Origin of the sequence: Nitrosomonas halophila (assembly GCF_900107165.1) — a bacterium.
GTDB lineage: Bacteria > Pseudomonadota > Gammaproteobacteria > Burkholderiales > Nitrosomonadaceae > Nitrosomonas > Nitrosomonas halophila.
The window spans coordinates 1-50,896 of record NZ_FNOY01000019.1; the positions used below are offsets into that span (position 1 = coordinate 1).

Genomic DNA, 50,896 nt, shown 5'->3' on the forward strand with positions numbered 1-50,896 from the left:
ATAGATCCGGTGTGCCTGAATGATTCCAGCAGGATTTTGTTTTGCTTGAGTACGGCTGCGCTTGCTTTGCTGCGCGTGGCGCAGCTTTTGTTTCAGTTGACGCAGGTTGTGGCGATACTGACGCCAGTCGCTGAACTGCTGGCTTTCGCTCCATTGTGCAGTCAGCGTGATCGCTTTACGCATGGCATCCCATAGCAGGCTAATGTCGGTGGGAAAATGAACGTTGGTTTCAACGACAAAGGAGTCGCACCGCCCACGCAGGACTGCGCCGCCCTTTTTTATGAGTGCATGCCCTCCTTCAACAATGAGCTGATTCAGCTTGTCCAGTAATTCCGGGGTGAGCAGCCCAACGTTATCCACCAGAGTTTGGTAGGCATATGCCTTCTCATCATATAGGCTATGCCCGAGCATTTGGCGTAGCGTTCGATGCTGATTGACTAGTTCGTAAAGGCGGTCGTAGTCGATATTCAGGTCCAGGCGTAACACGCCACAGACCAGGATGTTCCATAGCGTCATGCCAGGACGGCCATTGCGCTTGTTCACTTCGGGTGCAATGTCACTTTCCAGCAGGGCAAAAACTGCTTCGCGCAACGGTACGTTTATGTACAGGTGTTGCAACCCGCGCAGTATCTTCGGTATGTCGTCTCGGGATCGCAAATCAAATTTGATTTCCGATATGTCGATTTCACCTAATTTCATCTGGGCATTTTGAACTATGCGCATGAGGCACTCGATTCGAATGAAGTGGGTTTCTGGAAGCAGGTATTTTCTCAAACTATAGTCGAAGTTTGAGGTTTTTATGGCTCAAAATCTACTAAAACGGGCTATTTATGGCAGTTTTGGCCAGAATTCCGCTGATCTTCTTTACCAAAATAATATGCAACATGTTGTTTTATAATTAGATAATGGGTTTTCGGGCAGACACTATTTAATACCTATCGATCGCGCTCAACCGGGGATGCCGGAATCATTCTCGTTCTTCGGGAAGCGTGGTGTGGCCGGTGAGCGCATGGATCCGCATGACGATTGCCAAGCCCAATGCCGTTGCGGCGATGTCCACAACGATACCAGTAATTACCATGGCATGCGGCACCGGATCAATCAGGTTGTCGGCCAGCCGGCGTGTCAATCCCCCCAGTACTAGGAAGATCCCTCCGCCCAGGACATTGATCGCGAGTAACTTGCGCAAGAGATGCGTCTGGGTGATCAAGGCGTACAATCCGAGTGCAAACAGGCCCAGTCCGGTCAATCCATACAATAGTGCGGTCACCATTAGTGCGGCGCCGTTCTGCCCAGCAGAAACAGCGTGAAGAGCGTGATGCCAATCGAAAGCGTGGCGAAGGTTTCGATGAATTGTATCAGCATATGCGCCTGATCATGGGGGTAGGAGAAGAAATGCATGCCATGGACCCAGCCATTGGCTGCGGCCAGTAGAAAGGCAATGAGCCCGGCGGCCATGATTGCGCGCAGGTAGCATTGCGTGGCATCGATAGGCAGGCGCCAACCTGTCAGATTGAGCAGCACTCCGAGCGCTGCCAGCAAGGCGCCTGCCTGGAAAGCGCCGCCAGGGGCATGGGCCCCGGCCCAGAGTAGATAGCCGACTGTCAGCATGATCAATGGTGTGAGCAAACGCGTCAGGCTATCCAGTACCGCCACGGGTGTGACCGGCGGCATCTCCTGTATGGGCGCAAGCGACCAGGTGCCAACCAGCGCCAGCAATAGCACCGCCATTTCCAATAGCGTGTCATAGCCGCGGAAATTGAGCAGCACGGCAGTAACGGGGTGCGATACCCCGCTTTTTGTCATGTTGTCGGCGACGGTCAGCGCCAGTTCCGGTGAGGCTGGTGGCAGCGATACGATGGTAAATGCGAGGCCAACGGCCATGCCAGCCACCAGGAACGCAGCCAGCAGACGGACGGCATGCCAGATGAAGCGTGTCATGATATTGGGTTCACGATGCAATGCAACTGGGGGATGGCTTCAGGATGCTGCCCATTTCCAGTTTTTGATTTCCGGCATATCTTCACCGTGACGATTGATGTATTCACGGTGCTCGACCAGTTTGTCGCGCATGATTTGCCGGAGATAAGCCGCTTTGTAGCCCAGTTGCGGAACGCGGTCGATGACGTCGTCGACCAGGTGGAAACGGTCCAGATCGTTGCGCACCGCCATATCGAACGGTGTGGTGGTGGTGCCTTCTTCCTTATAGCCGCGCACATGCAGGTTGCGGTGGTTGGTGCGGCGGTAGGTCAAGCGATGGATCAGCCAGGGATAACCGTGGTAAGCGAATATGATCGGCTTGTCGGTAGTGAAGAGCGTATCGAATTCCTTGTCGGACAGGCCCTGTGGATGCTCTCGCTCATGCTGCAGGGTCATCAGATCGACCACGTTGATGACACGCACTTTGAGTGCTGGCATATGCTCGCGCAGAATCTGGACCGCCGCCAGAGCTTCGATCGTGGGCACATCGCCAGCGCAGGCGATGACGACATCCGGTTCGCCGGTCTGATCATTGCTGGCCCAGCCCCATACGCTGATCCCAGCCGTGCAGTGTTTGATCGCGGCATCCATATCCAGCCATTGCAGTTGGGGTTGCTTTCCGGCCACGATGACATTGACGAAATCGTGGCTGCGCAGGCATTTGTCGGTGATGTACAGCAGGCAATTGGCATCGGGTGGCAGATATACGCGAATGGTATCGGCCTTTTTGTTGATGACATGGTCAATAAAACCCGGATCCTGGTGCGAGAAGCCGTTGTGATCCTGTCGCCAGACATGGGAGGTTAGCAGGTAGTTGAGTGAAGCGATCGGTCTGCGCCACGGGATCTCCTTGCTGACTTTGAGCCATTTGGCATGCTGGTTGAACATCGAATCAACGATGTGAATGAAGGCTTCGTAACAGGAAAACAGGCCATGCCGTCCGGTCAGCAGATAACCTTCCAGCCAACCCTGGCAAGTGTGCTCGCTCAGGATTTCCATCACCCGGCCGTCCGGTGCCAGATTCTCATCTTCGGGCAGAGTTTCCGCGAGCCAGGTCTTGGGTGTGACTTCGTATAAGTCTCCCAGCCGATTGGAGGCTGTTTCATCTGGCCCGAAGACCCGGAAATTACGGGCTTCCAGATTCAAGCGCATGATGTCGCGCATGAATCCCCCCATAATGCGGGTCGATTCGGCCACGGCTTGCCCGGGTTGCGTGACACTGACCGCGTATTCGCGAAAATCCGGCATGCGTAGCTGTTTCAGGAGTAACCCGCCATTGGCATGCGGATTGGCGCCCATGCGCCGATTGCCGGATGGTGCGAGTGCCTGTAATGCCTCGACCAGTTTTCCTTGCGCATCAAAGAGTTCTTCCGGCCGATAGCTTTTGAGCCAGGCTTCGAGTTGCTGAATGCGTTCCGGTTTTTTTGCCAGGTCCGAAAGCGGTACCTGGTGGGAACGCCAGCTGCCTTCCGTCTTGAGGCCGTCGACTTCTTTGGGGCCGGTCCAGCCTTTGGGTGTGCGCAGGATGATCATCGGCCAGCGTGGCCGCTGTGTGACGCCATTGAGACGGGCCTGTGTCTGGATGGATTGGATTTCCGAGAGCACTAGATCCAGCGTGCTGGCCATGAGCTGGTGCATCTCGGGCGGGTCTTCTCCCTCGACGAAATAAGGTTGGTAGCCATAACCATGAAACAGCTGCTGCAATTCATCGCGGCTGATGCGTGCCAGAATGGTGGGGTTGGCAATTTTATAGCCGTTTAAATGCAGGATGGGCAGTACCACACCATCGTTGGCCGGGTTGAGAAATTTGTTGGAGTGCCAGGCTGTTGCCAGCGGACCGGTTTCGGCTTCGCCATCGCCGACGACGCAGGCAGCGATCAAATCCGGATTATCGAATACCGCGCCGTACGCGTGGGATAACGCATAGCCGAGCTCGCCGCCTTCATGAATCGATCCGGGAATCTCCGGCGTGGCATGACTGCCGATGCCGCCCGGGAACGAGAACTGGCGGAACAGATGTTTCATGCCCCGGACATCCTGGGAAATGTCTGGATAGAGTTCGGAATAGGCGCCTTCAAGATAAGTATTGGCGGCAAGTGCGGGGCCGCCGTGTCCAGGGCCGGCGACATAGAGCATGTTCAGGTCGTCGCGCTTGATGATGCGGTTAAGGTGCGCATAAATGAAATTCAGTCCCGGGGTTGTACCCCAGTGCCCCAGTAATCGGGGTTTGATATGTTGTGCAGTGAGCGGTGTTTGCAATAACGGGTTGTCCAGCAGATAAATCTGGCCAACCGAGAGATAATTGGCTGCGCGCCAATAAGCATCGATTTTTTGCAGTTTATCGTCGGTCAGGGCTTGCGGATTCTGAGTCATATTGCGTTACCTCGCTTAAGGGCTCGTTAATGAATAACTTGGGCATACGTTATTCATTAACGAGCCCTAAGTCAAATTGCCAAATCGCCTTGGTTCATGCAGTGATGCATTGCAGCGTGTGGCGGGCGATGATAATTTCCTCATCGGTGGGCAGAACCAGAACACTGACCCGGCTGTCATCGGCGCTGATGCGTGCCGCATTGGCCTGATTGGCGGACGCGTTAAGTTCGATGCCCAGCCATTTGAGGCGAGTGCATATCTGTGTGCGAATCGCGGCTGCGTGTTCACCGATTCCGGCCGTGAAGACCAGGCCATCGATCCCTTCCAAGGTGGCGGCCATCGCACCGATGTGACGGCAAATTTGCCATACGAAAAGATCAACAGCTTGCTTGGCGAGAGGGTGGTCGCTTGCCAGCAGGGTGCGCATGTCTGCGCTGATGCCGGAAACACCCAGTAGGCCGGCGCGCCGGTGTAATAGCTCGGTCAAATGATCATGATTCATTTGTTGCTCGCGCATCAGGTAAAGCAGGACAGCCGGGTCAAGGTTGCCGCAACGCGTTCCCATGGGTAAACCTTCCAGCGGCGTGAAGCCCATCGTCGTGGCAAGACTTTTGCGCCCTTTCAGCGCACATAAACTGGCGCCATTGCCAAGATGCGCGACCACGATACGGTTTTCTGCCTGCTTCCCCATGTGGTCAGGCAATATCTGGGCGATGTATTCATAGGAAAGACCGTGAAAACCATAACGCTTAATTCCGTTGTCTGTCAAATGACGCGGCAAGGCATAGATTTGTTCAACATCCGGCATGGTGTGATGAAATGCAGTGTCGAAACAGGCTATTTGCCGCATGGCTGGCCGTAGCTGCTGGAGCGTCCTGATTCCTGCCAGACTGTCGGGTTGATGGAGGGGGGCGAGCGGAACTAGCTGAAACAATTGCTCCAGGATGGGTTCATCAATAATGATTGGTTGGCTGAACTGCGATCCTCCATGCACGATACGGTGACCCACTGCCGAGGGTTGCCGATTGCCTGCCTGCGTTTGCAGCCATCGTAAAAGCAATTCTATGGCATTTTCATGACAGGCAATATCGGCGGATTGTTGCCAGAGTGTTTCACCAAGGTCATTTCTGACCTCGAACCGGGAGGCGGTGCCACGGATTTCGATTTTTCCCTGGTAGAGCTTTGATAGATTGCTGTGCTTTGCCTGATACAGTCCGAATTTGACGCTGGATGACCCAGCGTTGAGGACAAGTATGGTTTCGTTCACGTATGCCACCTTCAAATAACGATCTCGTCGGTTTTTATGTCTCTGAACAGTTTTGTTAAATCGCCAAATTTTGGCTGGACAGTCTCCTAGCCTGAAAGCTGTGCAATCCGGTGCCTCCTGCGATTGCTGTCAATGTGGTGTGCGTGTTTGATCCTGGCCGCTTTGTGACGATTCGTCTGCGGCTTGATTGTCATCGGAACGTTCCAATCGTGCCCAGGCGGAGAGCAGCAATGCGCCAGTCAGCCCGGCACCAATGGCAATTTCCGCCAGCGCGATATCGGGTGCGTCCAAACGTATCCAGACCAGTGCCAGTAGCAAACCAAAAGCGATGTATAAGACAATCGCACGAAACAAATTACGGCCGAACAAGGCAAATCCAGCGGTCAATAGTAATAGCAACGCAAGCAGAACATCGAATGCGAGCGTAAGCGCTGTCAGCGTTTCCATGGCAATATCTTCTTTCGGCGCGCGGTGCGGGCAATCAGATGACAGGCCGCGGCGGATGCGAGCAATACCAGCAACCATATCATCAAAAGTTTGCCCACGATAGCCCAGTTGTCCGCTTGGATGACAAGCCCCGCGACTATGAGACCCAATCCTAAATTATCCGCCTTGGTTAGCGCGTGCAGACGGGTGAAGATATCTGGAAAGCGCAGCAGTCCGACCGTGCCGGCGAGAAAGAAAAAAGCCCCTGCCATGAGCAGCAGGATGGTCAGGCTGTCAGCTGGATTCATCTTCTGACTCGGAAATCGTCTGCCAGGCCCGGTGTACGAAAGCTACGACCGTCACCGTTGCCAGCAGCGCGAGCAACAGTGCGGCATCACGAAATGCGGGCTGTTCAGCCAACTGTGCGAGGATCAGTAAAATGGCGACTGCAGTGGTGCCGAATAATTGTGCTGCCAACATCCGGTCAGCGGCAGTCGGTCCGCGCAGGATCCGCCACATGCCGGCCATTAATGTCAGAAACAGGAAACAAGTGATCATTAGATAAATCAAAGTCATGGGCGTTGTTCCATATATTCCGTCGTTGCTGACGCATCATTCGGCGGCGATCCAAGGCGTGTGGATTCTGCAGTCATGCTGGATTGCTGAGCGATAACGGATTGCAGGTGTTTCCACTCGTAACCTCGTGCTGGTGTGCTGTGGGTCTGACCGATGATAGCCATCATGAACCGTCCTGGCGGCTGGCTGTGCCTGGGATTGCATGCAGGCAAACGCCCGAGAGCTGCGCCACACGCTGCTCCAGTTGAGTGAGCTCACGCCAGTAATTGCTGCGGCCATCGAGTACATGTACAAACAAATCCGATCCCTCCAGTTCAGCTGCCAGCGTGCCGGGTAACAAACTGACAACATTGGCCATGAAGATTCTCGGAAAGCCTTCGGGCAGACGCAGCGGGTACCTTACCAGAGCTGGATCGATGTGCAAACCGGGGCGCAATGCCCGCCAAGCCACATCCACACAGCTGATCAGGGAGCGCTCGATAAAAAATGGAATGAACCGTAGTAAGCCCATCAATGGCCAGGTGCGTGCAGGTATCAAGCGGCGGCTGATTTCCGTGGCCGCCATGACCAAGATGCCGCCCAGCCACCAAGCATCGAAATTACCTTCCGTGAGCGCCCACCACAAAAGCGCGAACACGCTGCCGCGCAAAACCAGGCTGAGTATCATGCTTGATCTTCCAAAGTGAGCCGTTATTGTAGAACCTAATCCTGGGATAGGCGAATGTTATGCGCAGAATCGCTTGCTTCCGGCCATTTGCGCCAGGGCTTATTCAGTATAAACGCTTGGGCAATGACTGCTTTTGCACTTGCATGACAGGGTGTGGCCGGGTGTTTCCATGATCTTGAGAAACTGCAAGTAGGCGGGCCTATACAGGTGACAGCCAGTGAGGCCTGCTGAAAAAGTCGGTGGATAGGCGCATTGTTTGAGCAATGGTGCCTACGGGTATGGGGATAAACTATTCAGCTAGGAGGCTGTCCGAGAGCGATCGTAGCGAGGGCGAAGCTGGCTGAGTGGGATTTTTCGATCATTTGAGGCGAATAGTTGTTCTATTCAACGAAAAGGATCGAAAAATCCAGCCTGGCAGGCTCGTCCGCAGTAGATCAGTCTCTCGGACAGCTTCCAAGCGCATGCCGCGATTCAGGGTCATGCGGCTTTATTTTTTTCTGGTCTGGTGTTTTCATTCAAACAATTGGATTGATCCCGCGAGATCACGTAGTAGAATGGAAACATTCCGGAAAAAAGAGGCCACTCTAAAACCAAATTTTTGTTTTCGTGCTTTATTGCAATGATCCCGCTTGGTTTGAATTTTTAGAGAAAGCCAGAGATTTCTGGAAAGCCTGTTGGTTCTTTTTCATAAGGAGGTTTGAAAATGAGGACAGTAAATTTGGATTCTTTAGTAAAAGGTGTTTTGCCGTTAGTCGCCGCCGCCATTGTCTCGGGCTGTGGTGGTGAAACAGAGGAAGTCGCCAAACAGGATCAGGATCCCGATAGGGTGGCGGAATTCATTCAGAGCGAAGATGTCATGCCAGAACCCATTGCGCCCGTCGCGCCCGTGGCACCAGCGGAGCCGGTAGAGGAAACGCTGGAGTCTATTCTGGAGAAGGCCGATGAAATTATCCAAAGAACTGAATCATCGATTGCTTCCTTGAATGAAGTAGACACCAAAGCAGAGCCGGAGGAGATTGCGGCAGGTGTTGTCGAAGAGCCTGAATCCCTAGTGGCATTGGCAACAGAACCTACCCAGGATGCTGCAGAGGCTTTTGAGGATGGTCTTGAAGTCGTCAAGACAACACCGGAATTGATCCGCAAGGTTCAACAAGCATTAATGGATGCGGGGTTTAATGCGGGTGCCGCTGATGGACTGATGGGGCCGCGTACCATGCGTGCACTGACCGATTTTCAGCAACAGCACCAGCTTGCCAAGGGGGAACTGACAAAAGAAACCTTGAGAGAATTGGGTGTGTCTTTCTGAACGTTATTTCTTGCCGAGAAACCCGGCCTGGCCGGGCATCTCTCAGCCGAGTCGACGGAATGGGCCAGTATGGGCAGTAAATCCCTGCGCGTTGAGGGAGTCATTTGATGGTCGAGCCTAAAAACCTCTGTTGGATGAGGTTTGGAGTGCATGGGTTTTTATTTTTAACAAGATATAATAACCAAGCTATCGTACCGCTGCGAAAATTAAACTACAGCGTGCTATAAACAGAACAGCACAGCGCAATTCCTCTTTGCCTTGAGTTCAAAATTGGGTTGTTTAATTCAAGCTTTTATTCCTTTCTGATAATGGCTGACTGCGTTTTTAGGTTGAAATGAACCCTTGTTGTTTTTCTGCCTTCAAATAGAATTCTTTTGCAGAAGTGTGTACAATCTGCGGCCGGTTAGACCATTCTTTCAATAGTTGAGAAATATTTTTCCGTGGCTTTTTTTGTTCAAAAATATGGTGGCACTTCGGTAGGCAGTACGGAGCGCATCAAGAATGTTGCCCGGCGTGTGGCCAAATTTCGTGCCGCAGGGCATGATTTGGTAATAGTTGTCTCTGCCATGAGCGGTGAAACCAACCGCCTCATTTCACTGGCCAAAGAAATTCAGCCCGATCCTGACCCGCGTGAACTGGACGTTATCCTCTCGACGGGCGAACAAGTCTCTATCGGGCTGCTGGCAATGGCTTTGCATGGGCTGGGAATCAAGGCAAAAAGCTATACTGGTTCTCAGGTCAGCATTACGACGGATAATGCGCATACCAAGGCACGCATTCTGAAAATCGACGAGGACCGTATTCGGGCCGATCTAGCGGCCGGTTACGTGATCATTGTTGCCGGGTTCCAGGGTAGGGACGAAGCGGGCAACATCACGACATTGGGGCGTGGCGGATCGGATACGACCGCCGTTGCGCTCGCGGCTGCATTAAAAGCTGATGAATGCCAGATCTATACGGATGTCAATGGCATTTACACGACAGATCCACGGGTTGTGCCCGAGGCTAGGCGGCTAGAGGCCATTACATTCGAAGAGATGCTGGAAATGGCGAGCCTGGGTTCCAAGGTATTGCAAATACGATCGGTGGAGTTCGCGGGGAAATATAAAGTCAAGCTCAGGGTCCTTTCCAGTTTTGAAGAGGATGGAGAGGGTACGCTGATTACGTTCGAGGAAAATCAAAACATGGAACAGCCCATTATCTCCGGCATTGCATTCAATCGTGACGAGTCGAAAATTACGATCGTGGGCGTACCTGATCATCCTGGCATTGCATATCAAATACTGGGCCCTGTGGCGGATGCCAATATCGATGTGGACATGATCATCCAGAACGTTGGCCACGACGGGACGACCGACTTCTCGTTTACCGTCAATCGCAACGAGTATGCCAACACCATGAAGATCCTGGAGGAGCAGATATTGCCCCACATTGGTGCGCGCGAAGTGATCGGCGGCAATAGAATTGCCAAAGTCTCGGTGATCGGTGTCGGGATGCGCTCCCATGCCGGTATCGCCAGCAAAATGTTCCGTGTCCTGGCGGAAGAAGGCATCAATATTCAAATGATCGCAACGTCAGAAATCAAGGTTTCGGTTGTGGTGGATGAGAAATATATGGAGCTTGCCGTGCGCGTGCTGCACAAGGCTTTTGAACTTGATCAGGCAAAGTAACATAGACATCCAAAAACATGCTAACATTAAAGACTCGCTGATATACGGGCAATCGCCTGATATTGTGTGAGTCTTCTTCGGAGAGATGGCCGAGTGGTCGAAGGCGCTCCCCTGCTAAGGGAGTATAGGCTCAAAAAGCTTATCGAGGGTTCGAATCCCTCTCTCTCCGCCAATAGCGCTAGCCGCTGCAATGCAACAACGTTGCATAACCCAGTTATTTTCCATGCTGCCAGTCGTGACGGTTTTTCGAGCGAACTTGCTTGGCCTTTCTGCCGTATCCAAAAAAATGTAGCCAGGTTGCCTCAACCAGCTTGCAGCAGCGTTAGATATACCGGGAAGAGATAACGCTCGTTCGCCCAGCGTGGATTGGGGCGCAGCGTGATCGCTTCATAGCTTTGCTGCAGCCGGGCGACGAGATCGAATTTGAAAGCCGAGCGTGGAACCGCGCCGAATAGGTGCAGTTCGGCAGCCGCACGGACCAGAGCCAGGGTAACGGCCTCGATTTGGGTATTGGTGCGTTTGCGCCACTTGTCGGCATGTGCAAGCGCATCGATGAGGTGAGTGGTGGCAGCGGCTTTGTCGCCCAGCCGCCATGCGATTTCGGTCAATTGCTGGCCGATATGAGCGATTTCCAAGAGATCGGCATCGAGATTCAGCCGCCGTATGCGTGCCTGGTAGAAATCACGCCGTTGCAGCAACATTTCCTGGCTGCGGACAAGATCCCCGCGTGCACGATAACCTTGCGCCAGTAAGCCGGTTATCAACGGGCGTAATGCGTCGCGGTCGAGATGGGTGTCCGTAGATATGCCCGGATCGGTCTGTCTGAACGGCTCATCACTATCAAGCAAAGCTAGCGCTGCTTCGAGTGGCTCCAGCGCCGCTTCTGCCTGGCTGGCAGCCAAAAGTGATGCGCCCAGGCCGATATGTGCCTTGAGGCGAGCGGCCAGTGAGGCGTTTTCGATAACGGTGAGCAGATCCTGATAGAGAGTTGCCGCAGGCGTATGTGCGCCTGCGGCATAATGATAGAGTGCTGCCCGTTCGAGATCAATTGCGGCGAAACGTTCCAGGCCCGAACCCGGTTTGGTCAACGGTACGGCCAATGCCAGTTCGGCCTTGGCTTCCTGATAGGCGGCCAGGTGAAACAGGCTGCGGCCTTTGGCCAGGCGTAGTGCCAGTTCATCCGCTGGAGCAAGAAAGGGCAGGCGTTCACGTTCGGTAAAATGGGTGAGTGCGATGCGGTGATTGCCCAGCGAGGCTTGCAGCAGGCCCAGTTCGGTGAGCAAGCTGGCACGCCGGCGCGGGTTGTCGACAGCCAGATCGAGGGCCAGGTGATAACGCATATGCGCTAGCATGGCTGCCGATTTGTCATGGGTGCGATGATAATGACGATGTGCCAGGTAGGCATAAAGATGATGCACCTCGGCGCTGCGCGGAAAGGCCTCGATCACGGGCGCGAGCAATGTCCGGGCGCGTTCGATCATCTGGGCATGCTGGCCGGCGTCTTTGATTTGCGGCAGATTACGGGCCATTACATAGGCTTCGCCGAAAGCATTGATGGCTGTCTCCTTTGAGGCCATCCGGCCGGTGCGGTATTCTGCAATCAGCGTCTGAGCCGGTATATTCAGCTGTAATGAAGTTTCGAGGTAGCCGCTATGCGCTTCGAGTGCGTTAACTGCCAGGGCAATCTCGCGGAAGTGCTCACGGGCAGCCTCCAGGTGTCCGCGCTGGGTTTCGACGTAGGCACGTTCGAGCATGACCTCGGCAAACAGCGCTTCGGCGTATTTGCGTTCAGGATGTTCCGCCGGAATATCTTTCAACCAGCGTTGGGCAAATTCGACCAGCAGAATTTCCCAGTCCTCACGGGCTGCCCGGCTGATGATGGCCATGGCCACCGCGCGATGGCTCTCGAATGAGGTCCGGCGTGCCCACAAATCGCTCAGTGTGGAATACCGGGTTTGGTGATCGGCATGCCGGATGGTATCAAGTGCAAGTTCCACTTCAAGCATCAGCTCGGCTGCAGCATGTCCGGCCACGCTTGCGCGTGCGGCATGCAGTAACGGTATGCGCTCATCGAGGCTGCGGCCACGGATCAATCCATCGACATAACGGCGCGCGAAGGCGAGCTGCTCGCGTTCGGAAAGCACCGCGTGCGATGATAATGCCAGATGGGCGGCTGCCCAGAGGCTACGATCTTCAAGGTCATGCAACAGGGCCTCGGCCAGGCGTGCCCAGGGCCTCACGACCAGTGTCGAGATTTCATGGGCGATATCGATTGAATCAAATAGCGCGAGGGCGCCGCCTCTGTCGCCGAGCACGAACAGGATTTCGCTGCGCACAATCATGATCAGATGCTGAATCGAGGCATTCTCGGCATGGCTGAAATCTTTCAGCCTCGCCAGGCGCGCTTGCTGGGTTGCAATGAAGTCTTCGGTAAGCTTGCCGTGACCGAGACGCTGCTCTGCACGCCGAAAGGCGATGAATTCGGCCATGATCTCGCCCCAGACAGAAATAACGGCGCCGGTTGGGGCATCGCGCCGCAGGTAGCGCAAGTATTGTTCTGCCGATTCATATTCATGAAGCGCCATGTGGGTCATGACCATCCGTTGCTCCAGGCGGACGCGCTGTTCGCGATCGCGCGTCTCGGCTAGCAGGCTGGCGAGTATGATCAATTGTTCCCAGGCATCACGGCTTACCTCCAGTTCGCTGCGCTTGCGTTGTGCAGGCCATTGTTCCGGCACCAGACCGGTCAGCGGCAGGGAATAGATTTGCAGATAGCCGGCGCGTGCGCAGGTTGCAATCAGCCGGTTATGGGCAGGGACCGGATACTGGCAATTATAGCGGCCACTGGTGAGTTGTTCGGCCTGGCGTGTGTCAGCCTGTTGGACGATGGCAGTGAACGGTATGCGAAACAATACCCCGTTGTCATTGCCGTCGATAGTGCCATCGAAATTCGAGTCGTTGAGATACTGCGTGAAATACAAGTAACTGCCATCGAGTGAAAACGCTGGGAAACCCGATGTGCCGGGCAGGTCGGGGATGAAATGGACAGGGGCTGAGGACGGATCATCGAGCGCCAGCAGCATGAGGCCAGGTTCGGCGCGCACGATGTCGCCCGGTATATTCATGTCCCGGCTGCTGCGTGCAAAAGGAATGTATGCCAGCCAGCGGCCATCGGGTGAAATGGCAGGCGCCAGCATGTTGCCGGTGAATAGCAGTTGACCGGTATCGCCCTGGCGCGCGCGGCGCGTGATTTTCCATAATTGGTTTGCATTGCTGGATCGCTCGCGACCCAGGATGCCGATATGTTCGCTGTCCGGGAACCAGAAGATGTGCATGATATGAGCCTTCCTTTGCCCCAGGCAACGCCGGGTGCGTGTGCCAAGATCAAAGCTGCAGACATCGCCGGCGGCATGGTCACGGTAGGAGATATACAGAATATGTTTGCCATCCGGGCTGATGCGCGGCTGATTGATATCGGCGCTCTCTTCGAACAGGCGCTTGGGTGTGCCGCGCACAAGATCCTGAGTGAAGATTTCTACTGTACTGTTCGCATTGCCAGCGAAGAACAGCGTTGTGCCATCCGGGTGCAACTGGCCAAGAAAATGATCATAACTCCCGGCAGTGAGGCCGCGGCGGGCATGCAATGCGCTCGGCACCTCGACCGCGTCGGCATACGCCGCTGATAGCAACAGCATCGATAGCGCCGCAATGAAGTATTTCAGCATTGTTTGACCATCCAGGCGCCGTCCTCGTCTTCGATCTGGCCGCCACATACCACAGCGGCCAGATGGTGTTGGCGCCAGCTGTTGCGAATCTCATCCAGACTGCGATCCGGCTGCTGGCTATGCATCCATTCCCAGAGCTGGCGCCGTGCACGATTGACACGCTGGACCGTAGCGCTGATGCGGCGGGCTGCAGTGCGGCCGGCACAGGTGGCGGTGGTTTCAACAATCAGTCCGCTGCGTGCTTCGCCCACGCACCGGCGCACCAGTAAATCATCGAGGAATTCGGAATCCAGACGCAGCAGGGCGTGCACTTCGGAGATCACGCTCAAGCTTGTCCGCGAGAGATCTGCGCTGGCATCGCTGAGCTGTCCGCGGGTATAATCCACGCCTTTCGGTAGCAGGACTAATTCACGCAATTCATTTTCCAATGCGTACAATTCTCCGCTGGCCTGTTCTTCGAGTACTGTCTTGCGGTCGAGCATTACCACATCGGGTGGGGTGATGCAGCCTGTGACAGGCAGTGCACAGAGGATCAGGAAAGCGATGCGTGCGTTATTCATTGTAATTCTCTCCGCCGTGCAGGAGGGGGGCCACATGCCGATTCATGAAAGGACCGAGCGGGATGCCGCGAATTTCCCCAAGCTGGAACAGTGCGCCGAGGCCGCCGAGTTCGACTTGCAGTGACATGAGTCCCTGCGCCATCGCAATGCGTACGCTGCGGGGATAACTCCAAGCCAATTTCTTGCGCAAGCTGTTGAGCGCGAGATCTTCATGGAAGGGGTCGAGCAAATCGAGCAGTTCATGCAGGTGCGTGCGGCTGATTCTAATGATGTGCACGCGCCCGTCGACTTCAAGGGTTGCCGGTGTGAGCACAAAAGCTGCATTGGCGTCAAATGGCGAATCATCCCGCCCGCCGCGCAAACCGGTCGCGCTGCCGCGAAAGCGTATGCTTTCGGCACCAGGCAGATAATCCAGTATGAGTGCGCCGGTGATAATGCCTGGTGTTTTTTCAATTCTCAGGTTCTGAATGGCAATGATGTTACGGTCAATATAGGCGATGCCCGAGACTGGGCCTGCTTCTCGCTCGCGCCAGCGCAGGCGCTCGATAGTCAATGGATCGCGTACGGGGAAGAACGGCTGTATGTCTTCAAAGCGTGTCCGGGCGAAGGGGTTTCTCGCGGCATACGGTACGATACGCAGCAAACCGGGCGATGACCATTCGAAAGTCTCTTCGAGCAGCGCGCGCCCGTGTATGCCTGTGGCGTCCATTTCCGCTTCCGGCATGGCAATGGCGACGTCGTCCATTGCCAGTTCCGCTTGCAGCCGGAACAATGCGCCATCACCCGATTCCAGCGAGAAGGGGGCGGTGATCTTGCCATGGGCGCGTAATTGTTCGGGGTGGGCGTCGACGTGGGCAAGATCTTGCTCAAAGTGGCCACGCAAGGCAATGCGCGTCCCGCCGCTGCGCTGGTGATTTGTTCCGGCATCCCTGCCTCGCTGCCCCCGCTCGAGGTGTTTGTGCAGCACGAGCCGTGAGCCGCCACGGCCATTGACCAGCACCAAGTCATCAAGCGTCAGTTCCGTCAGTTGGTGGATCGCAAGATGGCCGCTGATGCTGACTTCTTCGATAGGGTAGGGCGGATAGAATGTCTGGTCTACACGCGCGATTCGACCCTCCAGTGTCATGCGTAGCGGTGCTTGTGGTGGGCGTGCATCCGATTCCAGGCGCACTGCCTGCAGGCTGTTGCGGACACTGGCGCGTTGCCCATTCATCTCGAGTTCGAGCTGCGGTGTATCGAATGTCGCGTGCGCGCGCAGGGCGCCGTCCATCAGCTGCGCATCCAACTGTAAGCCGGTGCTGGGTAAGGCGATGATCAATCCCTCCTGGTGGTACAGCAGATTGTGGAAATCGGCTTCCAGGCGCTGATTGCCATTCAGGCGATCGTGCCAATGGGTTTGCAGAGCACCCTTAACATCCAGCAGGGGGCCCAGCTGGCCATGGGATTGCACACGCAATGCCAGATTGTCGGATTCGAATGCAGGCCGCAGGGGGTGTCTTTCTGCGAGGAACAGCTTCCCGATCGGCCCTAACCGGGTGGCGTTCAGGCTGATTGCGTGCGTCAGCGAGCCATCGGCAGTCAGCGTGGCATGGCCGTCGAGGGCAATTGCCAGGCCGTCCGCACTATCGCGGTCCGCATTGAAACGGACGCTACGTGTGCCGTCATGGGCAGAAGCTGTGAGCTTGAGCGTCAGCGGTTGCTGGGCCGATAGCTGATCGCTTTGTGGAAGATGCACGGTTGCCTGGAGAGCGGCTGTGTGCCGGGACATGCGTTGCTGATGTTGTAAATCGACTTCGATCAACGGCAACTTCGCGTGCAGGTTTTCGGTCTTGAGGGCGAGTGCTGTCAGTTTAAGCTGTGCGCTGTGTTGCATGGGCGGCATCGGCTGTGTCAGATCAGACCATGTGGATTTGCCGGTAAGCGCGATGCCGAGTGATTCGGGGTCGATTGCTACCGGTGCTTGGGGCAGGTAATCGGCAAATTCAGCTATCGATGGGGCATGCAGTTTGAATTCGGTTTCGAGGCGTTGGCTGGCGAGTTTTCCATGCAGATCTGCCGTGATATGGGCCACTGCCAGACTGACGTCGAACTGGGCTGTCGAAGCAAGCGGTTGACCGGTATCGAACACCAATTGCGACACCGTCCACTCGCTGCGCCCGTGGTTCAGCTGGACATGACGTTGGCCGGTTTGCACCCTCAGGTCAGTGAAAGGCAGTTCGCCTGAGGCATGCGTGATTTGGCCAGATTTTGACAAGTTGCCGCGCAATCCCAGGCTTGCTTGCCGAAGCGTGATGACACTGCCGGTTTCAGGCATGCGCAGCACCAGATCCTGGAGTGGCGCCTCCAGGCGCAGTGAGACATGTTCCGGATCTGGCATGGTGGCCGTGGCGGTCAAGGCGAGTGAGCCGATACGCAAAGATTGGTCGGCATCGCGTTGGATGCGGATGCCGTCGACATTGCCCTGGCCCTTGAATGTTTCCCAGTCGAGGGTGGCGGCATGAAACCCGGCGTTGATCTGGCCATGCAGTCCATGCAGTGTTGTCGATTGTGTCGGGGATTGTGCGCTGGCATGCTGGCTTTCGATCTCGATATGCAGCTGTCCGGTGGGTCGTTCTTCAGCATCGGGCCTGAAGAACACATCGCTGGCATGCAGGCGGAATGTTAGGCTGCCCAGGTTCAACTGGACGTCGTCGACTTGGGCGGTCATCTCGTGTGCCGGAAGAACCAGATCTAGCTCATAGCGGTCACGCCACAGGCGGCCGCTGAGGGATGGATTGCTGTCACTGAGTGACAGCATGCCTTGAGGAGAAGACAGGGTCATCCAGTTCGCAGAATCGCTGGCCGCGACCACGAGCATCATCTCGTCACCGGATTCAGCAGGCGTCAGCTGATAGGTGAAGTGTCCTGGCTGAATATTGGAATCGGCAAATGCCGGCGGCAGCAGTGCCTGGAGCGGCGCCAGGCTGAGTTCGCCGGCGCCATGTTCCAATCTGAAGGCATCGCTATCGTCCGGCAGCATGAGCGCGAATGTCCCCTGCAGCGCATCGTCAAGCAGGTGCAGTTTGTCGATATGCATGCGCAATGCTGTGGCTTGGCTGTCGAATTCCAATGCCATATCCAGATCCAGTAAACGGAGCGGTGCGGGAAGTGGCAGTGATGAATCATGCTGCACAAGATCGATCTGTGAGACTGCGGCGATTGTTCCGGCATCGCGCAAGGTGAAATATGTCGAGTGCGCCAGTATGAATTCCTGTACCTGGTCAGCCCGAGTGAGTCGGATGCGACTTTCATTCGAGTCTGCAGCTGTCGTTGCTGCCAGGTATGCGCTGACCGGCGCCTCGGGCGTGAGATATGCGTCTGCTTGCAATGCGAGGCCCGATATGGCCAGCTGCAGGCCCATCTGGTCGCGCTCGGGTTCGCTATAATTGAAAGACAAATCCTGCAGGCTGAAAGCGTGAATTTCCAGCGGGAGCGGGCTCGTCAGTGATTCGATCAGCTGCGAGCGTGCAGTGTCTGAGGGTTGTCGCTCGGCTTGCAGCAGGTCGAGCGATGTCCGCCCCAATGCATCACGCACGATATAAATTGCGGCGCTATCGAGTTGGACAAGATTGAAACGCAGGCTGCCTGTCAGCAAGGCAAGATATGACCAGTCGAGCTCAATCCGGGATAGCGTGAGCAGATTGGGGGATACCGGACGATGCGGTGCCGGCATCGGCACGGCCAGATTGTGCAGGATAAGCCGGCCCTGTAAGGGTTCAAGCTCGAGTGATCCGTAATCGGCGGTGATGCCATGGGTTCGCAGGCTGGTTAATAGCCACTGGCGCCCGTCATCGCTCTCGATCCATTTGACCAGGAGCCAGATCGATATTGCTGCGAGTAAGAGTATTGCGCTGCTGGCTAGAAAGAGCCGTCTGCCGCGGCCAGGTCGCGGGGGATGGGCAGCCGATTCATGATCCAATTGCATGTGCTGCCTGGTCTCATGGGGTCAGTGTGGGAATATGGGGGCGTGCTTTCATCTGAAGGGTGCCTTTCAAATGAATGTACCGAAAGTCATTTGGGTTGTCAAACGCAGCAAACGGCAGGCTATTGCGGGAATGCGTCTTGCAGCCTGGGCCGGATGATAATCAGGGATGAGGCGTGCCGCTATTTGCGGCTGTAGCGGTGTTTTACGCCGACAGGAAAATATTCGGGATCTGCAAAAGCATGCAGACTGATGCGCGGTGTTTGTCGCTCAATCGGCGTGTATTGGGCAAACTCGCTGTTCAGGCGCAGGAGCTGCTGCCGGATAGAGTCGGCAATTATCGATGCCATGCCAGGATGCCCGGTAATGTCTGGCAGCAGTTCGACCGCAATATGCAGTGTTTTATCGCCGTGATCGTCCTCCTCGGTTTCCAGTACGAACTTGCCGGTGACCCAGGGGGTGATGTTCGACTGTTCCAGACCGACCGTCACGTTCTCGGGATAGATATTGGCGCCATAGTAGGAAACGGTAAAGTCGGCGCGCCCGAATACATAGACAAACGGCAGCTCGCGCGGTTGAAAATCCGCAGGCAGACCCAGTGCCGTGCAGGCAGGTATGCCTTGTGTTTCGAGGAAGCGCCACATTGCATGGTAAGGGATTAATCCGCCCTTGTCCGCGATGTGATACCGTATTAACGGCACGCTGTTTTCGCCGGATACCACCAGGGTATTGTCATGTTCTTCGAAGTAACGGCTGGCCGGGTCGTACTGCACCAGCGTTGGCAGGCGTGATTCGCCAAACAAGGCACGGGCGGCGTCGGGGTGTTGAGCCAGCCAGCGGCGAATAGCGATGCTAAAAGGGGTTTCGTTGCCGAGTACGCCGCCGTCTGCGGTGCCATACAAGGAAGCCGAGTCGAAGCAGGGCATGTTCGAGCCTATTCGTTGCCCGACCAGATCCCGCCACTCTTCGCTGAATACTTCGCCGGCAAATACCAGTTTGGGCTTGTAGTCGGCCCAAGCGATGCCTTCGGCAATACCCGAGTCGATGACATCTTTGACAAAAGGCGGGTAGCCCAGGAGCACGATTTGTTCGAAATAAGGAGAGAGTTCGCGCACGACACGCAAGATTTCGGCCTTGTTATTGCCCGGTGTCGCCACCATCAGCGGATAGCCCTTGCGCGCAAGATGCCAACAGCAAGAGGTTGTGAACAGGCCGCCGACCCAGTTGCCGAGTGCAAAGCAAATGATCGCTAACGTGCTGCGTTCATGACTACGGAAACTGTCATGAAAGACCTGCTCAAAGCGAACCGCTATATCCAGCTCGTAAACAGCAGACCGGGGCCAGAAAGTCGGCTGGCCGGTAGAGCCGGAAGAAACCGCTATGCGATCGGCGCTGGCCAGGCTGCCGCCCAGGCAGCGTTCCGGCAGGGGATAAGCTTGCATGTATTCGGCTTTTGTCATGAGCGGCAAGGTTCTGAACGCTTGGTAGTGAGTAATGTTCGCTGGATCAATCTGTTTTGATGCCAGGAATTTCCGGTAGGCGGGGACTTCAATAGCGCTCCGCTGGAATAACGCCAGAATTTTGTCTTGTGCCGTGCGCTCGTCCGGCTTTCCCAGGAGAGCATCCAGGCGGGAGTCGATGAAATGATTGAAGCGATCGTGGTCGGTGGATATGCGTTTATTGGTCATGATGAACGCTCGCTGTGGTGGTAGGGCGGGGTATCAAGATAAGCCGGCCGGGAAAATAAATCAAATCCAGTCATGAATGGTTTGGCAGCGATTGCAAGGATGCTTCTGCCTGCTTTCAGCTTGGGTTGTCATCGGTGTGCAGTTTCTTCAGTACTTGATTGACGATATTTCGAGCAAGTTCCTGCTCTTCCAGGAAAACGGTGCCGATTGGCTCTTTTTGCAACAATAACGCTTCTTCCTCGCTGTAGGTGCTGATTAGCACTTCATTGCGAGGATTCAGGATACGGCTTGTTTCGACCATTTGCCGGACGCGGATGGGATCGGATGCGGTAATGACCAGGACGCTGGCGCGCGCAATATGTGCCTGAATCAATACGGCCGGACTTGCTGCATCTCCAGCTACGGCATGCATGCCTTGGTGACGCAGTTGTTCGATTGTTTCCCGGTTTTGGTCCACGATGACCATTGGCGTGCCTTGTTGTGCCAGCATGCTGCTGACCCGCTTGCCGACCGCGCCGTAGCCCACGATCACAACGTGATCGGTAACCGCTTCGGAGCTGATTGCGAGCGGGAGTTCTGCCAGTGGATCGTTGGGTCGCTCAACCAGCCGCGCTAGCCTGGAACGGGAGCGGATCCAGTTGTGTATGGGTTCGGCAGTCTGGAATACCAGTGGATTGAGTGTGATCGTAATGAATGCGCCGGCCAGTATCAGGCTGTAACCCTTGTCAGGCAGTAACCCGAGTGAATAGCCCAAGGAGGCGAGCATAAAGGACAGCTCGCCAATTTGGGCCAGACTGACTGAAACGGTCAGTGCAGTAGTGAGCGGATACCGGAAAGCGAGGATCAAGATCAACGCCGTCAATGATTTCCCAAACATGATGATAATGACCACAATCAAGACTTGCAGGGGTTCTTCCAGCAGAATGCTGGGTTCGAACAGCATGCCGACCGAAACAAAAAACAGCACTGAGAAAGCGTCTCGCAAGGGTAGTGATTCTTGTGCTGCGCGATGGCTCAGGTGGGATTCGCGCATGACCATTCCGGAAAAGAAAGCGCCGAGCGCAAAAGAGACATCGAACAGCAAGGCGGCGCTATAGGCGATTCCGACCGCAACCGCGACCACACACAGGATGAAGAGCTCATGAGACTTGGTGCTGGCAACATACCAGAGCAACCATGGAAACATCCGCTTCCCGATTACCAGCATGAAGCCAATGAATACCGAGACTTTGCCCAGTATGGCGCCGAGCGCGAACAATAAATCAAGATGGGTATGCGGGGAGGGTGCCTGTGTGCCGGTTGTGAACCAGCCTGACAATGCGGGTAACAGTACTAGGGCCAGTACGACTACCAGGTCTTCGACTATCAGCCAGCCGATCGCAATTTTTCCATTGATTGATGTGAGCAAGCCGCGATGCTCGAGGGCGCGCAGCAGTACAACGGTGCTGGCGACCGAGAGCGCCAGACCGAAAACGATGCCGGCGCCGATGCTCCAATCCCAGGCGTAGGCGACACTTGCGCCCAGGGTTGTCGCGACGACTATTTGCGCGATTGCGCCGGGGATGGCTATTCTTCGTACCGCCAGCAGATCATGGAGCGAGAAATGCAGTCCGACGCCGAACATCAGCAAAATGACGCCCATTTCTGCCAATTGATTTGACAGTGCCATATCTATGGCAAAACCGGGCGTGGCCGGTCCAATAATCATGCCGGCAGCCAGATAGCCAACGAGCACCGGTAATTTGAGGCGATGGGCGATCATGCCCATGATCAGCGCAAGCCCCAGGCTGACGGCGATGGTCGTGATCAGAATCGTGCTATGAGGCATAATGGCATGCCTGGGACGGTATCGGGCGGCTGATCGCTGGCCGTGGTGGGCGCTATTGGCGGACGGCCGTTAGACTGTGGCGCTCATATGTTTGGAGCGGGAAGGAGAAAAGCCGGTAAATCAAGTTGCGGATCCCCCGGCGGGGAAATCCGCTAGCTCTCGTGGATGTAATTGATGTAGGTCGATAGCATCATTCCGCCAAACAGTATCATGGACAAAACGATGCGTATCGTTAACGATTTAACCATACGAGTGCTTTCCCCTTTATCCTTGATCATGTAATAAAGTGCTGAACCAAGGCTGTATAGGATCATCAGCAAGAGTAAAATAGCGAATATTTTCAAGTTGTCACCTCAGTGAGCTGTAGTTGACCAGGATTGCTGCAAATTGTTCGCATGGTTGCATATGGAAAATCTGGTCAGTGCAAGATAATGTTGAAAACGGTCCTGGAAAGCTGCCAGGACCTACCCATTTTAACTGATAACTATGTTCTGTGAACGGTCTTGATATGCCGCATCCGCCTGCCATTTTTTTGATGGGACCCACCGCCAGCGGAAAATCAAGTGTGGCGATAGATATCGCGCATCATTTTCCGGTCGAAATCGTCAGTGTCGACTCGGCGCAGATCTATCGCTATCTGGATATTGGTAGCGCGAAACCGGATCAATCGACGCAAACGGTGTTCCCGCATCATTTGATCGACCTGATTGACCCTGATGAACGCTATTCTGCCGCGCAGTTCAGGCAAGATGCCCTATCAAAAATGATAGACATTACCGCGCGGGGGAATGTTCCGCTTCTGGTGGGCGGTACCATGCTTTATTTTAAGGCGCTGCGAGAGGGGCTCGCCAATCTGCCCTCTGCTGACGAAGCCACGCGCAGCGCACTGGAGCGTACTGCCCAGGAGAGGGGCTGGCCAGCTATGCATGCGATCTTGCAGCAGCTTGATCCGGCGACGGCAAGCCATATTCAGCCCCATGACAGCCAGAGAATTCAGCGCGCCTTGGAAGTCTGCTATCTGACTGGCAGGCCCATGTCGGAGCTGTTGGCGCAGCGTCGGGCCAATGATTTTCCTTATCGTGTGTTCAATTTGGCTTTATTGCCTAGCGACCGCGGTATTTTACATCAACGTATTGAGCGGCGTTTTGACACGATGCTGGAGATGGGGTTGGTTGATGAAGTCAGTTGCATTCGTGCCCGATTTCAGCTTGCTGCGGATATGCCCTCCATGAGATGTGTGGGCTATCGCCAGGTATGGATGTATTTGGATAATCAAATCAGTTTGGCTAAAATGCGGGAGATGGGCGTGTACGCTACGCGGCAGCTAGCGAAGCGTCAGTTGACCTGGCTGCGATCCATGCATGCATTGCAAATATTTGACTGCTTGGCGAATGATCTGTCTGGATTGGTGAAGTCTTACTTGCAGCAACAAGATTGTTTTTGATCGTTTACTGGCCGATTAGATTGTGCGCTGGTCGGATGATTGTAATAACTAGGAGGCTGTCCGAGAATAGCTGATCTACTACGGACGAACCTGCCAGGCCGGATTTTCCGATCCTTTTCGTTAAATAGGGCGACTATTTGCCTCAAATGATCGAAAAATCCAGAGCTGCCAGCTTCGCCCTCGCTACGATCGCTATTCTCGGACAGCTTCCTAGATGGTTTTTGTGAGTATTTTTTGCGGGTGAGCCGCATGTCGATTTTTTAGAGGAGAGGAGTGAAAATGTTTAAATATCCAACGGTGAGGACGCTGGCTGCAGTGTGTGTCTGCGTTCTGGTCATGGCGGTAGCCGGTTGCGGGGATTCGGAAAAGGTGCATGAATCCTGGGTTGCGCCTCCTGAAACGGGCGCGAGCTATGATGACAATGTTATTTCAGCGAATATCGTGGCCAGAATATCGGCAATACCTGAACTGAGCAATTTGGATCTGCATGTGCGCGTTACGAATGGTGAGGTATTCCTGAGCGGGATGGCCAATAATCAGGAGCAGGTCGATCAGGCTGTGATGCAGGCTTGGCTGGTGGATGGCGTTCAGAAAATGAATAACGAAATCGTTTTGAGCGGCGCGCGTTAACCAGAAGAAATAATGTGGCAGTCGGTGCTTGTGCACCGTATTGCCACCCCTGATTCTGCTTTCAGAAGAGATGATGGCGTCCCCAAGGGGATTCGAACCCCTGTACTCACCGTGAAAGGGTGATGTCCTAGGCCTCTAGACGATGGGGACCAGGTTTGTGGATAAAAAAAGCTGGTGGAGATAAGCGGGATCGAACCGCTGACCTCTTGCATGCCATGCAAGCGCTCTCCCAGCTGAGCTATACCCCCGGTCAAACAAAGCGCAGATTATACTGAGCCGCGGGCGCTTTGTAAAGTGGGCTGTGCAGAATCTTGCATTGGCAACCGTATCCGGCAATTGTTTGATCCAGCTATTGACTGGTTGATATGCCGCAGGCTGCTCTGATCATTGATGGTTCTGGCTGCGTAATTTGATCCCCAATGTTTTGAGCTTCCGGTAAAGATGGGTGCGTTCCAGTCCCGCGCGCTCGGCAACCCTGGTCATGTTGCTGCTTTCTTGCTCGATGAGTTTCTCGAAATAGTTTTTCTCAAAGATATCCCGCGCCTCTCGTAACGATATGTTGAGTGGAATGTCAGAGATAACCGAGACTGATTCCCGCGAGGAAAATGCCAACGCTTGTTGAACAGCGTCGACCGAGATCTCGTCGCTGGTGCAGGTGAACGCCAATGAATGTACGATGCTGGTCAACTGCGCCAAGTTGCCTGGCCAGTCATGGTTGCGTAAGGCATTGAGGGCCGCAGTGCTGAAATGCAGCAGCGGGACTTCCCCCGATTCAATGAGATCCGAGAGCAATTGATTGGCCATTTCCGGAATGTCCTCGCGATGGGCTCGCAAAGGGGGAACGGTAATGCAGAGATTATTGAGTATCTCGAATAATTTAGGGTGATAAGCGCCTTGCGCGGTCAGTTCAGCCAGCGAGCGCGTGGTGGCGCAAACCAGTCGAACGCTATATTGATCAAGCTTGCTGAGCAACAGCAGCAGTCCTTTCTGTTCCAGTTTGCTGAGCTCTCCGATTTCACCGAGGAAAAGTATGCCGCCTTTTGCCTGTTCGAGTTGGCCAAGCGGATTGTCCACCAGAAAAGCGCATGATTCCGGTGCTGCCCAGGTGGTGTTGGGGCGATGCAGAAAGCGTGCGCAATACTCTACGCCAACACCTGGTTCGCCTGTCAACAGCACGGGCGCTTTCAGATTTTCCACCTGCTCGAGTTTCTTCCTGAGTTCTGTGATCAACCCGCTGCGGCCAAGACTTGCCAGGGAGAGTGTCGAAACAGACTTGTGCTGTCCGCTGCGCAACACTTGCCCGACTGTGCTGAGTAGCTTTTGTAATGGAATGGGTTTCTCCAGGTAGCCAACCGCACCGATACGGGTGGCTTCGACAGCGGTGTCGATGGTGCCATGTCCAGACATCATGACGACCGGCATGGTCAGGAAGCCCGTGTTGGCCCAGTCCTTGAGCAGGGTGATACCATCCGTATCCGGCATCCAGATATCCAGCAAGACCAAATCTGGGCGCATCTGGCTGCGGCAATTCCTGGCCTGTTCCGCATTTTCCGCGAGGGCTACGTTATAACCCTCATCTCCCAGAATTTCAGATAATAGCTCACGTATTCCCAGTTCATCATCCACAACGAGAATTGTGTTATTAGCCATTAGTCAGTCACCCTCTTCATATTACTGGAAAATAAATTTTCTTGGTTGTGCCTTGTCCGTGGCAGCGGGAAATTCAAGCCGGATACCTCAGTTGATTGCCAGTTCGGGCATTAGCTTGATGGACGCTTTTTTCTCGCAAGTGCTTTATATCGTTGTCGGTTAAGCATTCTTAATATGTCATGTATACCATATTTGGCGTCATTGGCCGTTGGATTGTGCCTGGATAATAGCGGGGTTTTGTGTTGTGGTGTGTCTTTGAGTTTTCATCGATTACAATTTTCTGCCGGGTTTGAGATTCATGACATTTATGTCATCACCGATCCTGATGCTACATGCGCACTGTCGTGCAATAATGCTGGCAAAATTATCGCGACCTTGGCGCCCTGCGGCTGGATATTATCGATTTGAATTGTACCACCGTGCTCATCAATGATTTTCTTGACAATAGGCAGCCCCAGTCCGGTTCCTTTTGGTTTTGTTGTGACATAGGGTTCGAATGCATGCGCTTCAACTTGTTCTGAAAAGCCCTTGCCGTTATCTATCACACTGAGCTCGATTCCGTTACCTTTTCGTTCTGTCCGCACTGTGATGCTGGCGTTCTCTGTTGCGGCCAGGGCATCCTGTGCATTTTGCAGCAGATTGTGTATGACTTGCCGTAACCGGGCGGGATCCCCTCTGACGGGGGTGAGTGCGCCCGATAATTCCATATGGATGCGTGGCTGAGAGGCGCCGCCTGCCTCGTTGTCGGCGGTTTGATAAAGCGCAAGTACTTCGCGCACCAATCGATTAATGTCTATCTGGCACAATTCAAGCTCGGGTACCCGCGCATATTCCCTGAATTCATTGACCATTTTTTTGAGCGCTTCAACCTGATTGACAATGGTTTCAGTTGAACGCTTTAAAATCCTGGCATCTGGCTCATCGAGCTTGTGGATCAATTTATGTTGCAACCGTTCTGCGGAAAGTTGGATCGGTGTCAATGGGTTCTTGATTTCGTGAGCCAGGCGGCGCGCCACTTCTCCCCAGGCTACGGTACGCTGTACCTGCAGCAGGCTTGTGATGTCATCGAAAACCACGACGCCACCACTTTCAGAGGTTTGGGGCAGGTGCGAGCCCCGTAGAAGCAGTATTTGTTCCTTGTTTGCGCTGAAATGCATGACTTGGCGCTGCCATTCGCCGGATGTTTCTGTATCGAAGCCGTTTCGGATCTCGCTGGCTAGCAGCCGCAATTTAGGCTCCTGTTCGGCGCATTCTTCGATCGTCAATCCTTCGAAATTGACCAATGGAATCTGCAGTATCTGTTCGGCGCTTTGATTTACGGCACGCATGCGTAGCGCTTCATCGAACACAATTACGCCCGATGACAAGTTGCCCAGGATGCTTTCCAGATAGGCGCGTGCATTCTCTACTTCCTGTTGATTTTGTTGTGCGATGGTGCGAGCAGTGGCAAGTTGCTCTGTCATCAGGTTGAACGACTCGGTCAGCACGCCGAACTCGTCTTTGCTCTGCACCTGATGGCGTCGGCTGAAATCGCCCTGTGCCACGGCACGTGTGCCATCTGCCAATTGCCCTAGAGGCGCGCTCAGTTTTTCGCTGATCAGGAATGCAGCGGTTAGGGCAGAGAACAGGGCGAGCAGTAGTGCCAGCGTGAGGGTGACGCTATATAGCCTGGTCAATCCCTGGCGGGACAGCATCAGCTCCTGATAATCGCTATATCCAGCCTGAACGGTTTCGGCATTGTCTGCCAGCGATTGCGGCACCCGCTGCAACACTTGCAAGACCCGGATGTCCTCTTCTTGGCTGAGTACATTAACTGGAACGAGCACGCGCAAATAGAGCGTATTGTCTGCCAGCGACTCGATCGCACGGTAATTTTTTTGCATCCGGATATGCCGCATCGCTTCGATATTGGGGATTTCCGGAAACAGAACGGCATCGTCCATGCTGGTGAAGGCGATGATTTTCCCTTCCTGGTTGAATAGAGTGGCCTCTTGTATCTGTGACTGGATCAGGAGCTGATTCAGGACCGTCAGCGGCAAGGATGTGGATTCAGCCAGGGCCAGTGCGGCAGCGTGCGCCTTTTTTTGTAACTCTTCCAGCAAGTTGTCGAGCACAGTCTGGCCCAGGTTCAGCCCGCCTTCAAGCGCCCGGTCAACCTTGACATCAAACCAGGATTCGATGCTTTTTTCCAGGAACTGGACCGAGACACCATAGATCAAGACCCCAGGCAAGGTCGCCATCAGAGAAAATACTATCAACAACCGAAGCGCCAGCCTCGATCCGAAAATGCCGGTCTTGAGCCTGCGCCGCAGCCGCCAGAGCAGAAAACCGACAACGCCGATCAGGAATAACAAAAAGACTACGATGAAAACGATCAGCCAGCGATAACGGCGTTCGAGGAACTCGGTATTGGCCCCAGCCGTGGCTAGCAGATACAGCATGGCAATACTCAGGCCTGCCACGATGCCGATTACGTACTTCATAAACTGATTCTAATCGTCAATTTCTTCGTTTATTTCGTCGGATAGTGGCGGGAATCTGATCTCCCAGACTTTTTTCCTGGAGCTCAGATTCCAATCTTGCGAATCGAACCATTCTAGTTGAAAAGGTTTGGATAAACGCGAGACATCCAGCCATATCTGCAAAGTGGCGACATGTTCTTCGCCCTGCCTGAGCGAGACATGTTCTTCAACTGGGATATCGTACTGGCTACCGAGTGCATGCAAGGCATCTGTCAGTGTTGCAAAGCCTTGCAGTTGTGTGTGGTGAATCAGGCGGTATTGCCGGGTCAGGGCGTGGTAACTCAATCCAATGCGCTCCTTGCTGCGGGCAACTTCTTCATCCCACCAGAACCAGCGTGGTTTCATGACCGAAAAGCGGGTCACGAAAAAAAGCTCGACCCCTTTCTCCAGGGCTTCTTGCAAGGTTTTGTTCAGGACAATCTCAGCTTCGACATCAATCAAGTAGCCTTCAGCCGATTGCTTGAGGTTGACTGATTCGATTTCTATATATCCCTTGTCACTTGCAAGCGTGACGAAGGGCAACAAGATCGCCAGCAGCAGAATTACCAAACCTTGCCATAACCGGAAGACGCTGCCGGGCCTGTCAATTTTTCTGAAGCAAGGCATAAAAAAAACCATCGTGACGGGTGCTCGGCAGTAATTGACCATGGTGAATGATCGTCTCATGCGTGCAGGGCAAGGCGCGGGCATCTTCGTGATCGGAGAGAAATTCTGTTACCAGTAAGTTGTTTTCTTCACTAAATATGGAACAGGTTGCATACAGTAGTTTGCCTCCCCGGCATAGCAAAGGCCATAATTTGCGCAGCATTATCCTCTGCGTTTGTGTAAAGGTTTCTATGTCACCGGGTCTTCTGAGCCATTTGATGTCTGGATGACGATTGACCACACCAGATGCCGAGCATGGCACATCTGCCAGTATTCTGTCGAATAATTGGCCGTCCCACCACTGCGAGGGTTCGAGCGCGCTGCCGCAAATCAGCTGGTAATCGGGCATTTTCAGCCGCGTGAAATTTTCCTGGAGCATGGTAAGCCGTTCTGCATGTTTGTCCATGACTGTCAGTTTTATGTCTGCCAGTTCCATGAGATGCGTGCTCTTGCCGCCGGGTGCCGCGCAGGCATCCAGCACCCGCATGCCTGCGCCCACGTCCAGCAGTGGCGCGGCGAGTTGCGCGCCCGCATCTTGCACGCTGACAAGACCCTCGGCAAACCCCGGTAGTTGTTCAACGGCTACTGGCCGAGTAAGCCTTAGCGCACTTCCCCAGAGCCATTCCGAATCGATTGCGCATGCCTGAAGCCGGGCTTGGTAATCGCTGACCGTGATCTGCTTTTGATTGACGCGCAAGGTCATTGGCGGGTGCTGGTTGCCTGCAAGAAGGATGCCTGCGTAATGTTGCGGGTACTGTTGCCGCAGTTTATCGATCCACCACTGTGGATAAGCGTATCTGGCTGTTTCGTCTTGTTTGGTTTGGGCCAGCAGCATTTCTTGCTGACGTATGAAATTGCGCAAGATGGCATTGACTAAGCCCGAGGCACCTCGGTTGCCGGCAAGCATGCGCGCGGATGAAGCGGCATGGTTCACGATGGCGTGAACAGGGGCTTTGCTATAGTTGAGTTGATACAAGCTGACGAGCAGCAGGTAGTGGAGGCGTCTGTCCGGCAATGGCTTGTGCAGCAAGGATTGGAGGAGGGTGTCGAGCTGACTGTAATAGCGCAGCACGCCGTAGGTCAGATCCTGAATCGCGCCCCGCTGCTGACTCGACAGCATGGTGTTTTTTCGCCAGGTTTCCCGCAATACCCCTGTCAGATTGGCGCCAGCCAGAACGTTCCCAATGGCATTGACAGTCAGCAGCTGGGTCTTAATCATATGCTGGCGCGGGTTCAGTCATTGTGCAGCCACAGCGAAACAAGCGCCAGGTCGTATGTCATGGCCTGCTAGAAATTGTGCGGCAGAAAGTTTTTTTCCGCCGGCCTTTTGCAGTATTTCGATGCGCAGCGCATCCTGGCCGCACGCGACAATCATACCGGTTTCGCCCGCAGCGAGGATTTCACCTGCCTGGCCCGAAATGGTTTTGACTATCTTGGCCTGCCAGAGTTTGATCAGGTCGCCCTGTAGATGGGTGCATGCACCCGGACCGGGGTTGAATGCCCGAATCATGCGGTCAATGTGGGCGGCATCCTGTCCCCAATCAATTTCCGCTTCGTTTTTCCGGATTTTGGATGCATAGCACGCGCCTGCTTCGTTTTGCTGAGTGGATTGCAATGCGCCGCGATCCAATAACGTCAGCGCTTCGGCAATGCTTTTTCCGCCGAGCTGGGCGAGTTTGTCGTGCAAGGTTGCCGAGGTGTCCCGCGGTGTAATGGTAACCGCGTGCTGCAGGATAATTGCGCCGGTATCAAGCCCTTGATCCATTTGCATGATGGAGATGCCTGTTTCCTGGTCGCCTGCCAGGATCGCCCGCTGGATAGGGGCGGCGCCACGCCAACGCGGTAGCAAAGAGGCATGAATGTTGATGCAACCATGTCGAGGGATATGGAGCACAGCTTCCGGCAACAGCAATCCATACGCGGCCACAACCATGACATCGGGCGCCAATGTTTTGAGTTGCGCCTGGATGTCCGGTGACTTCAAGGTTTCCGGCTGCAGCAGCTGAAGAGCATGCTGCTGCGCCAATAATTTGACCGGACTGGCTTGCATTTTCATGCCGCGGCCAGCAGGACGATCGGGTTGGGTCAGTACGAGTATGATTTCGAAGTGGGCTGCCAGCAGCGCATCCAGGGCTGTGGCAGCAAAGACCGGGGTGCCCGCAAAAATGATTCTCATGAATAATGCCCATTATGAATGCATGCACGGATTATCATGGCCGATCTTGGGTTACGATAAAGCAATTTGTCTGCGTGCCTGTTTCTTTAATTTGTTCAGAATGCGTGACTGTTTGAATGGCGACAAGTATTCGACGAATACTTTGCCCAGCAGATGATCCATTTCGTGTTGAATACAGACTGCCAACAAACCCGTTGCGTTCAATTCAAATGATTTGCCATCAATGTCGGTCGCCTGTACGGTGACTTGTTCGGCCCGAGTCACCTTGTCGAAGATGCCTGGTACCGATAAGCACCCTTCCTGAAATTCAGATTCTCCGCTGCTGGCAATGATTTCGGGATTGATCAGCACCAGCAGCTGGTCACGGGTTTCGGAGACATCGATGACGATTATCCGCTGATGCACATCGACCTGGGTTGCAGCAAGACCGATTCCAGGTGCGGCATACATGGTTTCAGCCATGTCCTTTACCAGTGTGCGGACCGGCTGTGTGACTGCCGGGACGGTTGCCGCGATCTTGTGCAACCTTTCGTCGGGGTACTGGAGTATTTTTAGAATTGCCATGACAAACCTGCGTAAATCAAAGACTAAAACCGGAAGGGACGTTTTATCATCATGCATGGGTCGGACGATGACCGACTGTCCTTGTGTTTGTGTCAGCCGTCCAACTGTTCCGGCCGCTATGCCGGAAACGCACATATGTGAGTGATCGCACGCCTGCTGAGTCTTCATGGAGATAAAGACCTCCCATGCGTAATTGGACTATTATATCCGTGATTTTGTTTGCCAGTTTGTTTTCTGACGCATCGCCAGCCGCAGCCGGGTCCGTGTTGCCAGCACTCGCATCTGCCAGTCATGTCTTGATGTCTCATGCCGGCAGGCTGTGGCGTGTCGCTGCTTACCGGCCCGATTCTGTGGGAGGCGCCTTGCTTGCGCAGGCTGGACCCAACCATGCTGCGGCAATTCCGCAGCATCCGGCAACGATCAGGCTTTCACCCCGAATCCGTACCGAGAAGTCTGCCGTACAAGCGACTCCCAGTATTCCGTTGGCCAAGATTGCTCCTTTTCTGAGTCAGCCGTTGGTGATCGGCGAGCATGCCCTCGAACAGGCACCGGTCATCCTGGGTTCGGGCGATGGCCGGGTAATTCTGAGCGCCGGTGACAGGATTTATGTGGGAGGACTGCCGTCCGATCAGGGCGGGGTTTGGCAGATTTTTCGTGCCGGGAAGGTGCTGATTGACCCAGACCGCAATGATCGTTTCCTTGGTCATGAGGCCGTTTATCTGGGCAGTGCCGAGGTCATTGAATTTGCGGCCGTCAGCACGGTCAAATTGTTGCATTCAGTACGTGAAATTCTGCGAGGCGATCGCCTGGTGCCAGCTGTCGCTGCCAAGCCGCCTGATTATCCGCTGCATGCGCCTGATCTCCCTTTATCCGGGCGTATCATCTCGGTTTATGATGGCGTCAATGAGATTGGAGAGAATGCGATCGTGACGCTCAATCTGGGTGTGGAGGATGGCATCAAGCCAGGTCATGTGCTCGCTGTAAACCGGAAAAGTGAGGCGCGTTTGCATGCAGGCGAGTGGATGCGTCTCCCGGATGAGCGCATAGGTCTGGTTTTGGTTTTTCGCGTGTTTGATAAAGTCTGTTACGCTTTGGTCATGCAAAGCACGCAGGTGATCAAAGTGATGGATAGCGTCAAATCCCCCTGACAAGGTGGCGGAAAATTACTATACTCGCGGTTTTTTGGTATTTCACCCTGAAGATTGCTGGCTTCCGGTTAACCGTTAGGGAATCAATATCTCCATTTAATGCGGATCAATCAGGATATCGAGTTTTGGCTGCGTCTCGGTCTGACTGAAGGCGTGGGTGGCAAGTCTATCCGTCAGCTGCTGACCGCTTTTGGAAGTCCGGCCGAGATTTTTGCTGCGGATCTGGGTGTGCTTGAACGTGTCGTGAAAAGACCCATCGCCGCCCGTATATTTCATCGCAAGACGGACGAAGAAAAACTCGCCAGGACTCTCGAGTGGCTGGAAGATCCGCTCAATGCACTCATTACTTTTGCTGATCCTGACTATCCGGGGCTGTTGCTCAATATACCCGACCCGCCGCCCATTCTCTATTTCAAAGGCCAGCGTAAACTGCTGGCTCAGCCAGCGTTGGCCATGGTTGGCAGTCGTAATGCAACGCCACAAGGCTTGGCAAATGCCGAGGCGTTCGCCGAGGCGGCCAGCAGTGCCGGATTCTGTGTGCTGAGCGGCTTGGCGCAGGGGGTCGATGCCGCCGTGCATCGAGGCGGATTGCGTGGCTGTGGTTCCAGCATGGCGATTGTCGGCACTGGCCTGGATATTGTTTATCCGGCGAAGAATCGTGAGCTGGCTCATCAATTGGCCAAGGAGGGTGCGCTCATCTCTGAATTTCCCTTGGGCGTGCCCGCCATGGGAAAAAATTTTCCGCGCAGGAACCGTATTATCAGTGGCATGTCACACGCGTGCCTGGTGATCGAGGCGACGCTATACAGCGGATCGCTCATTACTGCTCGGTTGGCTTTGGAGCAAGGACGTGAAGTCATGGCGATACCCGGTTCCATTCATTCGCCTTTATCCAAGGGATGCCATGCGCTGATCAAGCAAGGCGCAAAACTGGTTGAAAGCATTCAAGATATCCTGGATGAATTGAATTGCCAGCCACGCTTGCCGGCTGATTTTTCTGCGGGCGGTAGCGAGACGGTGCAGGCAGAGGCCTGCGGCCATGATGATACTGCTTTGCTTGTGCATCTGGGTTTTGATGCGACGGATATCGATACGCTTTGCATACGCAGCGGCTTGACGGCCGAGACAGTATCCGCCATGCTATTAAACTTGGAACTGGAAGGGAGAATCGGTGCGCTGCCTGGGGGGCGATATCAACGCATTCGTTGACAGGGCTGCGACTCAGGTCGCTCAGCAGGCGCTCGGTGCTTCCGCTCCCTTGATTTTTATGAGATTAGTGGTCCAAGAAAGCGTCCGGCAGGAAGCGCTTGGGCCTGACTTCGAAGTGAATGCAATTCCAGGAATGGAAGCAGATATTTAATAGTCGCTGGGCAAACTATGTTTGATATTCTTGTTTATTTATTCGAAAATTATTTTGAGACTGGTAACTGCCCGGATCCCGCAACATTGACGCGCAAGCTGTCGATGGCTGGTTTTGATGACGAAGAAATAACACTGGCATTGGACTGGCTTTCGGATTTCTCTGGCCAGGATGAAAATCGTTATCCAGCTGGTTTGGCTGAGAGCAATTCTATACGCTATTTTACGCCCCAGGAAATGGAAATTATCGATACCGAGGGGCGTGGTTTTATTCATTTCCTTGAACAAGCGGGTGTGATCAATCCCCTGCAGCGCGAATTGTTGATTGACCGGGTGATCCGGATGGATGGCGATACTTCCAGTCTGGAGAAAATAAAATTGGTGGTATTGTTCGATCTCTGGATCCAGAATCAGTTGACGGATCGAAATATCGTTGAGCGGCTGTTCGTGGTCAGTGATTCCCATTATCGACATTAAGCGCCTGAATAAGAGTCGCATTTCCTAAATCCGTTCATGACTGGTGGTCCGGCTATAAGGTTGATTATCCAGCCAGTCCGCTGGATTCGCCTGATTCCATAAGTTACATCGCGGTTCTAACACGCCCTCAACAATCAACGTTTACAGCAACCTGACGCCTTCCTATGAGCAAACAACTGATCATCGCCGAAAAGCCTTCCGTTGCCAATGATATTGCACGCGCGCTGGGCAATTTTACTAAGCATAATGACTATTATGAGAATGATGAGTATGTCTTGTCTTCCGCAATTGGGCATTTACTCGAACTGGTTGTGCCGGAAGAATATGAAGTCAAGCGGGGGAAATGGAGCTTCGATCACCTGCCGGTCATACCGCCACGCTTTGACCTGGCGCCCATTGAGAAGACTTCGGCACGCTTGAAATTGTTAAGCAAACTGATCAAGCGCAAGGATGTCGATACGTTGATCAATGCCTGTGATGCCGGCCGGGAAGGCGAGCTGATTTTTCGTTATATTGCTCGTCATGCTGGCAGCAAGAAGCCGGTTAAGCGGCTATGGCTGCAATCCATGACGCCGGCTGCCATTCGAGAGGCTTTTGCGAGCTTGCTGGAAGACAGCGAGGTCCAGCCTCTGGCGGAAGCTGCGGTCAGCCGCTCCGAGTCGGACTGGTTGGTAGGGATCAATGGTACCCGGGCCATGACCGCATTCAATTCTCAGGAAGGTGGATTCCACAAAACAACAGTTGGTCGCGTGCAAACACCGACGCTGGCGATACTCGTCGAGCGCGAGGAAGCGATCAAGAAATTTGTGCCCAGGTCCTACTGGGAAATCCACGCGGCTTTCTTGGCGGATGGGGGTGCCACCTACAAGGGAAAATGGTTCGATGAAAAATTCACCAAGCGTAAGGATGAGCCAGAAACCAGAGCGGACAGGTTGTGGGACCAGGCCAAAGCCGAAGCAATCCGGGACAAGTGCCAGGGGCAGCCTGGTATCGTTTCAGAAGAGAGCAAGCCTGCCAAGGAAAACTGTCCGCTGTTATATGACTTGACCAGTTTGCAACGAGATGCCAACAGTCGCTTCGGCTTTTCCGCCAAGGTGACGTTGGGGCTTGCTCAGGCGTTATACGAAAAACATAAAGTGTTGACCTATCCGCGTACGGATGCCCGTGCACTGCCTGAGGATTACCTGGCAACCGTCAAGGAGACGTTGCAGGCGCTTGAAAAATCACGCTACGGCCAATTTGCCGGGCAGATTCTCAATGCCGACTGGGTTAAACCCAATAAGCGCATCTTCAATAATGCCAAAATTTCCGATCACTTTGCGATCATACCGACCGCGCTTGAGCCCAAGAAGCTCAATGAGGCTGAGGAAAAACTCTATGACCTGGTCACCAAACGTTTTCTGGCAATCTTTTTCCCAGCTGCCGAGTTTCTGATTACGACCCGCATTACCCGGGTGGAAGACGAGCCCTTCAAGACGGAAGGTAAAGTCATGGTGCACGCAGGCTGGCAGGCTGTTTACGGTAAAGCTGAAGCAAGCCAGGGTGGTGAGGATGACTCGGTATTGACAGCGGTTGCGCTGGATAAGCCCGTTACGGCAAAAGAAATGCATGTCGTGGCCAATCAAACGCGCCCTCCTGCAAGATACAATGAATCCACCCTGCTGTCGGCCATGGAAGGTGCCGGAAAATTGGTGGAGGATGAAGAGTTGCGTGCGGCCATGAGCGCTAAGGGATTGGGGACGCCAGCCACCCGTGCTGCCATCATCGAAGGGCTGATTCTTGAAAACTACATCCAGCGTGCGGGACGGGAGTTGCAGCCGACAGCCAAGGCATTCTCCTTGATTACCTTGTTGCGTGGGCTCAAGATTCCTGAATTGATTTCGCCTGAATTGACGGGCGATTGGGAGTTCAAGCTGCGCCAAATAGAACAGGGTCAGCTCAAGCGTGACGCATTCATGGAAAAAATTGCTGCCATGACGCGCCATATCGTCGAGCAGGCCAAGAGCCATCGAGGCAAGACAATCAGTGGGGATTTTGCGACGCTCAAGGTACCTTGTCCGAAATGTGGTGGAGTGGTGCAGGAGACGTATAAAAAATTCCAGTGCCAGCAATGCGATTTTGCGTTATGGAAAATTCTGGCCGGGCGGCAGTTTGAAGTAGGGGAGATGGAGGCCCTGATCTCCACACGCGAGATCGGACCATTGTCCGGGTTTCGTAGCAAAATGGGGCGCGCATTTAATGCCATCATCAAGCTTACGGACGAACTCGAGATGAAATTCGACTTTGGCAACGAGGATGACAAGACCCAGGAGGAAGTTGATTTTTCGGGCCGGCAGGCACTCGGCAAATGCCCTCAATGCGGCCATTCAGTATATGAGCATGGTCTTTTCTATATTTGCGAGAAGGCTGTGGGAGCGCATCCTACCTGCCAATTCAAAACCGGCAAGATTATTCTCAACCGGCCTATCGAGGTTGAGCAAGTGGTTAAGCTGCTACAAACAGGCCGAACCGATCTGCTGACCAAATTCATTTCCAAGAAAGGGCGTCCATTTTCTGCCTATCTCGTGATTGGAACAGAGGGTAGGATCGGGTTCGAGTTCGAGCAAAAAAAGGCTAAGGGCAAATCAACCGATACTGCCCTTAAAGCCAAGAAAGTCACATCCTGACGAGGTTGAGCAACCCCTCTCCGCTCTGTGTCCAGGATTTTTTATTAGTGATCCCATGTCTGGGCGGAGGGATGCATGCAACGCTCATGCCCGAAACCGTTGGGGGGAGGGGCTGGTGTGCTGTGGTAAATGACGTCAGCATGGATCAGGCATAAGTATGGATGACATATCGAACGATTCCTGACATGGCGGCGATAAGAATTGATAGGCTCGCTATGACAGCTACCCCTTCGATTAGGAGAAAAGTAAAGGCCTGGCCGAAACTGGTGTATTCCACTTCTCCTGATTCGTTACGTCGACGGTCTTTGCGAACTTTAATCCAGTGAAGGATCATGCAAACAAACGGAATTGCCAGGATAGAATAGAGTAATGTTGATAATGAAGAATCTTCCATTGATCGACCTCGCTTTTGAGTATGATAAAATTAAAAAACTAATCAAAGGTGCATTGCATTGTATTTGACTTGCTTCAATTTGGCAGATCAGTCTGCATGAATATTATAATAAAACTTTGAAGATCCAGTTGATTATGTGAAGCGCGGAAGTGCTGGTGCCAGACGAGAACGGGTACCGTGAAATGGCACCCATTTTCCAAAGCGTTGCAGAGCCGCTCCCCAAATGATGGTCTTCTCCATAAAGTAGAATAATTGAATATGAATGAATACTCGGGGATGAGCGTGTCGATTTGCTCGGCCAGTGCCCACTCAAGTTTTTTGGCGAAAATATGAATAGCAATCTGATGCAGTTGACGCGCGGTAAGTTCCTGGGTGTATCTGACAAACAGTTAAGAAGCAAGCAGCCGCTAATTGAAAACCGCCTGCCCATTGTCCAATTATCGATTTATGAACTGGCTTGATCTCCCGCTGGTCCGCCAGGTGCGGGGTGTTGTCCAGTTGCCCGGTTCGAAAAGCATATCCAATCGCATTCTCTTGCTGGCAGCTCTTGCTGAAGGCGCTACCTTAATCAGAGGGCTGCTGGCATCTGATGATACCCAGCAGATGCTGGCGGCCTTGGAGCGATTGGGTGTGAATATTGCGCCTGTCGATCAAGAGGGATTGCGTGTTGAAGGATGTAAGGGGGTATTCCCGGTCAAGGAGGCCGAGCTGTTTCTGGGGAATGCCGGAACGGCTTTCCGTCCTTTGACCGCTGTGCTGGCATTGATGCAGGGACATTATCATCTTTCCGGTGTGCCGCGCATGCATGAACGCCCCATCGGGGATCTGGTCGATGCCTTGCGGCAAGTCAACGCAGCGATTAGCTATCTTGGTCAAGAGGGTTTCCCTCCTCTTGAAGTGCATCCAGCAACGATTCGACCTGCGGATATTTCCATCAAAGGCGATATTTCCAGTCAGTTTCTGAGCGGGTTGCTGATGGCACTGCCGCTCACGGGCGAAGCGATGGCGATTACTGTCAATGGCAACTTGATTTCCAAGCCTTATGTGGAACTGACCATGGCACAGATGGCGCGCTTTGGTGTGCGGGTCGAACACACCGCCTGGCAGCATTTTGTTTTACCGGCTGGCCAGGTTTATCGCAGTCCTGGAGAGATCATGATCGAAGGTGACGCCTCTTCAGCCTCCTATTTTCTTGCTGCGGGAGCCATTGCCGGCGGACCGGTACGGGTGGTGGGCGTGGGCAAAAACAGCAGCCAGGGAGATATCCGCTTTGTCGAAGCGCTCGAAGCAATGGGAGCGCGGATTGAGATGGGGGAAGACTGGATTGAGGCCTCGGCGCCGCCTCCCAGAGCTACTGGCAAGGCCCTGCATGCAATTGATTTTGATTGTAATCATATCCCCGATGCCGCCATGACGCTGGCTACGACCGCCTTGTTTGCCGAAGGCACAACCACACTCAGGAATATTGCCAGCTGGCGAGTCAAGGAGACAGACCGGATCGCGGCCATGTCGAACGAACTGCGCAAATTGGGCGCACAGGTTGAAAGCGGCGAAGACTTTTTGCGTGTGACACCGCCGGACGGGCCGTTGACCAGTCATGTCGATATTGATACTTACGATGACCATAGAATGGCGATGTGTTTTTCCTTGGTGTCGTTGGGCGTACCTGTACGCATCAACGACCCGGCCTGTGTGGCCAAGACTTTCCCGGATTACTTTGAGAAGTTTTCGAAGATCGTGCACCAGCACGCCGCCCAGGCATGAGTTGCTGAGCCGTTCATGCCTGTTTGTCGATTATCGTCTGCCGCCATCCTGGTTTATGACCCAACACCGCGTCGCGTTTTGAATGATGCATGGGCATTCATTCGGAAATTTCCTGGATTGATCAATCATCTATGCAAGTACCCTATAAAATGAACGATTCTGCCGTACCTGTCATTACGCTGGACGGCCCCTCCGCCTCCGGGAAGGGTACGATTGCTCGTCTCGCGTCACAAGCGCTTGGATTTCATTATCTCGACAGTGGCGCGCTCTATCGTCTGGTTGCATTGGCAGCCATGCAGGCCAATGTGGATGCCCATGACGAGCAGCGATTGGCTGATATCGCTCTCCATCTGGATGTCGTTTTCAGCGATACGTCGGTCTGGCTGGACGGTAAGAATGTCGGCGATGAAATTCGCGCCGAATCCTGCGGGGAGTTCGCTTCCAGGATTGCGCACTTGCCGGCGCTCAGAGCCGGATTGTTGGATCGCCAGCGTGCCTTTCGCAAACCTCCCGGACTGGTCGCCGATGGGCGTGATATGGGGTCGGTGGTTTTTCCCGATGCAGTGCTCAAAATATATCTGACTGCGAGTACCGAGGAGCGCGCGCATCGACGCTATAAGCAGTTGATGGACAAAGGAATAAGTGCTAATATCGAAAATCTGCTGCAAGCGCTGCGAGAGCGTGACGAGCGCGATAGCAATCGTGCTTTGTCCCCTTTGCAGCGGAGTGGAGATGCAAAATTATTGGATACGACTTGTCTGACTATCGAACAAGTTGTCGACAAAGTGTTGGAAATGTACGCAGAAACCAGAGACAAAGCATCAGGTGATGCTTGACACTCGATAAAGCATGAAGTTGTTTGATTTGAGGGTCATGGCTGAAGTTGCCTGAGAGGTTGTGGATCAAGCTGCCCTGTCAGTTTCTTCATTTATTTTTAACTTAACTAACCCATCCCCTGTTGTTGCGCGGGGATATTATTTACGATCAGGTATTTTTTTATAATGACTATTGCTACCAACGAAACGGCTTCCTCTGAAAGTTTTGCCGAACTCTTTGAAGAAAGTCTTTCCCGCAAGGAAATGCGGCTAGGAGAGGTGATTACTGCTGAAATTATTCGTGTTGATTATAATTTTGTAGTGGTGAACGCCGGACTCAAATCAGAGAGTTATATCCCAATAGAAGAATTTAAAAACGATAAAGGCGAAATCGAGGCGAAGGAAGGCGATTTTGTGAGTGTGGCCATTGAAGCACTCGAGAACGGCTACGGAGAAACCCGCTTGTCACGGGATAAGGCAAAACGCCTGAGCGCTTGGTACGATCTGGAAGCGGCCATGGAGCAAGGAACGATCGTGACCGGCATGGTCAATGGCAAAGTCAAGGGTGGTCTGACCGCCACCATCAATGGCATCCGCGCTTTTCTGCCCGGTTCTCTGGTGGATATTCGTCCCGTCAAGGATATGACGCCTTATGAAAACAAGGAGATGGAATTCAAGGTGATCAAGCTTGACCGCAAGCGTAACAATGTGGTCGTGTCGCGGCGCGCAGTGCTGGAGGAAACCCAGGGAGCAGACCGGGAAGCGTTGCTGGCGAGCTTGCACGATGGCGCCATTGTGCATGGTATTGTCAAGAATATTACCGACTACGGTGCATTCGTTGATCTCGGTGGAATAGACGGATTGTTGCATATCACCGATATCGCATGGCGTCGCGTGAAACACCCAACCGAAGTGGTCAATGTCGGTGACGAAGTGACCGCCAAGGTGCTGAAATTCGATCAGGAGAAAAACCGGGTTTCTCTGGGGATGAAGCAGCTGTCAGAGGATCCATGGATTGGATTGTCCCGGCGCTATCCTCAAGGTACCCGCTTGTTTGGCAAAGTGACCAACATGACCGATTACGGGGCTTTTGTCGAAATCGAGCAAGGCATAGAAGGACTGGTGCATGTTTCGGAAATGGACTGGACCAACAAAAATGTCTATCCATCCAAGGTCGTTCAGTTGGGTGACGAGGTGGAAGTGATGATACTCGAGATCGATGAGGATCGTCGGCGCATTTCGCTGGGCATGAAGCAATGCAAACCCAATCCATGGGAAGAATTTGCCCTGAATCATGAGAAAGGGGACAAGGTCACCGGTCAGATTAAATCGATTACGGATTTTGGTCTGTTCATAGGATTGCCGGGCAATATTGATGGTCTCGTGCACTTGTCTGATCTTTCCTGGACTCTGCCAGGCGAAAAGGCCATTGGCGAATTCAAGAAAGGGGATGAAGTCGAGGCCGTCGTGCTGTCGATCGATGTCGAGAAAGAGCGTATTTCGCTGGGAGTCAAGCAGCTGGAAGGCGATCCTTTCACCATCTATGTCGCATCGCATGACAAGAACAGTATTGTCAAAGGCACCGTGAAATCGGTCGATGCCAAAGGGGCGGTCATTGCCCTGACCGATGAAGTGGAAGGCTATTTGCGTGCATCTGAACTGTCCCGAGATAAAGTTGAGGATATCCGTTCTCAAGTCAGTGAAGGGAACGAGATCGAAGCGATGATCATCAACATCGATCGTAAGAACCGCAATATCAACTTGTCTGTGAAATCGAAAGTTCAAGCAGAAGAGGAAAAAGCAGTGAAGGCCGTGACTTCTGCGCCACCACCTGCGCATGCGGGGACTACCAATTTGGGTGCCTTACTTAAAGCCAAGATCGACAGCAAAGCCTCAGAGGAACAATAAAGACTAGACATGACGAAATCTGAACTGATTTCAAGGTTGGCAGAGCGTTTTCCTCAATTACTGGCCAAAGATGCTGAGTTGGTTGTCAAAATCATACTTGACGCAATGGCCAGGAGTCTTTCCCGGGGAGAGCGGATCGAGATTCGCGGATTTGGTAGCTTTGATCTTAATTACAGGCCTGCGCGCATCGGCCGTAACCCCAAATCAGGCGAGAAAGTGCATGTGCCTGAGAAGTATGTACCACATTTCAAAGCTGGGAAAAAAATGCGCGAGCTGATAGACGCCAACTACAAGAAACAAAGCGTGCCAGACCGGGCTGCCAGCTGAACGGCAGGCAAGGCCTGATCTGTTCATGTGGCTGGTGTTGATGAGCCCGGGGAAGTCATCCTCCTGAGGATGGCACTGAAGGGTAAGTGTAGTCGATTCAGTATGAGATAGATTCCCCTTTTCTATCATAGGCGATAGAAAAGGGGAGGTGTGCAGTGCAGTGCTTCTTGCCATGAATGCATCCCTGTTGCTGGGCCGGTGCTGTAGTTTATTATTATGAGCTTTCTCTAAAATAATGCGCATATTCGCTACCCTTTTACGTTTGGCCATTTTTCTGCTCCTGCTGAGTTTCGCGGTAAAAAACTCTGAAATGGTGACGATTCAATATTATCTGGGGATAGAGTGGGAGCTACCCATGATCATCATTCTTTTTATTTGCTTCACTGCGGGCACCATTTTTGGTTATTTCTCCTGTCTTCTGCAGAAACTCTACAAAAAACAGTGATGCTGTGATATTTGTATGAGTGATCCGCGCATCATCGTTGCACTGGATTTCCCTGATCCTGCTCAGGCTTTGGCACTGGCCGCCCAGCTCGACAGCCGTCTTTGCCGGGTAAAGGTAGGTAAGGAGCTGTTCACGCTAGCTGGCCCACCGTTGATCGAGAAGTTGATGACGTTGGGTTTTCAAGTGTTTCTGGATTTGAAATACCATGACATCCCCAATACTGTTGCAGCCGCTTGCCGAGCTGCTTCGGGTTTGGGTGTATGGATGATCAATGTCCACGCGCTGGGGGGGCGAAAAATGATGCTTGCTGCCCGGCAGGCCCTGGATGGGAGGGCAACCAAGCTGATCGCCGTCACATTGCTGACTAGCCTGCGTCACGACGATCTGAATGAGATCGGCATACATGAAGCTCCTGAGGTGGTCGTGCTTCGCTTGGCAGTACTTGCACAGCAATGTGGGCTGGATGGTGTGGTGTGCTCTGCTCTGGAAGCGGCGCAACTGCGGGTATCTTTAGGCAGCGGCTTCTTGCTGGTGACGCCGGGCATTCGAACGGCAGCGGATAATCTGGACGACCAGGCCAGAGTTGCTACCCCCTCGGCAGCGATAGCCAATGGGGTTGACTATTTGGTTATTGGCAGGCCCATTACCCAATCACCCGACCCACTCGATGCGCTCGAACGGTTGAATCATGAAGTGGCATGCGTCAGTGAGCGGTGAGGTGTGAGTGTCATAACGAGGTGCCCCCAAATGTATTGCGGCCGCCATGTATTTGCCTGGCCCGGCTGTAATCACCTGGAAAGTTAGCTACTAAATTACTATCGAATTTCGCTTGTTTTCTGGCAGTCCTTTGGCAGTTAGCTTGAAGAGCTTCTGAAGCGCCCAGTCCTGTTTGGCCAGCAAGCTCGTGATCAGGATCGAGGTTTTAACGCTGCGGCGCGAGATCTTGACTTGCGAGCCTTCGGTAAAATCACGTTTTTGGTTGATTTTATTCAGGGTCAGGATAGCCATGCCGATTGCCCACAAACAAAAACGGCGAATACCCGTTTCCTCAGGTGGAATCAGACAGGTGTAGGCCAGGGCGTTTTGTAGATGATGCCTGGCAATACCGATTAAAACTCCCAGACCGTTATGAAAGCCTGGGTCAGAACAGCCTGGCTCCAGATTGTTCAGGTCAAAGCCTTCCTGCAAGAAAATATCTTGCGGGAGCCAACAGGCCCCACGCTTCCTGTCTTCCCAGATATCCTTCAGGATATTGGTCATTTGCAATCCCTGTCCAAATGATACAGACAGTGCCATCAGGGCGGGTTTGCTATGGTTGATTCCGGGCGAATAATCGCAGAATAATTCTGTTAGCATTTCACCTACGACACCTGCGACATGATAGCAATAACGATCCATGGCAGCCAGATTTTCAAGGCCGGCAAGTGATTCTGCTTGCTGGTATGCGACCATGCCGTCACCCATAATGCGGATGCAGCGTTCCAAGGCGCGACGCTGGGCCGGATTGAAGCTATGAGTGATGCGTATGACCGCAGGTGTATGCTTGATGAGTTCATGTTCCGCTGGAATGGTATGCTTGGAAAGCAACGGATATAAAGTTTGGGCAAAGGTTTCAGCTTCCACCTCGCCGTTGACTACCGCGACAAACATCTCTGCAAGCTGGCGGGTTTGTTCAGATGACAACGCATTGTCATCCTCGACGGTATCGACGATGCGGCATAATAGATAGGCGTTGCCGATGACTTGGCGTAGCGCGGGCGGCAATTGGGGAATCGTCAGCGCAAAGGTACGCGATACGCCTTGCAGGATATGTTCCTGGTATCGCATATCATCGAGTGTCGCAATTTTAGGCATGATCGGGAAATTATTGGAAAATATCAGGGCAGCAAATTTTCCAGGGCATATAAATATTCAATCGGCTCACGGGCCCTGATAAGGTGAGCGGTATGGCCGTCTACCATCACTTCGGCAACACGGGGGCGAGTATTGTAATTCGAACTCATGCTCATTCCATAGGCGCCGGCGGACATGATAGCCAATAAATCATTTTGCTCAAGTGTCAGATGGCGATCTTGTCCCAGGAAGTCGCCCGTCTCGCAAACAGGCCCGACAACTTGGTAGCTAGCGCTTGTGCCAGGTCGGTTCGCGACTGGCAATATTTCATGATAGGCATGGTACAAGGCAGGGCGTAATAAATCGTTCATGGCGGCATCAACGATTGCAAAGTTACGCGCAGGGGTGTGCTTGAGGTATTGCACCTGCGTCAACAGCAGGCCTGCCTGACCGACCAGCGCGCGCCCTGGCTCGATCAGCAGCCGCAGCGGGGTATCGCCAACAGTGGCGGAGAGCGCCTTGACGTATTCCGTTATCGTGGGGGGGGATTCTTGCTGATAGCGTATCCCCAGTCCCCCGCCAAGATCGAGGTGATCAATAGCTAAGCCTTGTGTCTTCAGGCGTGCCAGCAAATCGAGCATTTTGCGGGCGGCCTCGATGAATGGAGCAATTTCGGTCAGTTGTGAGCCGATATGACAATCCAGTCCTTTGGGTTGAATATGCGGCAATTGCTTGGCCAGTGCATAGATCCGTTCGGCTTCGGTCGCTGGGATGCCAAATTTATTTTCCTTGAGGCCAGTCGAGATATAAGGATGTGTGTTGGCATCGACATCAGGATTAATGCGTAAACTGACCGGTGCGATTTTTCCCATCCGGCCGGCGATCTCGTTCAGGACGATCAATTCCATTTCCGATTCGACATTGAAGCAAAAGATGTTTGCAGCCAGTGCCGATTGAATTTCCTCGCAGGTTTTGCCTACGCCTGAAAAGACAGTTTTCTGCGGATCACCGCCTGCCTTCAATACTCGCTCCAGCTCTCCACCAGAGACGATGTCGAAACCACTGCCCAATCCTGCCAACAGATTGAGAATGGCGAGATTGGAGTTGGCCTTAACGGCATAGCAGATCAGATGATCGTGATTACCGAATGCATGGTCAAAGGCCTGATAAGCCGAAGTGATGGCCGCGCGTGAGTAGACGTAGCAGGGGGTGCCAAATTCGGCAGCAATGTCTGCCAGCGAGACCGATTCGGCAAAAAGCTGATCCTGGCGATAGCAGAATGGAGTCCTATCGTTCATGACTGCCTCTGCGCATTCTTGGCAGGATCTTCCTGGGGCAGATACAGCGGTCCTTTGTGACCGCAGGCGGTCAACAGCAAAGGCAGCAAAACGGCAAGAGCCAGCGTGCGCATGCAAATAGGTGAAAATATCAAGGATGGATGAGTCATATATGTCATGAAACGATTGATTGCCTGGTATGCCTGCAACAGAAATGGCGATTCTATTCGTCCGCAGGCGTAAATTGGAAAATAGTGATGGCTATCAAAGGACGGTATCTGATCGCCGATTACTGATATCAGAGCGGTTGGAATGTTGGGCCTGACTGATGCTGCGGACCAGCCACTCTGTCAATTCGCTGGCCAGCTGGTCGCTGAGCCATATAAAAGCTTTGACAGCGCCTGCCGCATCGGCGGTTTCTGTCGATCCGGCAAGTGAAAAATTGCGCTGCGCCACGATAGATTGGGTCTTTCGCTCAAATAAATGGGCCCGCCATCCTATCATCACCTGACTGCTGTGCGCCTGCTCAAATATTTGTACAAATTCGCTCAGTTCGATTCTCAACAGATAGCTGGCTGCTGGCAGACCGTCGCTGATGTTACTATCTGTTTCGCCGTGATATGTCGCGATATGCTGCCGAATGCGTTCCGTCAGCAACTTTGCTGGCGGCGCTGCCCAGCGGCTGTTGGCATAGGCATAGGTTTGTGCCGGATCATGGTAAGCCAGACGGTAGCGAATGGCTTGGGTATCCAGCCAGACTGGCGCCGAAATTTCTGCAAGCTGTATGATTGGGTGTAGAGGCAGTGAAACTTGCGGTTGTGGCTGGGGCATCGGTCCCAGATCATAGGTCGAGACCGGGGGCAGCGCTTTGGGTGTCAGTGTACACCCGGCAAGCAACAGTGCGACAAGATATTTCTTCATTGTCAATTTGACTGGGGTGGCAAGAATCCCGCTTCGCCTGGTCCGGGCTGGGCCGGAGGTTTGCCGAATATCAGGCTCTGCGGTTGATTTTCCAGCGAATGCAGCAGCTGATTGAGGGTCTGCGTGCTTTGTGTGATGGCTGAGCTGGTTTCCCTCAGGCTGGTGAGTGTTTCCGCCATTTCCAGTGAGCCGTGGGTGATGCGATCGGCTATGCCTCCTTGTTGGTTGATTTTTTGTAAGGCCTGGCCGACATCTCCCAGTATTTTCTGGGTGTGTTTGAGCGTCGTGAGGCTCTCGTTTGTGAGCTGCGGCAGCGCCTGGATATCGGTCTGAAATTGCAGGACAAAATCATCGTAATGCTGGATCGTTCTGGCCAGATTGCCAAGAATATCGCCGATATGGGCCTGGTTCTGCTCGTTCAACAAACTGTTCATGCGTTTGATCGCTTCATTCGAGTTTCTCAGCACCTCCTCCAGTGAGTCGGAGAGGGTCTTGATGAGCGACAATCTCAGGGGAATGTGCATGCCGGGTTCCAGATCGCCAACCCCGATTTCAAGAATGTCATCGTTGAGCTCGATATAGGCTAAACCCGTAATGCCCTGACTGGCAAGCTGTGCATAGACATTCTGAGGCAGCGTGACCTGATTGCTGACGGCGATGCGCACGATGATGTTGCGCATGTTTTTGACGTCGAAATAAATATCCTCGACTTTTCCGACATTCACGCCACGGTAACGAACCGATGCCTCCGGGTTCAATCCGGATACCGATCCACCTTCCGAGATCACAAAATAGTGATCGTAGGTGATACTTTCGCTGCTAAACCATTTTACTGCCATGGCCAATGCAGCGCTCAGCAGGATGACGAATAGGCCGGCTGCAAACGCATGTGCGCGGTTCTCCATTATGTCCCTCCTGAATAAATGGCCAATCTCGCGAAATTACTTGACCTGCCTGGCAGTCGGTCGATTTTCGGCAATGAGTTGCTCGGTCAGATGTGGGGCGATGATTTGCAGAAGCTGTACAAAAATCTTTGGATTGCCTGCTACCACTTGCCCGCTTTTCAGGAAGTGCTCATTGCCCTCCAAGTCGCTGACCATGCCGCCTGCCTCGAGAATCAGTAGACAGCCAGCCGCCATGTCCCATGGCGCCAGCCCCATTTCCCAGAAACCATCGTAGCGGCCCGCCGCGACATACGCAAGGTCCAGCGCTGCGGATCCTGGACGGCGGATGCCGGCAGTTCTCGGAATGACATCCTTGAACATGGCCAAATAGGCTTCCATATGGGTGAAATCGCGAAATGGGAATCCGGTGCCGATCAACGATTCGCCCAATTGCGTGCGTTTAGTGACGCGGATACGATGGTCGTTGAGGAAAGCGCCCCCGCCGCGGCTGGCGGTGAACAATTCGTCCATCACTGGATCATATACCACCGCTTGTGATAGCACGCCCCGGTGCAGCAGCGCGATTGAAACTCCGTATTTGGGAAAGCCATGCAGAAAATTAGTAGTGCCATCCAGCGGGTCGATGATCCACTGATACTCTGATTTGCTTGCGTCTCCGCTGTTGCCGCTCTCTTCTGCTAGAATCGAATGATCTGGGTAAGCATCCAGCAATGTTTTGATAATTGCTTCTTCTGCAGCGCCATCCACTTCGCTGACAAAATCGCTGTGGGCCTTGCGTGTGACAGTCAATCGCTCCAGGTTCTGGGAAGCGCGATTGATGATACTGCCCGCACGACGTGCAGCTTTCACTGCGATGGTAAGCATGGGGTGCATGTTGAAGTATTCCAATTAAAATCTATAAACAAAAGGTCATTATTCTAATATGAATCCAGTTTCACCGCTCGACAATGTCCGGATTGTGCTCAGCCATACCAGCCATCCAGGCAATATCGGCGCGACTGCCCGGGCCATGAAAACCATGGGCTTGAGTAAGCTCTACCTGGTTAATCCCAAGCGTTTTCCGGACAGCGAAGCGGATGCGCGCGCATCCAACGCGCGCGATATACTGGGATCTGCCCAGGTTTGTACCCATCTGGATGAAGCGGTCAGAGACACCCATCTGGCTGCAGCCTTGACTGCTCGTCCACGCGATCTGCCGCATCCAACTCTGAGCGCCAGACAGGCAGCCATGGCGCTCGTACGGCAAGCACGGCAGCAGCCGGTTGCCTTGCTGTTTGGCCGTGAGAGTGCGGGCCTCACTGCCTCTGAGATCAGTCAGTGCCAACTGACCGTGCAGATTCCGGCAAATCCCGCCTATTCGTCGCTCAACCTGGCAGCTGCCGTTCAGATTATGGCTTATGAGTTGCGTATGGCGCTTGATGAGTCGGTGATGCATTCCGCTGCCCGTTTGCCGGAACTGGCCAGCTTGCATGAAGTTGAAGGATTTCACCGCCATTTGGAGCAAATCATGATCACGAGTGGATTCCTCGATCCCAAACAACCCAAGCGGCTCATGCGCCGCATGCGCCGCTTGTTCGCACGTACCCGCCTGGAAAAAGAGGAAGTCAATATTTTACGTGGCTTGCTGAGCGCCGTCGATGTGCGCAAACCGGACTGAACGCCCCGGACTGATGGGGCGGTCAATGCAAAGCGTTTGTCCAGCGCGCATACCCAATTCACAACGATTGGCGGGGAAATCCTGTGATTTCATAAGTGATGCCATCTTCATGACGTCCGGTTGTGCCGCGCTGTGAGCTGAAATAAAGCCTGGAGCCATCCGGACTGAAGGCTGGTCCAGTGATTTCGGAGCGTTTCTGGCCGACGATCTGCAGGAGAGGTTTAATCGTGTGGCCTGATAAAATGACGATTTGCATATTGCCGCCATCTTCGGCTACTAGCAGCTCGCCAGTTTTGTTGGCGGTCAGATTGTCTACTCCGGTTAGCACAGGGGAAGCGTGACGGGCAGCATCGTAAAGAATATCGAGCTGCCGATGTTTCGTATGGTATGCCCATACCCGGTTATCGCCCTTGGTCGTGAAATAAACGACGCCATGCTGGTACCAGATACCTTCGCCTCCGTTGAAGTGCATGGCCTGCGCGACCTGTTTGCGGGTTGCCTGCAGGATGGCGGCCGGATCGGGTAACCGTTGCCACTGAACCCTCTTTCCGTGACTGCCGGCCAGTGCCTGCATCACTTCAAGATATCCATCATCCAGGACCGGTGTGCCGCTGGCGTCAAATTTGTTGGCGGTATAGCGGTACAGGCAGCCATCCGGCTCATCTTCGGTCAGATAAAGCTGCATGCTGTCGGTATCAACCGCGACAGCCTCATGCTTGAATCTTCCCAGTGCTGTGCGGATGATGGCGGGTTGTGTGCCGAATGGATCGCATTCCCAGACATGGCCACGTTTCGTTTCTTCACAGGACAGCCATGTTCGCCAAGGCGTGGCGCCGCCGGCGCAATTGAGTGTGGTATGACTCAGAATCGGATAGGCGTCAATCAGTTGGCCTGTATGGTCGAAATGCAGGGCACCGGCACCGCCAGTCTTGTTTTTCATTTCGCTGTTGGAGACATAAACCCAGCCGCCGTTCTGCGAGGCAAAGGCCGCGCCCCCATCCGGTGCGGCATGCCAGCGATAGCCAAACAGGTCATCGCCAGATCTGGCAATAATGCGTGAAGCGAAGCCGGCAGGCAGACGGACCCCGTTGGCATCCGGCGCTTGAAGCGGACCGATAGCGGCCAATCTGTTTGGCGCTGCCTGGCCGCTGATTGGAAACAGAAAGGGGGCAATCATCAAGCCCCCCAAGCCCGCCGCTCCCAGTTCAAGCAATCTGCGGCGACCTGAATTAAAGTGAAGATCATTCGTAACTATTCAGCGTATTCTTTCTCTCAGTCATTCTGCAACATAAAATCAGGCAGTTTCCCAGCGAAGAGCAGGGAAAGCGCCTCGGAAGCAGAA

At 53.6% G+C, this 50,896-nt stretch carries 43 protein-coding genes, 3 tRNA genes and 1 pseudogene; 16 read left to right on the plus strand and 31 right to left on the minus strand.

All coding sequences use genetic code 11. From position 1 onward, the window contains the following. The 9 genes and pseudogenes from BLV85_RS06310 to BLV85_RS06350 form a co-directional block, all read right to left on the minus strand. A pseudogene (locus BLV85_RS06310) lies at nt 1-723 on the minus strand (ISNCY family transposase); the annotation flags it as partial. Between the two features lie 244 nt (nt 724-967). Then, nucleotides 968-1,273 (minus strand): NADH-quinone oxidoreductase subunit K, encoded by a 306-nt coding sequence (locus BLV85_RS06315; RefSeq protein ID WP_090413397.1) that lies wholly within the window; start codon nt 1,271-1,273, stop codon nt 968-970. Next, complete coding sequence (locus BLV85_RS06320) at nt 1,273-1,941, minus strand: Na(+)/H(+) antiporter subunit B (RefSeq protein ID WP_090413470.1); 669 nt, start codon at nt 1,939-1,941, stop codon at nt 1,273-1,275. Before BLV85_RS06320 ends, BLV85_RS06315 begins: the two co-directional genes overlap by 1 nt. Nucleotides 1,942-1,980: 39 nt before the next feature. Further along, entirely contained in the window at nt 1,981-4,353 is a 2,373-nt protein-coding gene (locus BLV85_RS06325) for a phosphoketolase family protein (protein WP_090413399.1), read from the minus strand. Between the two features lie 94 nt (nt 4,354-4,447). After that, nucleotides 4,448-5,620 (minus strand): acetate/propionate family kinase, encoded by a 1,173-nt coding sequence (locus tag BLV85_RS06330; RefSeq protein WP_090413401.1) that lies wholly within the window; start codon nt 5,618-5,620, stop codon nt 4,448-4,450. A 129-nt stretch (nt 5,621-5,749) separates the two neighbouring features. Continuing rightward, the gene (locus BLV85_RS06335; RefSeq protein WP_090413403.1) at nt 5,750-6,067 is read right to left on the minus strand and encodes a Na(+)/H(+) antiporter subunit B; all 318 of its coding nucleotides are present in this window, start codon (nt 6,065-6,067) and stop codon (nt 5,750-5,752) included. Further along, complete coding sequence (gene mnhG, locus BLV85_RS06340) at nt 6,055-6,354, minus strand: monovalent cation/H(+) antiporter subunit G (RefSeq protein WP_090413405.1); 300 nt, start codon at nt 6,352-6,354, stop codon at nt 6,055-6,057. The genes BLV85_RS06335 and mnhG overlap by 13 nt, the downstream gene beginning before the upstream one ends. Continuing rightward, nucleotides 6,341-6,622 (minus strand): MrpF/PhaF family protein, encoded by a 282-nt coding sequence (locus BLV85_RS06345; protein WP_090413407.1) that lies wholly within the window; start codon nt 6,620-6,622, stop codon nt 6,341-6,343. The genes mnhG and BLV85_RS06345 overlap by 14 nt, the downstream gene beginning before the upstream one ends. Nucleotides 6,623-6,785: 163 nt before the next feature. Then, nucleotides 6,786-7,289, minus strand: coding sequence for a Na+/H+ antiporter subunit E (locus tag BLV85_RS06350; RefSeq protein WP_090413409.1), 504 nt, complete (start codon nt 7,287-7,289; stop codon nt 6,786-6,788). A gap of 703 nt (nt 7,290-7,992) precedes the next feature. Here BLV85_RS06350 and BLV85_RS06355 point away from each other — a divergent pair. From BLV85_RS06355 to BLV85_RS06365, 3 genes are all read left to right on the plus strand, one after another. Next, the gene (locus tag BLV85_RS06355) at nt 7,993-8,595 is read left to right on the plus strand and encodes a peptidoglycan-binding domain-containing protein (protein WP_090413411.1); all 603 of its coding nucleotides are present in this window, start codon (nt 7,993-7,995) and stop codon (nt 8,593-8,595) included. A gap of 440 nt (nt 8,596-9,035) precedes the next feature. Further along, nucleotides 9,036-10,265 carry an aspartate kinase gene (locus tag BLV85_RS06360; RefSeq protein WP_090413413.1) on the plus strand — a complete coding sequence of 410 codons (1,230 nt, stop codon included), beginning with the start codon at nt 9,036-9,038 and terminating at the stop codon, nt 10,263-10,265. 79 nt (nt 10,266-10,344) lie between these two features. After that, nucleotides 10,345-10,437 (plus strand) — tRNA-Ser (locus BLV85_RS06365). 130 nt (nt 10,438-10,567) lie between these two features. Here BLV85_RS06365 and BLV85_RS06370 read toward each other — a convergent pair. The 6 genes from BLV85_RS06370 to BLV85_RS06395 all read right to left on the minus strand — a co-directional run bounded on the left by BLV85_RS06370 (nt 10,568) and on the right by BLV85_RS06395 (nt 22,371). Then, the gene (locus BLV85_RS06370) at nt 10,568-13,990 is read right to left on the minus strand and encodes a TolB-like translocation protein (RefSeq protein WP_176973954.1); all 3,423 of its coding nucleotides are present in this window, start codon (nt 13,988-13,990) and stop codon (nt 10,568-10,570) included. Further along, nucleotides 13,984-14,550 carry a DUF1318 domain-containing protein gene (locus BLV85_RS06375; RefSeq protein ID WP_176973955.1) on the minus strand — a complete coding sequence of 189 codons (567 nt, stop codon included), beginning with the start codon at nt 14,548-14,550 and terminating at the stop codon, nt 13,984-13,986. Before BLV85_RS06375 ends, BLV85_RS06370 begins: the two co-directional genes overlap by 7 nt. Then, nucleotides 14,543-18,514, minus strand: coding sequence for an AsmA family protein (locus BLV85_RS06380; protein ID WP_090413419.1), 3,972 nt, complete (start codon nt 18,512-18,514; stop codon nt 14,543-14,545). Before BLV85_RS06380 ends, BLV85_RS06375 begins: the two co-directional genes overlap by 8 nt. A 179-nt stretch (nt 18,515-18,693) precedes the next feature. After that, on the minus strand, nt 18,694-20,199 hold the full coding sequence (locus tag BLV85_RS06385; protein ID WP_090413421.1) for a phenylacetate--CoA ligase family protein: 1,506 nt from the start codon (nt 20,197-20,199) through the stop codon (nt 18,694-18,696). 115 nt (nt 20,200-20,314) lie between these two features. After that, a complete protein-coding gene (locus tag BLV85_RS06390; RefSeq protein ID WP_090413423.1) occupies nt 20,315-22,027 on the minus strand; it encodes a cation:proton antiporter domain-containing protein in 1,713 nt (570 codons plus the stop codon). 152 nt (nt 22,028-22,179) lie between these two features. Continuing rightward, the gene (locus BLV85_RS06395) at nt 22,180-22,371 is read right to left on the minus strand and encodes a twin transmembrane helix small protein (protein WP_090413425.1); all 192 of its coding nucleotides are present in this window, start codon (nt 22,369-22,371) and stop codon (nt 22,180-22,182) included. 149 nt (nt 22,372-22,520) lie between these two features. Between BLV85_RS06395 and miaA the strand changes: the two genes are divergently transcribed. After that, complete coding sequence (miaA, locus tag BLV85_RS06400) at nt 22,521-23,471, plus strand: tRNA (adenosine(37)-N6)-dimethylallyltransferase MiaA (RefSeq protein WP_425433787.1); 951 nt, start codon at nt 22,521-22,523, stop codon at nt 23,469-23,471. 279 nt (nt 23,472-23,750) lie between these two features. Next, on the plus strand, nt 23,751-24,101 hold the full coding sequence (locus BLV85_RS06405) for a BON domain-containing protein (protein WP_090413429.1): 351 nt from the start codon (nt 23,751-23,753) through the stop codon (nt 24,099-24,101). Nucleotides 24,102-24,175: 74 nt separating this feature from the next. Here BLV85_RS06405 and BLV85_RS06410 read toward each other — a convergent pair. From BLV85_RS06410 to def, 8 genes are all read right to left on the minus strand, one after another. Further along, nucleotides 24,176-24,251, minus strand: a tRNA-Glu gene (locus tag BLV85_RS06410). Between the two features lie 22 nt (nt 24,252-24,273). After that, nucleotides 24,274-24,349 (minus strand) — tRNA-Ala (locus BLV85_RS06415). 136 nt (nt 24,350-24,485) lie between these two features. After that, nucleotides 24,486-25,751, minus strand: coding sequence for a sigma-54-dependent transcriptional regulator (locus BLV85_RS06420; protein ID WP_090413431.1), 1,266 nt, complete (start codon nt 25,749-25,751; stop codon nt 24,486-24,488). Nucleotides 25,752-26,056: 305 nt separating this feature from the next. Next, nucleotides 26,057-28,234: a sensor histidine kinase gene (locus tag BLV85_RS06425; protein WP_090413433.1), complete on the minus strand. Its 2,178-nt coding sequence runs from the start codon at nt 28,232-28,234 to the stop codon at nt 26,057-26,059. A 9-nt stretch (nt 28,235-28,243) separates the two neighbouring features. After that, complete coding sequence (locus BLV85_RS06430; RefSeq protein ID WP_245725110.1) at nt 28,244-28,891, minus strand: DUF4390 domain-containing protein; 648 nt, start codon at nt 28,889-28,891, stop codon at nt 28,244-28,246. Continuing rightward, nucleotides 28,857-30,137, minus strand: a complete 1,281-nt coding sequence (gene rsmB, locus BLV85_RS06435) for a 16S rRNA (cytosine(967)-C(5))-methyltransferase RsmB (protein ID WP_090413435.1) — start codon at nt 30,135-30,137, stop codon at nt 28,857-28,859. The genes BLV85_RS06430 and rsmB overlap by 35 nt, the downstream gene beginning before the upstream one ends. An 18-nt stretch (nt 30,138-30,155) precedes the next feature. Continuing rightward, entirely contained in the window at nt 30,156-31,094 is a 939-nt protein-coding gene (fmt, locus tag BLV85_RS06440; RefSeq protein ID WP_090413437.1) for a methionyl-tRNA formyltransferase, read from the minus strand. 51 nt (nt 31,095-31,145) lie between these two features. After that, on the minus strand, nt 31,146-31,658 hold the full coding sequence (gene def / locus BLV85_RS06445) for a peptide deformylase (RefSeq protein ID WP_090413474.1): 513 nt from the start codon (nt 31,656-31,658) through the stop codon (nt 31,146-31,148). Nucleotides 31,659-31,843: 185 nt separating this feature from the next. On the opposite strand from def, the gene BLV85_RS06450 reads away from it, so the two are divergent. The 4 genes from BLV85_RS06450 (at nt 31,844) to BLV85_RS06465 (ending at nt 37,308) form a co-directional block, all read left to right on the plus strand. Next, nucleotides 31,844-32,806, plus strand: a complete 963-nt coding sequence (locus tag BLV85_RS06450) for a hypothetical protein (RefSeq protein WP_090413441.1) — start codon at nt 31,844-31,846, stop codon at nt 32,804-32,806. A 99-nt stretch (nt 32,807-32,905) separates the two neighbouring features. Further along, complete coding sequence (gene dprA / locus BLV85_RS06455) at nt 32,906-34,015, plus strand: DNA-processing protein DprA (RefSeq protein WP_090413442.1); 1,110 nt, start codon at nt 32,906-32,908, stop codon at nt 34,013-34,015. 168 nt (nt 34,016-34,183) lie between these two features. After that, nucleotides 34,184-34,642, plus strand: a complete 459-nt coding sequence (locus BLV85_RS06460; protein WP_090413444.1) for a Smg family protein — start codon at nt 34,184-34,186, stop codon at nt 34,640-34,642. 164 nt (nt 34,643-34,806) lie between these two features. Beyond that, a complete protein-coding gene (locus BLV85_RS06465) occupies nt 34,807-37,308 on the plus strand; it encodes a DNA topoisomerase III (RefSeq protein ID WP_090413445.1) in 2,502 nt (833 codons plus the stop codon). 145 nt (nt 37,309-37,453) lie between these two features. Here BLV85_RS06465 and BLV85_RS06470 read toward each other — a convergent pair whose 3' ends face one another. Then, nucleotides 37,454-37,702 carry a hypothetical protein gene (locus tag BLV85_RS06470; RefSeq protein ID WP_090413449.1) on the minus strand — a complete coding sequence of 83 codons (249 nt, stop codon included), beginning with the start codon at nt 37,700-37,702 and terminating at the stop codon, nt 37,454-37,456. A gap of 447 nt (nt 37,703-38,149) precedes the next feature. Between BLV85_RS06470 and aroA the strand changes: the two genes are divergently transcribed. The 6 genes from aroA to pyrF all read left to right on the plus strand — a co-directional run bounded on the left by aroA (nt 38,150) and on the right by pyrF (nt 43,678). Beyond that, the gene (gene aroA / locus BLV85_RS06475; RefSeq protein ID WP_090413451.1) at nt 38,150-39,466 is read left to right on the plus strand and encodes a 3-phosphoshikimate 1-carboxyvinyltransferase; all 1,317 of its coding nucleotides are present in this window, start codon (nt 38,150-38,152) and stop codon (nt 39,464-39,466) included. A 149-nt stretch (nt 39,467-39,615) separates the two neighbouring features. Continuing rightward, nucleotides 39,616-40,302, plus strand: a complete 687-nt coding sequence (gene cmk, locus BLV85_RS06480) for a (d)CMP kinase (protein WP_090413476.1) — start codon at nt 39,616-39,618, stop codon at nt 40,300-40,302. Between the two features lie 165 nt (nt 40,303-40,467). Continuing rightward, nucleotides 40,468-42,189, plus strand: a complete 1,722-nt coding sequence (gene rpsA / locus BLV85_RS06485; protein ID WP_090413453.1) for a 30S ribosomal protein S1 — start codon at nt 40,468-40,470, stop codon at nt 42,187-42,189. A gap of 9 nt (nt 42,190-42,198) precedes the next feature. Next, nucleotides 42,199-42,516, plus strand: a complete 318-nt coding sequence (locus tag BLV85_RS06490) for an integration host factor subunit beta (protein ID WP_090413455.1) — start codon at nt 42,199-42,201, stop codon at nt 42,514-42,516. Between the two features lie 310 nt (nt 42,517-42,826). Continuing rightward, nucleotides 42,827-42,961 carry a LapA family protein gene (locus tag BLV85_RS15930; RefSeq protein WP_176973956.1) on the plus strand — a complete coding sequence of 45 codons (135 nt, stop codon included), beginning with the start codon at nt 42,827-42,829 and terminating at the stop codon, nt 42,959-42,961. Nucleotides 42,962-42,976: 15 nt separating this feature from the next. Beyond that, the gene (gene pyrF, locus BLV85_RS06500) at nt 42,977-43,678 is read left to right on the plus strand and encodes an orotidine-5'-phosphate decarboxylase (RefSeq protein ID WP_090413458.1); all 702 of its coding nucleotides are present in this window, start codon (nt 42,977-42,979) and stop codon (nt 43,676-43,678) included. A gap of 90 nt (nt 43,679-43,768) precedes the next feature. Here pyrF and BLV85_RS06505 read toward each other — a convergent pair whose 3' ends face one another. From BLV85_RS06505 to BLV85_RS06525, 6 genes are all read right to left on the minus strand, one after another. Further along, nucleotides 43,769-44,815 carry a phytoene/squalene synthase family protein gene (locus BLV85_RS06505; protein ID WP_090413459.1) on the minus strand — a complete coding sequence of 349 codons (1,047 nt, stop codon included), beginning with the start codon at nt 44,813-44,815 and terminating at the stop codon, nt 43,769-43,771. A gap of 23 nt (nt 44,816-44,838) precedes the next feature. Then, the gene (lysA, locus tag BLV85_RS06510; protein WP_090413461.1) at nt 44,839-46,092 is read right to left on the minus strand and encodes a diaminopimelate decarboxylase; all 1,254 of its coding nucleotides are present in this window, start codon (nt 46,090-46,092) and stop codon (nt 44,839-44,841) included. Next, nucleotides 46,089-46,250 carry an LPS translocon maturation chaperone LptM gene (lptM, locus tag BLV85_RS15935; protein WP_425433788.1) on the minus strand — a complete coding sequence of 54 codons (162 nt, stop codon included), beginning with the start codon at nt 46,248-46,250 and terminating at the stop codon, nt 46,089-46,091. The genes lysA and lptM overlap by 4 nt, the downstream gene beginning before the upstream one ends. An 85-nt stretch (nt 46,251-46,335) precedes the next feature. Continuing rightward, entirely contained in the window at nt 46,336-46,992 is a 657-nt protein-coding gene (locus BLV85_RS06515) for an ABC-type transport auxiliary lipoprotein family protein (protein ID WP_090413463.1), read from the minus strand. A gap of 2 nt (nt 46,993-46,994) precedes the next feature. After that, nucleotides 46,995-47,897 (minus strand): MlaD family protein, encoded by a 903-nt coding sequence (locus BLV85_RS06520; protein ID WP_090413465.1) that lies wholly within the window; start codon nt 47,895-47,897, stop codon nt 46,995-46,997. A 36-nt stretch (nt 47,898-47,933) separates the two neighbouring features. Further along, nucleotides 47,934-48,770, minus strand: a complete 837-nt coding sequence (locus BLV85_RS06525; protein WP_090413466.1) for an inositol monophosphatase family protein — start codon at nt 48,768-48,770, stop codon at nt 47,934-47,936. A 49-nt stretch (nt 48,771-48,819) separates the two neighbouring features. On the opposite strand from BLV85_RS06525, the gene BLV85_RS06530 reads away from it, so the two are divergent. Then, nucleotides 48,820-49,554 carry an RNA methyltransferase gene (locus BLV85_RS06530; protein ID WP_090413468.1) on the plus strand — a complete coding sequence of 245 codons (735 nt, stop codon included), beginning with the start codon at nt 48,820-48,822 and terminating at the stop codon, nt 49,552-49,554. Nucleotides 49,555-49,612: 58 nt separating this feature from the next. Here BLV85_RS06530 and BLV85_RS06535 read toward each other — a convergent pair whose 3' ends face one another. Next, nucleotides 49,613-50,731: an alkaline phosphatase PhoX gene (locus BLV85_RS06535; RefSeq protein WP_090413477.1), complete on the minus strand. Its 1,119-nt coding sequence runs from the start codon at nt 50,729-50,731 to the stop codon at nt 49,613-49,615. Nucleotides 50,732-50,896: the final 165 nt, after the last annotated feature.

Coding starts and splice junctions, on each gene's coding strand:
- BLV85_RS06315 (WP_090413397.1), bottom strand. CDS start 1,273: ATGGTGACCGCACTATTGTATGGATTGACCGGACTGGGCCTGTTTGCA.
- BLV85_RS06320 (WP_090413470.1), bottom strand. CDS start 1,941: ATGACACGCTTCATCTGGCATGCCGTCCGTCTGCTGGCTGCGTTCCTG.
- BLV85_RS06325 (WP_090413399.1), bottom strand. CDS start 4,353: ATGACTCAGAATCCGCAAGCCCTGACCGACGATAAACTGCAAAAAATC.
- BLV85_RS06335 (WP_090413403.1), bottom strand. CDS start 6,067: ATGGAAACGCTGACAGCGCTTACGCTCGCATTCGATGTTCTGCTTGCG.
- mnhG (WP_090413405.1), bottom strand. CDS start 6,354: ATGAATCCAGCTGACAGCCTGACCATCCTGCTGCTCATGGCAGGGGCT.
- BLV85_RS06345 (WP_090413407.1), bottom strand. CDS start 6,622: ATGACTTTGATTTATCTAATGATCACTTGTTTCCTGTTTCTGACATTA.
- BLV85_RS06350 (WP_090413409.1), bottom strand. CDS start 7,289: ATGATACTCAGCCTGGTTTTGCGCGGCAGCGTGTTCGCGCTTTTGTGG.
- BLV85_RS06355 (WP_090413411.1), top strand. CDS start 7,993: ATGAGGACAGTAAATTTGGATTCTTTAGTAAAAGGTGTTTTGCCGTTA.
- BLV85_RS06370 (WP_176973954.1), bottom strand. CDS start 13,990: ATGCTGAAATACTTCATTGCGGCGCTATCGATGCTGTTGCTATCAGCG.
- BLV85_RS06375 (WP_176973955.1), bottom strand. CDS start 14,550: ATGAATAACGCACGCATCGCTTTCCTGATCCTCTGTGCACTGCCTGTC.
- BLV85_RS06380 (WP_090413419.1), bottom strand. CDS start 18,514: ATGCAATTGGATCATGAATCGGCTGCCCATCCCCCGCGACCTGGCCGC.
- BLV85_RS06385 (WP_090413421.1), bottom strand. CDS start 20,199: ATGACCAATAAACGCATATCCACCGACCACGATCGCTTCAATCATTTC.
- BLV85_RS06390 (WP_090413423.1), bottom strand. CDS start 22,027: ATGCCTCATAGCACGATTCTGATCACGACCATCGCCGTCAGCCTGGGG.
- BLV85_RS06405 (WP_090413429.1), top strand. CDS start 23,751: ATGTTTAAATATCCAACGGTGAGGACGCTGGCTGCAGTGTGTGTCTGC.
- BLV85_RS06420 (WP_090413431.1), bottom strand. CDS start 25,751: ATGGCTAATAACACAATTCTCGTTGTGGATGATGAACTGGGAATACGT.
- BLV85_RS06425 (WP_090413433.1), bottom strand. CDS start 28,234: ATGAAGTACGTAATCGGCATCGTGGCAGGCCTGAGTATTGCCATGCTG.
- BLV85_RS06430 (WP_245725110.1), bottom strand. CDS start 28,891: ATGGTTTTTTTTATGCCTTGCTTCAGAAAAATTGACAGGCCCGGCAGC.
- rsmB (WP_090413435.1), bottom strand. CDS start 30,137: ATGATTAAGACCCAGCTGCTGACTGTCAATGCCATTGGGAACGTTCTG.
- fmt (WP_090413437.1), bottom strand. CDS start 31,094: ATGAGAATCATTTTTGCGGGCACCCCGGTCTTTGCTGCCACAGCCCTG.
- def (WP_090413474.1), bottom strand. CDS start 31,658: ATGGCAATTCTAAAAATACTCCAGTACCCCGACGAAAGGTTGCACAAG.
- BLV85_RS06450 (WP_090413441.1), top strand. CDS start 31,844: ATGCGTAATTGGACTATTATATCCGTGATTTTGTTTGCCAGTTTGTTT.
- dprA (WP_090413442.1), top strand. CDS start 32,906: ATGCGGATCAATCAGGATATCGAGTTTTGGCTGCGTCTCGGTCTGACT.
- BLV85_RS06460 (WP_090413444.1), top strand. CDS start 34,184: ATGTTTGATATTCTTGTTTATTTATTCGAAAATTATTTTGAGACTGGT.
- BLV85_RS06465 (WP_090413445.1), top strand. CDS start 34,807: ATGAGCAAACAACTGATCATCGCCGAAAAGCCTTCCGTTGCCAATGAT.
- BLV85_RS06470 (WP_090413449.1), bottom strand. CDS start 37,702: ATGGAAGATTCTTCATTATCAACATTACTCTATTCTATCCTGGCAATT.
- aroA (WP_090413451.1), top strand. CDS start 38,150: ATGAACTGGCTTGATCTCCCGCTGGTCCGCCAGGTGCGGGGTGTTGTC.
- cmk (WP_090413476.1), top strand. CDS start 39,616: ATGAACGATTCTGCCGTACCTGTCATTACGCTGGACGGCCCCTCCGCC.
- rpsA (WP_090413453.1), top strand. CDS start 40,468: ATGACTATTGCTACCAACGAAACGGCTTCCTCTGAAAGTTTTGCCGAA.
- BLV85_RS06490 (WP_090413455.1), top strand. CDS start 42,199: ATGACGAAATCTGAACTGATTTCAAGGTTGGCAGAGCGTTTTCCTCAA.
- BLV85_RS15930 (WP_176973956.1), top strand. CDS start 42,827: ATGGTGACGATTCAATATTATCTGGGGATAGAGTGGGAGCTACCCATG.
- pyrF (WP_090413458.1), top strand. CDS start 42,977: ATGAGTGATCCGCGCATCATCGTTGCACTGGATTTCCCTGATCCTGCT.
- BLV85_RS06505 (WP_090413459.1), bottom strand. CDS start 44,815: ATGCCTAAAATTGCGACACTCGATGATATGCGATACCAGGAACATATC.
- lysA (WP_090413461.1), bottom strand. CDS start 46,092: ATGAACGATAGGACTCCATTCTGCTATCGCCAGGATCAGCTTTTTGCC.
- lptM (WP_425433788.1), bottom strand. CDS start 46,250: ATGACATATATGACTCATCCATCCTTGATATTTTCACCTATTTGCATG.
- BLV85_RS06515 (WP_090413463.1), bottom strand. CDS start 46,992: ATGAAGAAATATCTTGTCGCACTGTTGCTTGCCGGGTGTACACTGACA.
- BLV85_RS06520 (WP_090413465.1), bottom strand. CDS start 47,897: ATGGAGAACCGCGCACATGCGTTTGCAGCCGGCCTATTCGTCATCCTG.
- BLV85_RS06525 (WP_090413466.1), bottom strand. CDS start 48,770: ATGCACCCCATGCTTACCATCGCAGTGAAAGCTGCACGTCGTGCGGGC.
- BLV85_RS06530 (WP_090413468.1), top strand. CDS start 48,820: ATGAATCCAGTTTCACCGCTCGACAATGTCCGGATTGTGCTCAGCCAT.
- BLV85_RS06535 (WP_090413477.1), bottom strand. CDS start 50,731: ATGATTGCCCCCTTTCTGTTTCCAATCAGCGGCCAGGCAGCGCCAAAC.